This is a genomic window from Labrys sp. KB_33_2, from assembly GCF_052114505.1.
GTDB lineage: Bacteria > Pseudomonadota > Alphaproteobacteria > Rhizobiales > Labraceae > Labrys.
Map to the genome: position 1 here is coordinate 341,409 of NZ_JBFREW010000003.1, position 56,792 is coordinate 398,200.

The following is a 56,792-nucleotide window of genomic DNA, read 5'->3' on the forward strand; positions in this document are numbered from 1 at the left end:
ACGCGCGAGGCCCTGTTCTCGGCGCCGCAGCACCCCTACACGAGAGCACTGATGTCGGCGACGCCGCAGGCCGATCCCGACCGCAAGCGCGAGCGCATCGTCTTGCAGGGCGAACTGCCATCGCCCTTCTCTCCGCCGGCTGGCTGCGCCTTCAATCCGCGCTGCCCGATCGTCAAGCCCCATTGCCGGGACGAGCGCCCGCTCCTCGAACTGAAGCACGAGCGCATGGTCGCCTGTTTCGAGGTTTGAGGGGTGACACGCCTCGCCCCCTACTTGCCTTGATTGAAGAAGAAATCCTCGCCCGGCAGCGAGCCGTAGGTGAAGGGCTCCTGCTGGCGATCCGTTGCTTTCATCACGTCGTCGCGCACCAGGCGGAAAAGCTTGCCGATCTCGACATTGGGCTTGCGCAGATTGGTGTCGAGCGCGGTGACGAAGGGTGAGTTGCCGCTATCGCCGTCCAGTGCCACCTGGCCGGCCTTGGCGGCGTAGACCACCAGGGACGCCCCATCTGGCTCGACCCGGCTGAGGCCGCGCGTGACCGAGCGGGTCGCGGTCTTCTTGGTCATGGCGCCCTCGAAGGGATTGTTGCGGCAGGCATCGAGAATGACCAGTCGCAACGACTTGGCCCCTTCGCCGGCCGCCATCACCCGATCGAGCGGAACGGCCTCGAACAGAATGTCGCGATCGCTCTTCAGCTTGGCATCGACTGGAATGAGGTAGTTGACGTTGTCGACCTCCATGCCGTGGCCGGCATAGTAGACCACCGCCCAATCGGCCTGCGACGCCTTGTCCGAAAATTCCTGCAGGGCTCGGTTGAAGCCCTGATTGTCGAGGTCCTCCAATAGCGTCACATCGGTGAAGCCTATGCTGCGGAAGGTCTCCGCCAACCTGGCCGCATCACGCTTGGGATTGGGCAGGGGGCTGGTGCCGGTATAGGCGCCATTGCCGATGATGAGGGCGATGCGCTTGCCCATCGCCGCGGGGGCTTGCGCGAGCTTCTGCGTGCTGGGTGTGCCTTGCCCCGAAGCATTTGGGTCCGAAGCAGGCGGATTGTTCGTTCCGAATTTCTGGATCACCGCCTGCTTGGCTTTTTCGAGACCGGAGGCGGCCAGCGGATTGGTCGGAAACTGGTGCAGCATCGCCAGATAGTCGGTGGCGGCCAGATCGGGCTGGCCGGAGGCGAGATAGGCATCGCCGCGCTGGCGCAGGATGAAGCTCTTGCGTCCCAGATCGATGGCCTTGGTATAGTCCGCGATGGCCGCGTCGTAATTCTGCTTGACCGCATTGGCGAGCCCGCGGGCGTGGAAGGCCTCGGGGGATTGCGGTGTGCTCGACAGAAAGCGCGTCGCGTCGGCAATGGCGCCATCCGGGTCGTTGCCATAGGCCTTGGCCATGGCGCGATACATCAGGCTATAGGCGTTCTTGGCTGGATCGGCCGCCAAATCATTGCTCGCCAGATCGATGGCTCGGCTCAGGTCCGCCGTGGCCTCGTCCTTGCGGCCGAGTTCGAGCAGGGCGACGCCACGATTGAGGTAATCGGGGGTGACGGCTTTGCCGCCGGCAACCACAGAGGTGATGTTGTCGACGCTTTCTTGCAGGCGGCCGAGCTTGAGGGCGGCGGAAGCGCGATAGCTCAGGAGTTCGGTCCGGGCGGGCTTCAGGCGCAAGGCCTGGTCGAAATCGGCGATGGCCTGGGCATTGTCGCCCTTGGCGAAACGGGCATAGCCGCGTCCGGAGAAGGGAAGGTCGTCGTCCTGGCGCAGCGCGATGGCTTCGTTGTAGTCGGCGATGGCCTTGTCGTAGTCGCCCTTGAGGTAGAAGCCCCAGCCCCGGTTCGAACGAGTTTCGGCGAGCGTTTGGGGCAGTAGCAGGTCACCCACCACCAGCACGTCGCTGCAGGCCTTGACGATGTCGTCGGCAGCCTTGGCCTGTCCACAGAGCTGGCGATTGGCCCTGAGGTCGGCGGCTTCGGAGAGCGGCGCCTCGGCTGCCGAGCCACTGTCGTCGTCATCCAGTCTCAAGGAACCGAGCATGACCCCGAAAGCGTCATAAGCCTCGAACATCTCCACCATCTGCGTGGTGTCCTTGCCGGTATCGGCGTTCCAGCGGATGATCATGCCCCGTGTCGAGCCGTCGGCACCCTTGATGAAGCGGGCATAGAAACCCAGGCTGTCCTTGGTGCCGAACAGCACGAAATAGGTCGGGTTACGCCCGGCCCGCGCCTTGAACAGCTTGGCCTGGACGATTCGGGTCATCTCCGGTGTGGCCTTCAAAGCCTCGAAGCGCGCCTCGAACGGCATGTCCCCTGCCGAAAAAGCCTGCAGTTCCACGCTCATGTCCCAGCGCGGCGCGTGCAGGCGCAGGCCCGTCGGGGTGTCCTCGCGGTCCGGCAGCAGCGAGGCGGGGTAGTCGATGGTCATGCCCTGGGCGCTGGCGGTCCTGAAGTCGAGCAGGGCTTTCTGCTTGGCCGCCTTGGTGCGGGCGAGCTTGATCAATTCGGGCGAGGGAATGCTGTTTTCCTCGAACGACTTGACGTTCAGGCTTCTCAGATTGTGCGACTGGAAGTTCCGGATCGCGACGAAGGTCGCCTCGTCGAAACTGCCCCAGAGGGGGAAATTGGTGAGGCTGTTATAGCCGGTGTTCCACGACAGGTCGGATTGCAACTGGCGCAGTTGCGTGCCGCTCAATTGATCGCCGATCCGCTTGGCTTTCTCGAAGCGGGAATAGTCGATGATCTGCGCCGCGGCCGGGGTGGTGATGGCCAGCGTCAGCCCGATCAGGGCGGCAATCGTCTTCAAGCGCAACATTGGGGAACCCCGGATCGATATTTTTGGCCAGAACTTCGGCCGGCCAAGTCGCGGCCGGCAAGTCGAAGGACCTGAGTTTGGGCGTATTCCTGCACCATGGAGCTTCTCGCCACAACCGCAAGATGCCGCAGTTCCCTGGAGAACACGGATGATTCACGGCCCGTCCCTCAGCCTGGATTGAAGATGAAGTCCTCGCCGGGCAGGGAGCCATAGGTGAAGGGCTCCTGCTTGCGGTCGGTCGCCTTCATCACGTCGTCGCGCACCAGGCGAAACAGCTTGCCGATCTCCAGGCCCGGCTTCTGCAGGTTGCTGGTCAGGGCGGTGACGAAGGGCGAGTTGCCGCCACTGCCGTCGAGGGCGACCTCGCCGGCCTTGGCAGCGTAGACGACGAGGGTGCCACCATCCGGCTCGACCCGGCTGAGGCCGCGCGAGACGGCACGCGTTGCCGTCTTGCGTGTCATGTTGGCGAGGAAGGGGTTGTTGCGGCAGGCATCGAGAATGACCAGGCGCATGCCCTTGGCGCCCTCGCTGGCGGCCATCACCCGGTCGAGCGGCACGGCTTCGAAGGTGACGTCGCGGTCCGAGGCGAGCTTGGCATCCACGGGCACCAGATAATTGGTGTTGGCGATCTCGATGCCATGACCGGCATAGTAGATCACCGCCCAATCGGCCCCGTCGGCCTGGCTGGCGAAATCCTGCAAGGCGCGGTTGAGGCTGCGGAAATCGGTGTCTTCGGCCAGCGTCACCTCGGCAAAGCCGATCTTGCGCAGGGTGTCGGCGACCTTGGCCGCGTCGTTCCTGGGATTGGGCAGGGCGGCGACATTGGCATAGTTGGAATTGCCGATCACCAGAGCGACCCGGCGGCCGAGCGCGACCTTGGCCTGGGGCGGCAGGGCGGCCAGCGTGGCGGCCTGCGGCGAACCGGCGGCGGCTGGGGAGCCATTGCCTTGCGGCGCGCCGGCAGTCGCCAAAAGCTTGGCCGCCATCGCCTGCTTGGCCTTTTCAAGGCCCACCATCGCCAGGGCGTTACCAGGCGTGAGGTTGAGCTGGGCCTGGTAATCGGCGATCGCCTGTTCGGGCTGGCCGGTCGCCAGATAGACATCGCCGCGCTGGCGCAGGATGAACAACCGCTTGCGCCCCATGCTGATGGCCTGGGAGAAATCGGCGAGCGCTTTGGCGAAATCCTTCCCGGCGACATCGCCGAGCGCGCGCGCATGGAAGGCTTCGCTGGCCTTGGGATCGATGGACAGATATTTGTCCGCATCGGCAATCGCGCCCTCGGCATTGCCATTGAAGGCCCGGGCGAAGGCGCGATAGACCAAATTATAGCTGTCCGTCTCGATCTTCGCGGTGGCGATGGCCTCGGCCTTGGCGAAGTCCGGCCTGCCTTCATCCGCGCGGCCGAGTTCGGCCAGCGCTTCGCCGCGATTCTTGTAGTCGCCGGCGCCGACCTTGTCTCCGCCCCGCTCGATGGTGAAGTTCAGATCGGCCATGGCGTCCGCCGGCCTGCTCAGCCTCAGCAGGGCCGAACCGCGAAAGGCGCGGGTGTCGATGTCATCGGGATTGAGGCGCAGCGATGCATCGTAATCTGCGACAGCCTTCTGGTAGTCTTCCAGGCCGAAATAGCTGTTGCCGCGATTGGTGTAGTCGGCGGCCGTCGGCGTTTTCTTGGCGATGGCCTGGCTGTAATCCGCCACTGCCGCATCATATTTCGACTGGCCGTAGCGCACATGTCCACGCTGTGTGTAATAGCTTGCCTGATTGGGATCGATGGCGATGGCCTGGTCGAGATCGGCAAGGGCCAGATCGGCCTTGTTCTGTCTGTTGTAACCGACGGCGCGATTGAACAGGAGGGTCGGCCGGTTTTTCGCCAGCAGGGTGTCGGCCGACAACGCCGCCGTGCAGGCGGTGACGATCTCGGCGGCATCCTTTGCCTTGGCGCAGATGTCGAGCTGCCGGTTCAGTTCGGCCGTCGACATCTTGGTGGTGCCTTGCGCGTTCTGTCCAGCCGCTGCTGCGGCATAGGGATTGGCAATGGTTTTCGGCCGGATCGAAAGGGCCATGACGATGGCGGCATTCGTGAAACTGGGCCTTTTCTTGCGATCCCAGCTGGCGATGAAGCCGACGATTGCATCGTCCTTCTGCGCGATGCTCGTATAGAGGCCTTGTTTGGCATCACCGCCGACGATCACGAAACGGGTGGGCTGTGCCTCACCCTGATCATCGAGCATGATGGCGTATTTTACCTTGCCGGCCGCCTTCTTCATGTCGGCGAACATTCGATCGAGCCGCTCGCGCGATCCCGCCATGTTGACCAGTTGGACGATCGCGTCGCCCGATGGCGTCGTATAGCGTGTATCACCCTTGACTGCCTGCTGTTTGGTCAGCACGCCGGCAGGGTAGCTGATCTTCAGGACGCTGTTTTCCAGGGTCTTGAGATTGGCCGTGCGCCGGATCGAGGCGACGCGGCCGTCCAATTCACTGACCAGGGCCGCACTGGGCGCACCCGTTTCAGGCAGATTGTTGCTGCGTTGATATTGGCGGATGGCCTGGTAGGTAGCGTTGTAGAAAATTCCCGAAACAGGGGGAGAACCCCCTTCCGAAAACATGCCGGCCCAGGCCAGGTCTTCCTGTAGATTGGCGATTTGCTGGGCGCTCAACTGGTTGGCCGCCGCCTGGGCCGAGGCGAAGGTGCCCTCCTGGCTTAGCGCAACATGGGGCGCGGCCACAGCAAGGGCCATGAACAGGCAGAGCTTCCCGCTGAGGGAAGCGGCGATCGCCTTCAGTCGAAACATCTCAAGTCTTACCTCGGCCCGTACAGCGAGCCGGCAACCCGCTTGAGATCCGTGCCCGCCGGGATCCTCGTCGGCAGGCTTGGAGACGGGGCCGAACTCTGGACCATTTGTTACAATGGATTGGCGTTTGGCAATAATGAAAAGTGCAGACGACGATGCACCGGGACCTATCGTAGCGAAGCACCGTTCTCCGCGAAGAAGGATAGTGGTCTTTTCTTACCGCTGCGCTGCGGGTGGGGCGATAAGGAAGTAATGCGCCGGTTGGTGGACGCGGCCTTTGCTCTATGATTTGGGCGTGCAGCTCAGTGTGACGGTGGCTTTGCTCGGGTCACCGCCGCGTTCCGGAGGGGTGACGCCACTGGCGCGCAGGAAAGCGGTGACGAACAGTCCCTTCAAGGCCGTCGCTTCGCCGTTGGCGGCGGCGAGGCCTGCCAGGGCCCCGTCCTTATCGATCAGGGCGCCAGGTGCGCCTGAGCCCAGCGAGATGCGGCGACTGTCGTCGTTGCCGCCGATCAGCGCCGTGACGGTGGTCGCTGTCGGCGTGGGGCCGGACAGCAGAGCGACGGCCTCGCCTTGTGTCAGGGGCGGCTGCCGCCAGGCGAGAGGCGCCGGGCCGGGGGGCGGGGTTGCTCGGACCAGCGCGACGTCGTTGCCGAGGTCGCCGCCGATCACCTTGGCCGTGGCACCGCCCTGGAGCGTCACTGTCTCGCACCCGGCCACCAGGCCGGCATAGGTCAAAATATCGCCGTTCGATGACACCAGGGTGCCCAAGCCAGTCTTGGCCGCCGTCGAGGCGCCCGACGGTAATGGCACGGGCGGTCCTGCCGGTTTCGACGGCTCGGGGGCCTGAGCCGGCTTGTCGGCGGGCTTGGCAATCGGAGGAGCCTCGGTGGCGGCTGGCTTACCGTCATCGGCCAATTTCATCGATGAGGCCATTGCGATGGAAACGCGGTCGAAGCCGGGGGAAAGCGCCGGGTCCCAGCCGAGCGCGAAGCCGCGTGAATCGGTGTCGGTCTTGACGAAGCGCAGATAGAAGCTCTTGCCGTCATTGCTGCCGGCGACCACCAGGAAATCCGGGCGCAGCAGTGAATAGGTTACCTTGCGACCGGGGCGCTCGGTCTTGAGGCGTGCGAACAAGGCCTCGAAACTCTCCTTCTCGGCGGGGATGGCGAGAATGTCGAGGGTGACGTCGTTCTTGGGCGTAGCGAAATGGGGACCGTTCTTGCCTTCCATGCGCGCGGTGGTGAGCTTGGCCGGATAGCCCAGCGTGATGCCGTGCTCGGTGATGGTCGTAAAGCCGTAACGGGCCGTGAACTTGGCGGCGTGCTGGGCAAGAGTGATGCGCTGAGGCGGCGTGAATATGCCGGTTTCCTTGGCCTTGATCCGCTTCTGGAAGGCGCGGATGGCCTCATAGCTGCGCTTGCCCATCTCGCCTGAAGGCAGGGAGTTGAGATCGCCGGTCCAGATCAGGTCCTGCTGGATGGAGGCAAAATCCTCCGCCCCCATCGCCGAGGCGGCTGCCTTGGCCGCTTCGAAGACGGCATCGACGGGAGCGGCCGGTGCCGGCGTGGTGGGCGCAGGCTTCGTCTGGGCGAAGGCATGGCCGGCCCAGACGGCCGAAATCGCCAGCAAGCAAGCGCCAATCGTCCGTATCCGCCGCATTCCTGCTGTCCCCCTTCGCCCAACTGTCTTTGTATAGCGCTGCGCCACGACGGCAAGCGTTCTTCAGGAAACATTCGGCGTCGGCGCAGCCAGTTTCTCCCGCAGCCGGGTCCAGCGTCGGCGCCCCATGGCATTTTCCGCCGCCAGTCGCAAAGCGCGCTTCTCGGCGACGACCACAACCAGGCGCTTGCCGCGGGTAATGGCCGTGTAGAGCAGGTTGCGGGCCAGCATCGGATAGTGCGCGTTGGAGATCACCACCACCACCGCCGGATATTCCGAACCCTGGGCCTTGTGGATGGTGGTGGCGTAGGCCGGCACCAAGCTGTCGAGCTGCGCGGTGGTGTAGTGGACGTCGCGTCCGTCGAAGGTGACGGTGAGCTGCCCCACCTTCACATCGGTGCGTGTGATGAAGCCGATATCGCCGTTGAAGATTTCGCGGTCGTAGTCATTGTCGATCTGCATGACCTTGTCATGCGGAGCGAAGGTGCCGAATTCGCGCACGATCGCGCCCTCGCGGGTCGGATTGAGGACTTCTCGCAGGGCCTGCGTCAGCGTCTGCGAACCGAGCGGCCCCTTGTTCATGGGGGTCAGCACATGAATGTCCCTGACGGGATCGAGGCCGAAACGGCGCGGCAGGCGATTGGTGACGATGTCGACGACCTTGTTGGCGCCATCCTCGGCCGACGCCATGTCGACGACGAAGAAATCACCCTCATCCGGGCTCTTGGCCCCCTCCGGGACCTCGCCGTGATTGACGGCATGCGCGGCGGCGATGATGCGGCTGGTCTCGGCCTGGCGGAACACTTCGGTGAGCCTGACCACCGGGATGACCTCGGATGCGATGATATCGGCCAGCACCTGACCGGCGCCGACGGAAGGAAGCTGGTCGGCATCGCCCACCAGGACGAGGGCAGCGCGCGGCGAAAGGGCATCGAGCAGAGCGCGCATCAGCTCGATGTCGATCATGCTGGCCTCGTCGGCGATGACGAGGTCGGCATCGAGCGGATAGGCTCGCTGCCGGCGGAAAGTGCCGGAAATCGGATCGATTTCCAGCAGTCGATGGATAGTCTTGGCCTCCTGGCCGGTGCTTTCGGCCATGCGTTTGGCGGCACGACCCGTCGGCGCGCACAGCGCGATCGTCACGTCCTTGCGTTCGAGCGCCTTGATGATGGTATCGATGATGGTGGTCTTGCCGACGCCGGGGCCGCCGGTAATGACCAGCAGCTTGGAGGCGAGGGCGGTTTCCACCGCCAGGGCCTGGGCGGGAGCGAGACGCTTGGCTGTGCGCGCTTCCGTGTCCAGCACCGCCTGGTGCAGGCCCTCCTGGCGCCAGGGTGGGTTGCCACCGGCCATTTGCTTCAGCCGCGTGGCGACGGCCTCCTCGGCGTTCCACAACGCCGGCAGGAAGTAGGACGGCGCCCCTTCGATGGTGTCGCCGATGATCGAGCGAGTCTGCAGCAGGCGAGTGGCCGCATCGTTGAAGAGATAGTCGTCGACCTCCAGCACCCGCCCGGCCCGTTCGAACAAGGCTTCGCGCGGCACACCGCAATGGCCGTTGGTGGCACCCTCGCCCAGCGCCCAGAGCAGGCCGGCGGTGAGGCGCGAAGGATCCTCGCGCTCACGCCCGAGACTGAGGGCGAACTGGTCGGCGGTGCGGAAGTCGAACCCTTTGATCTCGCGTGACAGGCGATAGGGGTCGGCCTTGATCAGCTCGACGGCATTGGTGCCCAGCGCCTTCTGCACGCTGGCGGCGCGCGTCGCGCCGAGTCCATGCTCGGTGAGGAACACCAGGACGTCGCGAAATTCCTGCTGGGCGCTCCAGCCTTCCCGGATCAACCGGATGCGCTGGGGCGACAGGCCCGCCACCTCACTCAGCCGGTCTGGTTCGCTGTCGAGCACCTTGAGGGTGTCCTTGCCGAAGGCCGCGACCAGCTTCTTGGCGGTCTCCTGGCCGATGCCGCGCACTAGGCCGGAAGCGAGGTAGCGTTCAATGCCCGAGGCGGAGCCCGGCGGGGTGGTCCGGATGACATCGGCGCGAAACTGTAGGCCACGCTCGGGGTCGACGCTCCAGCGCCCCTCGGCTTCGAGCTTCTCGCCGGGCGCGATCGCGGCGGTGCGGCCGAGCACGGTGGCAAGATCCTTGCGGCCCTTGATCTTTACGCGCAGTACCGCAAAGCCGTTTTCGGCATTGTGATAGGTCACTCGGTCGATAACGCCGGAGATCGTCAGGTCTCCAGGTACCTCGTCGGGAGGGGCCGGCTTCGAATCGCGTTTGAAGGATGGCGTGCGCATATCGGCACCATGGGCAGGCCGACGCGACTTGTCGAGGCATGTCGTGTAAGGGCGGATGAGCGGGTAGTGAATGAGGGCCAGGCCGGCCGAACTCAGGCGCTCCTGCTGGGGAAACGGTCGGCATCGCGCAATGGCTTGAACAGGCGCGACCAGGCAAGAGCGACGAGGATCGTGCCTAGGCCGCCCAGCACCACGGCCTCAACCGGGCCGAACAGTGCGGCAGTAAGGCCCGATTCGAACTCTCCCAATTGGTTCGAAGTGCCGACAAACATCGAGTTGACGGCGCTGACGCGCCCACGCATCGCATCGGGCGTGCCGAGTTGGACCAGGGTTGAACGCACCACCACGCTCACGACATCGGCGGCCCCCATGACCACCAGCGCCGGCAGCGAGAGCGCAAACCAGGACGACAGGCCGAAGACGATGGTGGCCAGGCCGAACACTGCGACAGCCGCGAACATCTTCAGGCCAACCCGCCGCTCCAGCGGCCAACGCGCCAGAATCAGGGACATGGACAGGGCGCCGAGGGCCGGGGATGCCCGGAGCACGCCGAGGCCGAAGGCATTCGTGTGGAGAATGTCGCGGGCATAGATCGGCAGCAATGCCGTAGCGCCGCCGAGCAGCACCGCGACCATGTCGAGCGAGATCGCTCCGAGTATGATCGGCCGGCTCCTGATGAAGGAGAAGCCCGAGAACACCGATCTGAGAGTTGCCGGCTCGCGCGCAGTTGATGGCGTGAGGATCCGCAGGCGTGAAACCAGGATCGAGGCCAGGCCGTAGAACAAAGCCACGAAAAGATAGGCTGAGCCGGGGCCGATGATATAGAGCAGGCCACCCAAGGCGGGACCGATGATGGTGGCGGTCTGGATGGCGGAGGCCGACAACGCAAGGGCTCGCGGCAATTGGAGGGGGCTGACGATCATCGGCAGCAGAGCGGCTGTCGTCGGCATCTCGAAAGTGCGACAAGCGCCGATCACGACGGCGGCGGCGAAAATGATCGTCGGGCTGATCATGCCCTGCCACGAGGCAAAAGCCAGCGCGGCCCCCGTCAGTCCCGCCACCATCTGGCAGCAACGCACGACCGTACGCCGGTCGAAGCGATCCGCAATGTGGCCCGCCGGAATGGTCAGCACCAGCATCGGCAGGAATTGGCACAGGCCGACGAGGCCGAGATGAAGGGCGGAACGGGTAAGATCATAGATCTGCCAGCCGATCACCACGGAGATGATCTGGAAACAGCCGGTGGAAAGCACGCGGGCTGTCCAGAACAGTCCGAAACCGCTATGGCGGAAAAGGGAGGGCGTGTCCTGGGCGGACATGAGAGGCTTTCGATATGATTTGATGAGACGAAGAAAATAATGACTGCAGGACCATGCATCGAAGCAAGGCCATCGCAGGAGATGTTTTTACCAATATTCGCGCCAGCCGCACCCAGACATGTGGCGATATTCGATTCATGGTCAGAAAAAGAAAAGGCCCGGCTTTCGCCGGGCTTTTCCTGCACATTGATCCAGATACGCGGATCAGAACTTGTAGCTCACGCCGAGAGTGAGGTCGGTGGAGTCGAACTTGACCTTGCGGCGATCACCCGCGATGGTGACGTTCTTGTCGCCGAGGTCGACGTAACGGGCTTCGCCGCGAACGATCCAGTTCGGGTCGATGGCGTATTCGACGCCAAGGCCAGCTGTCCAACCCACGCGGGTCTCGCTCTTGGAGCCGAGGGTTTCAAGCGAGCTCTTCACACCACCATAGGCGACACCGCCGGTGATGTAGGGCAGAATGTTATCGAAGGCATAGCCGACGCGAGCGCGGGTCGATCCCTGCCACTGGTTCTGAAGCTTGTCGCGATAGCTGGTGCCACCTTCCACGACGGTCTTCTTCTTGCTGAAGCTCGAATACATCATGTCGGTTTCGAGGCCGACAACGATGTTGCCATCGAACTGGGCATTGTAGCCAAGGTGGCCACCAGCCAGGAAGCCGGCGCCGTTGAACTTGTTCGGTCCGACCTTGCTCTGGACGATGTCGGCGCCCAGATCGACACCTGCGTAGAAGCCGGTCCAATTGTAGACGGGAGCGACGACCGGAGCGGCCGGCTCGACAGCCTGGGGAGCCAGATCGGCAGCGAAAGCCGAGGTCGAGGTCAACAGGAGAGCCGCGAGGGCCAAACGCATTTTCATTACTAGGACTCCAAGGCCGGAAATTCAGTGTGGGAGCACATAAACAGAAACCATCCTGGGAGTCTGTAGCATTCCGGTCACAGTGCTAGACAAACGAACGAAACCGGAGTCGTGCTTGTTTCGAAAACTCTAAAATGCATCCATTCAGATAAGGTTAAAATTTTATTATATTTAAGGGCGTAATAATTGAATTCGAAGAAATTTTGAATCCATTTCAAATATGTGACCGCGTTGCAGCAAGTGCAGGTCGGATCTAGGCAGTTATGCCATCTTCAATACAAGTATAGTGTCGAGTTGTGCTTCTCAGCAGCCGTTGCGCGGCAGAGGCGGTCTTGCCAAAGGTCCGTTCGGTACCAGGACACCCTGGCGCAGGGGCTCGAGGGAACTGGAACGTCCTACAGTCGTAACGAATCGCCAGGAATCGCAAAATGTTCTGGTTACCGGCGAGCTCGGCCGCAGGAATGGGCTCAGTCAGAACGCATTTTGTTCCGGGACTCGCTTGGAGCCGCTATAGAGGCTGCCTGTGGCGTGCGGCACCGAGCCATGACGGTAGTTGGCGCTTCGGTGTAGCCATTTTGCACCCCGATACCGGCAAAGAAAAAGCCCGGCTTTCGCCGGGCTCTTCCTTACGCAATGATCCAGATACGCGGATCAGAACTTGTAGCTCACGCCGAGGGTGGCGTTGACCGCGTCAAACTTCACCTTGTGGCGGACGCCGCCGAAGGTGACATTCTTGTCGCCGAGGTCGACGTAGCGAGCTTCGCCGCGAACGATCCAGTTCTGGTCGATGGCATACTCGACGCCGGCGCCAGCGGTCCAGCCAACGCGGGTATCGCTCTTGGACCCCAGGCCGGCAATGCTGCTCTTGACGTTGCCGTAAGCGACACCACCCGTCACGTAGGGCAGGATGTTGTCGAAGGCATAGCCGAAGCGAGCGCGCGTCGAACCCTGCCAATCATTCTTGAGGGTGCCGCGCAGACCAGCAGCATCCGTCTTCGACTTCTTGAAGCTCGAATAGTCGATGTCGGTCTCAAGGCCAACGACGAAGCCTCCGTCGAACTGGGCATTGTAGCCGGCATGCACGCCGCCGAGGAAGCCAGCGCCATCGTGCTTGACCTGATCAAGTTTGCCCTGGACGATGGTAGCGCCAGCGTGGACACCAGCGTAGAAGCCGGTCCAATTGTAGACGGGGGCAACGATCGGGGCCACCGGCTCGACAGCCTGGGGAGCCAGGTCGGCAGCGAAGGCCGAGGTCGAGGTCAACAGAAGAGCCGCGAGGGCCAAACGCATTTTCATAGTTCGATACTCCAAAAAACCGGAAATCACAGTGGCTGGATATAAGCAGAAAGCGTTGACGGAGTCTGTAGCGTTTTCGCCACACCAGCTTTCGAACTGGTGACAAGGCCGCGCAGATTTCAAGGCAAAAATAAGACGGACTTGATGGCTGCCGATAGTTAAAATGCAATTAAATAACTTGAAAGAACATAAAATTTTTCCCAATAGAATTTAAATTTTGCGATAATTCATGAAATGATGAGATCTATACGTGTTGTTTGAATCGAACATCGATGAATTAGCCGCTGGGTATCGTGGGAATCGGAGGCAAACAGGGGCGATCTATGCTTGTGGGACGCTTCATGCTGCTCTGCAGCACATTCGCAGCCAAGTCGATCCCATCGGCAGTTGTGCAAAGAACCTGCCCCATTTGCGCCACATTATGGGGCGGAATGTGGCATGGGATTGCTTTGCTGCAATGAAGGGGCTGCTCTGCATCTTTCGCATGGCTGCCCGATTTTCTCTCAGAAAGGCACGGCAGGACCGCTGCCCCGCCCGATCTGAAGCCCGATTCCAGCTTTGAGGCGACCTGCCAGCCATTGCTTGGCGTGGTGAACCGCCTCGGCAAGCGTACAGCCGCCTGCGAGATTGGCGGCGATGGCCGACGAGAGGGCACAGCCCGTCCCGTGCAGGTTCGGGCTCCTGACCCAGGCGCCGGCAAAGCGCCGGGTGCCGTCGCGGGTGGCGAGAATATCGACCGCCTCGCCGAGATGGCCATGCCCGCCCTTCAGCAGTACCGCCTGCGGGCCGAGGCCGAGGAGTGCCTGGGCTTGCTCGACCATCTCTGCTTCACCCTCCGCTGGCGCGCCGTTCAGCAGAGCCGCCGCTTCCGGCAGATTCGGCGTGAGACAGGTGGCCAGCGGCAGGAGACGGGATTTGAGGGCCTCGAATGTGCCCCTCTCGCCCAGCAGCCGACCTGTGGTGGCTGACATCACGGGATCGAGCACGATCGGTAGCCGCCGGTCTGCCAGCAGTTCGGCGATGATTCGTGCGTGTTCGGCTGTCGGCACCATGCCGATCTTGATGGCGGCGACGTCGAAATCGTCGAGCACGGCCTCGATCTGCACGGCGAGCACCGGCGGCGGCACCGCGTGGATGGCGCGGATGCCACGGGTGTTCTGCGCCGTAACTGCGGTGATTGCCGTGGTGCCGAACACGCCGAAGGCGCGAAAGGCGGCAAGATCGGCCTGGATGCCGGCGCCGCCGCCCGAATCGGAACCGGCAATGCTGAGCGCGATCGCCGTCATGCCATGACCGAAGCTGGACGGGTTGCCGCCAGCCATGCCTGGATCCGTGCATCCGGGTCGGGATGACGGGTAACGTCGCTGACCATGGCTGTTACGTCGGCCCCTGCGGCGAGACAACCCGCCGCCCGTTCGAGGGTGATGCCGCCGATGGCGACCAGCGGTAGCTTGCCGATCAGCTTCTTCCATTCGCCGATGCGCTCGAGCCCCTGCGGCGCGAAAGGCATCACCTTGAGCGTGGTGGGATAGATAGGTCCCAGCGCCACATAATCAGGCCCGCATGCGAGCGCGCGCGCAAGTTCGGCATGATCATGCGTCGAGATGCCAAGCTTCAGGCCCGCGCTGCGTATGGCCGCGAGGTCGGCGGTGTCGAGGTCGCCCTGGCCGAGATGGAGAAAATCGGCGCCGGCCGCGATGGCCGCCTGCCAATAGTCGTTCACCACCAGATCGGCGCCATGGGCGCGGCAGACTGCCAAGGCGGCGCGGATCTCGGGCATAACAGTCTCGTCGTCGCGTTCCTTGATGCGCAACTGCACCAGTTTCGTGCCCTGCTTCACCAGGCGCTCCACCCAGTCGACGCTCTCGACCACGGGATAGAAGGGATCGAGACGCCAGATAGTGTCGATGATGCTCATGCCAGCACCGCCTTGCCGAAGACCGGCGTCGAGGGAGCCGCCATGTCACGCGGCACCATGGGGTCGGCGAGGAAGGCGAGCCGCCCGGCCTCGATACCCAGCGCAAAGGCCCGCGCCATGCCGGCGGGATCGCCCGCCTTGGCGACGGCGGTGTTGAGCAGCACCGCGTCATAGCCGAGTTCCATGGCGTGCGCTGCATGTGAAGGCGTGCCGATGCCGGCATCAACAACCAGCGGAATGTCGGGGAAGTGCGCGCGCATGCTGCGCAAGCCATAGACATTGTTGAGGCCGCGCGCCGAGCCGATCGGCGCGCCCCAGGGCATCAGGACCCGGCAGCCGGCATTGACCAGGCGTTCGGCGACCACCAGGTCTTCGGTGGTGTAGGGAAAGACCTCGAAGCCTTCGGAAATGAGGATGCGGGCCGCTTCCACCAGACCGAAGACATCGGGCTGCAAGGTATCGGCCTCGCCGATCACCTCCAGCTTGATCCAGGTCGTGCCGAAGACTTCGCGCGCCATCTGCGCCGTCGTCACCGCTTCCTTCACGCTGTGGCAGCCAGCAGTGTTGGGCAGCACCTTGACGTCGAGTTCTCGGATCAGGCTCCAGAAACTCTGGCCGCTGCGCTCCCCACCGGATTCCCGGCGCAGCGAGACGGTGACGATACCGGCACCGGACGCGCGCACGGCCTGCGCCAGGATGGCGGGCGAGGGATATTGCGCCGTGCCGAGCAACAGGCGGGAGGTGAAGGGTGTGTCGTAGAAAATGAGGGTGTCGGCCATGGTCATCCTCCTTGCCGGGGGGCAAGGATCTCGACGGCATCGCCGTCCTTGAGGGCGGTTCGGTCGCGATCAACGGCTCGCACGAAGCGACCGTTGAGGGCGGTGGCCACCACGCTGTCGCCGAGTTCGAGCGCTTCGAGCAGGCGGGCGAGGGTGGCGGCATCGGTTTCCTGACGTTCACCGTTGACGGTCAAGGTCATGCGAAAACTCCTTGATGGGCTGTCCGCACGGGCAGGATCCGGTCGGCGGCTTCCTGAGCCAGGGCCGGCGAGAGCAGGAAGCCGTGGCGGAACAGGCCGTTGAGCGAGATGACGCGCCCGACCACGGTGAGGCGCGGCAGATTGTCGGGAAAAGCAGGACGCAGCCCGGCCTCGAGCTCGAGGATTTCGGCCTCCCCGAAGGCCGGATGCAGGCTGAAGGCCGCAGCGATCAGCTCCATGGTCGAGCGCAGAGTGGGCGGCCCATCATGCTCGCTCTCGATCATGGTGGCGCCGATCATGAAGCGATGGTCGGCGCGCGGCACGATATAGAGCGGAAAGCGCGGATGCAGGAAACGCACGGGCCGGGACAGGCTGACGCCGGGCGCGTGGACGACGATGGCCTCGCCCCGGACACCGCGTAGATCGGGCAGCTCTGCACGTGCGGCAAAGCCCCGGCAGTCGATCACGGCGTCCGCATCGAGGGCATGCGGCCTGGCCTCGACCCCGAAGCGGATGGCGACGCCGAGGTCGGCGAGGCGCCCTGCCAGCACCTGCAGCGCCCGTCTCGGGTCGAGATGGGCTTCGCGCGGAAAGAACAGGCCTTGGTGGAAGCGGCCCGCAAGATCGGGCTCGAGCGTGGCAATGCCGGGCTCATCCACCGGGAGATGGGCTTGGGTGCGGCGGGCGAAACGGGCGATCTCGCTGCCGTCGCGGGCGGGAGCGACCACCAGCGTGCCGCGCTGAACGGTTTCCCGCACATGGTGCGGCCACCAGGCGAGAGCGAGTTCGCCGCGCCGCTCGACCTCGACCTCGGCACTTTCCCGCTCGCACCAGGGCGCCAGCATGCCGCCGGCCAGCCAGGAACAGGCCTGGGCACCCAGGACCTCGCTGCGCTCCAGGATCTCGACCTTGGCACCTCGCGCCGCGCATTCCATTGCCGTAACGAGGCCGGCAACGCCGGCCCCGACAATGGTGATGCGCCGTCGTCCGTCACTCGGCCGGGACATAGAGGGCCCCGCCCTGTTCGAGGAATTCGCGCGATTTTTCCGCCATGCCCTGCCGTGCGGCTTCTTCCATCGCCCGGACTTCTTCTCGCAGATCCTGCGTGATCTTCATCGAGCAGAATTTCGGCCCGCACATCGAGCAGAAATGGGCGACCTTGTGCACGTCCTTGGGCAAGGTCTCGTCGTGATAGGCGCGCGCGGTATCCGGATCGAGGGAGAGGTTGAACTGGTCCTCCCAGCGGAAGTCGAAGCGCGCCTGCGACAGGGCATCGTCGCGGACCTTGGCCGCCGGATGGCCCTTGGCGAGGTCGGCGGCATGGGCGGCGATGCGATAGGTGATCACGCCGGTCTTGACGTCGTCGCGGTTGGGCAGGCCGAGATGCTCCTTGGGCGTGACGTAGCAGAGCATCGCGGTGCCGAACCAGCCGATCATCGCCGCACCGATGCCGGAGGTGATGTGGTCATAGCCCGGCGCGATGTCGGTGGTCAGCGGCCCGAGGGTGTAGAAGGGAGCCTCGCCGCAGGCGGCGAGCTGCTTGTCCATGTTCTGCTTGATCTTGTGCATCGGCACATGGCCCGGCCCCTCGATCATCACCTGGCAGCCCCTGTCCCAGGCGATCTTGGTCAATTCGCCCAGCGTCTCCAGTTCGGCGAACTGGGCGGCGTCGTTGGCATCGGCAATCGAGCCCGGACGCAAGCCGTCGCCGAGCGAGAAGGAGACGTCATAGCGGCGCATGATGTCGCAGATGTCGCCGAAATGCTCGTAGAGGAAGCTTTCGCGATGACCGGCCAGGCACCAGCGCGCCATGATCGAGCCGCCGCGCGAGACGATACCGGTGACGCGGCTGGCGGTGAGCGGCACATGGGCGAGGCGAACGCCGGCATGGATGGTGAAATAGTCGACGCCCTGCTCGGCCTGCTCGATCAGCGTGTCCTTGAACACCTCCCAATCGAGCTTCAAGGGATCGCCGTCGACCTTCTCCAGCGCCTGGTAGATCGGCACCGTGCCGATCGGCACCGGCGAGTTGCGCAGGATCCAGGAGCGGATGTTGTGGATGTTGCGCCCGGTGGAGAGGTCCATAACGGTGTCGGCGCCCCAGCGCGTGGCCCAGACCAGCTTCTCCACCTCCTCGGCAGCACCCGAGGTGACGGCTGAGTTGCCGATATTGGCGTTGACCTTCACCAGGAAGTTGCGGCCGATCACCATCGGCTCGAGTTCGAGATGGTTGATGTTGGCGGGCAGGATCGCCCGGCCCAGGGCGATCTCGTCGCGCACGAATTCGGGCGTGACGAATTTAGGGATGGCGGCGCCGAAATCCTCGCCGTCGGCGCGGCGCTCGGCCGCTCCCTCCAGCGCCTTCTCGCGGGCGAGATTCTCGCGGAAGGCGGCATAGACCATCTCTTCGGTGACGATGCCGGCCTTGGCAAACTCGTACTGAGTGACGCGCTGGCCGTCCGCTCCGCGGCGCAGCAGGCGCTGGGCCGGGCAGGGCTCCACCAGCCTGTCGGCCGAGACGTTGCCGTTGTCCTCGGGCTTGACGGTCCGGCCCTCGATCGCGCCGAAGCCGCGGCCGGCGATCCAGCTTTCGCGCAGGGTTGGCAGGCCCTGCTTCAGGTCGATGCTAGCGCTGTCCTCGGTATAGGGGCCGGAGGGATCATAGACGCGGATCGGGGCGAGCGAAGCATCGCTCAGCGCGATCTCACGAAAGGGCACCTGCATCTGGGGATGCGAAGCGGGGGCCGCATAGACCTTGCGGGAGCCGGCGATGGGCCCCGTGGTCACGCTTTGCGGCGCGGCAATCTTGGTCTTGGGATTTTGGATGTTCATGGATCTCCTCCTCGTTGCGAGTCATGGAGATCCGGGGCGACGATTGTCTGGGCAGAACCGGCATCCCAGCCGATTCCGGGACCTGGAGCCAATTCCTAGCGCCAAAGCCCTGTTCCCGTCCCTTCGCCGGCATGACCCGGATCAGGTTCGAAGGGTTCGGCTCTAGGCCATCTCAGCCCCGCTTGCGCAGGACACCCCTCGGAACGATTCCAAGGTTAGACCCGGAATCGCCGGGCGTCCAGAGGGAAGGATTGTCGCATTATTTTGGAAGAAGGAGCGTTGCCATCCCTCATCCGCCTGCCGGCCCCTTCTCCCGCAAGGGGAGAAGGGGGGATCCTGGAAAGCGCAGCGTTGGCCGATCGCCTTCTCCCCTTGCGGGTATCGTCCACTCCACTTGGAGTGGACTGGGTGCCCCGAAGGGGCGGATGAGGGGTCGCTCTGCCCTGTTTGGACTTCGGACCTCAACACCTTGAAAGAGCCGGGTCCGAAGACCCGCCTCTCCAAAGGACGACCTCACCCCCGCCAGGCAGCGGCGATCATGTCCGAGGCCTTCTCGGCGATCATCACCACGGGCGCATGGGTATTGCCGGAGACGATTGTCGGCATGATCGAGGCATCGGCGATGCGCAGGCCGGACATGCCGCGCAGGCGCAGCTCGGGGTCGACCACGGCCGCCGCGTCGGTGCCCATCCGCGCCGTTCCGACCGGGTGGAAGATGGTGGTGGCGATGTCGCCGGCGGCCTTGGCGAGATCGTCGGCCGACTGGATCGCCGGCCCCGGCTTCAGCTCCTCCGGCCGGAAGGCCTGCATGCGCCGGGTCGCCATCAGGCGGCGGGCCGCGCGGATCGAATCGGCCGCGACCGCACGGTCGCCTTCCGTGGAAAGGTAGTTCGGCGCGATTTCCGGATGGGTCTGGGCATCCGGCGAGACGATGCGGACATGGCCGCGTGCCTCCGGCCTGAGATTGCAGACCGAGACGGTTATGGCCGGAAAGGGATGGAGCGGAGACCCGAAGGCGTCGAGCGACAGAGGCTGGACATGGAACTCGATATTGGCGCTGCCAAAACGCGCATCCGACTTCATGAAGATGCCGAGTTGGCTCGGTGCCATCGCCATCGGCCCGGAGCGCTTGAGGACATAGGTGAGGGCGATCTCAGCCTTGCCCAGCAGCGAGGCCTGCCATTCGTTCAGGGTACGTGCGCCGCTGATCCTGAACACGGTGCGGATCTGCAGATGGTCCTGCAGGTTCTCGCCGACGCCGGGCGCATCCAGCACGAGGGGGATGCCGTGCCTGGCCAGCAGCCCCGCCGGACCAACGCCAGAAAGCTGCAGGAGCTGCGGCGTGCCGATGGCGCCGGCGGCCAGCACCAGCTCGCGCTTGACGCGGACGCAGGCGGGCTTGCCATCCAGCCTCAGTTCGAGGCCATCGGCGCGTCCGTCGACGAAACGGATGCGCTCGGCCATCGCCCCGGTGAGAATGGTGAGGTTCTTGCGGTGCCTGACGGGATTGATGAAGGCCCGCACGGCATTGAAGCGAAAGCCGGCCTTCTGGTTGACCTCGAAATAGGCCGAGCCGGTGTTGTCGCCGGCATTGAAGTCGTCGATCTGGGGCACGCCGAGTTCCTCGGCCGCCTCGCGCACCGAGTCCAGGATCGGCCAGGACAGGCGCTGGCGCTCGACGCGCAGCTCGCCCTCCGAACCATGAAAGGGCGCGCTTCCGGCATGGTGGTTCTCCGAGCGTCGGAACAGCGGCAGTACGTCGTCCCAGCCCCAGCCGGCATTGCCGAGCTGCTGCCAATGGTCATAGTCGGCGGCCTGGCCGCGCATATAGATCATGCCGTTGATGGAGGAGCAGCCCCCCATCACCCGGCCGCGCGGATAAGCGAGCGAGCGCCCGTTCAGGCCTGGCTCGTCCACGGTCCTGTAGCCCCAGTCGGTGCGGGGATTGCCCATGCAATAGAGATAGCCGACCGGGATGTGGATCCAGTGATAGCGATCCGAGCCGCCGGCTTCGAGCAGCAACACCCTGGTCTTGGGATCGGCGCTGAGCCGGTTGGCCAGCACGCAGCCGCCGGAGCCGGCACCGACGACGACATAGTCGTAGGCGCCAAGATCTGTGCATTCGCGCTCGATGCGTTCGCTCATGCGCCCTCGCGATAGCGTTTCCAGTGTTCGGGCATGGTCTCGGCGAGGCTGCAATAGAGGCGGTAGCGTGCCTCCACGAGCGCCCGGTCCGAGATGCGGGGCTGGTACTGCGCGGCCTGGCGCACCATGGCGGCGATGCCGTCGTCGAGCGTCGGGAAGGCCGTGGCTGCGACGCCCGCCGCGATGGCCGCGCCAAGCGCACCGGTTTCCTGGCATTCGGCTACCGTGACCGGCAGGTCGAGAATATCAGCGAACATCTGGCACCAGACCGGGCTGCGCGAGCCCCCGCCGGACAGCGAGGCACGGGTGATCTCGGCGCCGGCGCTGCGCAGGCGCTCGATATGGCGGCGATGTTCGAACACCACGCCCTCATAGAGCGCGTGGAGCATTTCCGCTTTGCCGTGCCAGCCGGCGAGGCCGATGAAGGCGCCGCGTGCGTCGGGATGCGTGGAAGCGCCGAACAGGAAGGGCAGGAACAGCGGCAGTTCCGCATGGGGCGTGACCGAGGCAACCAGCGCGTTGCAGGCTTCGAACTCGGTGGGACCATGTCCGCCGCCGAACTCGCGCACGAACCATTCGAGATTGACGGCCGAGGTAGCGCTGGATTCGACGGCGACATAGCGGTTGGGGCGCCAGGTCGAGGCGTGGAACACCCGCTGGTCGATTAGCGGCGTCTCGCGTACCACCTGGTTGATGCCCCAGGTGCCGGCCACGATCGCCGCCTCGCCGGGCGTGTTGATGCCGGCGCCGATCATCGAGGCGATGATGTCGAAGAAGCCGGCGGCAACCGGCGTACCCTCGGCGAGCCCGGTGGTGGCGGCGGCGCCGGCGGTCACGCCGCCTGCCGAAGCTTCGGACTCGACGAGATCGGGCAGCAGTCCTGCTGCATCGCCGAGGCCGTAGGCCGCCAGCAAGGCGTCGTCATAGCGCCGCTCGGGGAGGCGCAGCAGGCCGGCGCCGCTCATGTCCGAAAAATCGGAGACGCGCCTGCCGGTAAGCATCAGCGTCATCGCGTCCTTGCACAGGAAGGCGGTACCGGCCCTGGTGTAGAGATCGGGCCGGTTTTGCTTCAGCCAGATCAGGAGCGTCGCCGTCTGGGCCGGCCATGGCCGCTGCAGGCAGAGCGGATAGAGGGCGTCGGCAGCCGGCGAAGCGCGCAGTTCGGCGGCGAGGTCGGCGGCCCGGTTGTCGATCGACTGGATGCCGATAAGAGGCTGGTCGTTCTGGTCGATGAGATAGAGGCCGTTGCCGTGACCGGCGGTGCCGATGCCGATGACGTCCTTGCCCTCGACGCCGGCCTGCTCGAGGCAGCGCCGGATCACCGTGGCGGCATTGGCCCAGAGTTCGGCGATGTCGCGCTCGACATGGCCGGGATGGGGCTGTCGCGATTGGCCGTCGAGCGCTGCCCGCGCCAAGACCCGTCCTTCGAGGTCGAACAGGGCGGCCTTGACCACGGTGTTGCCGGCATCGATGCCGAGGAGATGGCGCGTCACGCTGCGGCCTCGTAGATGGCCCAGGCCTGCGTATCGTCGGCGCCCTGATGGATCATCGCCATCAGGGCCTTGACCACGCGGGCGGGGTTGTCGTGCTGGTAGATGTTGCGGCCATAGACCATGCCATGCGCGCCCTGGCGCATCAAAGCGTGGGAGTTGGCGAAGACCTGGCGCAGATCCGCCTTGCCGCCGCCGCGCACCAGCACGGGGCAGCGGGCGGCCTCGACTACGCGATGGAAATCGCCGGAATCGCTGGTGGGATCGGCCTTGACGATGTCGGCGCCGAGCTCGCGGGCGAGGCGCACCAGCGTCACGATCTTTTCGGCGTCACCGTCGACGAGATAGCCGCCGCGCTCGCTGGCCGGCTGCATGACCAGAGGCTCGATCATCAGCGGCATGCCGTATTTCTCGCAATCCTGGGCGACGCGCGAAATATTCTCGATGCATTGGCGGAACAGGTCGGGTTCGTCCGGCAGCATGAAGAGATTGACCACCACACAGGCCGCATCCATGCGGAGCGCCGGGGCAATCGGATCCTGCGCGTTCTGCAGCAGAGCCCACATCTCGCGATGACGCTGGCGGTTGTAGGGATTGCCCATGTCGATGCGCATCACCAGGGCAGGCTTGTGCTTGCCCGGGATCTCCTGCAGCAGGTCGGCCTGGCCGTAATTCATCTGGATGGCATCGGGGCCGGCATCGGCCAGCATGCGCACGACCTTGCCCATATCCTCCAGCCCGTCGAGGAAGGAGGGCTCGTTGCAGACGCCATGGTCGATGGCGACGTCAAGACATTTGCCGGCGCCGAACAGGCGGTTCATCCGGACTTTCTTGGTGAGGTACATGGGTCTTCCCTGTGGCTTTTCTTACCCTCCCCTGGAGGGGGAGGGTCGGCCCATAGGGCGGGGGTGGGGTGGGGTGGGAATAGGCAGGGGTTTGGCGTGGAGAACGGAACTTCCTCGTCAAGAAATCACCCCACCCCGACGCTTCGCGTCGACCCTCCCCCTCCAGGGGAGGGTAAAAAAGGGGCCGAAAGTGAAGAATTGCGGGCCGCGAGCGTCGCTGCCGCGAGGCCGTGAAAGTGATCGAGATGGGTGAGCAGCCGGTCGATCTCGACTTGGGTATGCGCCTGGCTCCAGCCCAGAGAGGAAGCCGCCAGCGCGGCGAGTTCGTGGATCGCATCGAGCGACAGCTCGCCGCTGAAGGCGATGGTCATGCGCCGGAGAACAAGGTCGGCCAGAGTGGCGACCTGGCCGGTGGCGAGGATCCAGCGGATCTCGTCACGGCTGTAGCTCGGTAGACCGGCGAGGGGAGCATCGTCGGCGCCGGGCGTGAAATCGAGCATGCGCGTGCCGTAGCGTTCGAACAAGGCGGCGCAGCGCGCCTGCGAAGCTCCCGTCGAGATGGCCGCCTGGTGCAGCCAGTCCCGGCGTCCGGCTTCGCCTTGCGGAAAGCCCTTGCCGCCGCCGATCGCCATGGCCTCGCTCGACAGCATACGGGTCGCCTCGAGGCGGGCCAGCACCGTGTCCGCGGCCTGGGCACCGAAAGCGCGGAAGGTCGTCCATTTGCCGCCGACGAGGTTGAGGATGGGAACCGGCCCCGGAGGCGTCGACCATTCACAGCTGTGGTCACGCGAGATCTCGGCGTTCACATTTGCATCGGCGCGCGGCAGGGGGCGAACCCCGGCGAAGCGGAACAGGATATCGGCTTCCGACAGGGGGATGGCCGGAAAGACCTCGCGGATCGACTCCAGGATATAGGCGGTTTCACCAGCCTCGCAGCGCACGCCGTCGGGCGTGTCGACGCGAATGTCGGTCGATCCGGCGAGGATATGGCCGAAATGGGCGAACAGGATGCACACGCGCCCTTCGCGATTGGCGAAATAGACCATGCGCTCGCCGATGGCGTTCAACAGGGCTGGGCTGTCGAGGACGAGATGGGAGCCCTTGGTGCCGCCGATCAGTGTGCTCTGCCGGCCCGAGAGCAGGGTGTTGGTCTGGTCGATCCAGGCTCCGCTGGCATTGACGATCACCGCGGCGGCAAGGGTGATGCGCTCGCCGGTCAGGCTGTCGGTGAGTTCAGCGACAGTGCCATCCAGGCTGGAGAGACCGAGATGGTTGAGCGCGAGCGCTTGGGGCGAGGCCGCCTCCGCATCGGCGATCAGTTCGAGGCCGAGCTGCTCCGGCCGGCTGATCTTGGCGTCATGATAAAGGGCGGCATAGCTGATGTCGGGATGGAAGGCGGGCCAGTTCAGGCGGGTGGCGCGGCGGCCGAAGAAGCGGCTCTTCGGCAATTGGCGCTCGCGGCTGGCATAGAAATCGTAGAGGGCGAGCCCCAGCCGCACGATCAGGGCACCGCGTGGCCCCGGCTTCGGCCGCCCGCCAAAAAAGCGGCGGATCGCCGAGGCGGTGCCGGAAAAGCGGTTGGCCAGCGGGACCAGGGTCGGCAGGGCGCTGACGTAATGGGGCGCGTTGCGCAGGAGGCGGTTGCGCTCCAGCAGGGACTCCTTCACCAGGCCGAACTCGCCATTCTCCAGATAGCGCAGTCCGCCATGGATCATGCGGGAGGGCGCCGCGCTGGCCCCGCTCATGAAGTCGCCGCGCTCGACGAGCACGACATCGATCCCCTGCAGAGCAAGCTCGCGAAAGGTGCTGATGCCGTTGATGCCGCCGCCGACGACAAGGACCGCCGTGTGGCCCTTTGCGCGCAGCCTGTCGAGCCGTTCCGCCCGGGTGAGCGTCATGCCACCAACTCCACCCTGTCAGGCCGTGACGGCGGCAAGATGCGCCGCGATGGCGCGATCGATGGCGGCAAGGTCATCCGCCGACAGAACGAGGCGTCCGGCGGCGGCATTCTCGCTGGCTTGCTGCTCGTCGCGCGCCCCGCACAGGGCATAGGTGATGCCCGGCTGGGCGATGGTCCAGGCGATCACGAGCTGGGCGATCGTCGCGCCATGGGCCGAGGCGATCGGGGCCACCTCTGTGGCGAAATCGGCGACGCGGGCCCGGTTGTCGCGCGAGAAACGCGGATTGTCCTTGCGCAGGTCGTCGCCGTTGAAATCGCGCTCCGGCCCGATCTTGCCGGTAAGCAGCCCCAGCGCCAGCGAGGAATAGCTGAGCGTGGAGACGCCGTTGGCCGCGGTAACCGGCAGGAGGCTGGTCTCGATCTCGCGGTCGAGCATGGAGTAGCGTTCCTGAATGGCGTCGACGGGGCCTGCGGCGAGATAGGCCTTCAGGTCGTCGGCGGTGACATTGCTGACGCCGATGGCCCGGACCTTGCCGGCCCGCTTCAGTTCGAGCAGCGTGTCCATGGTCTCGGCCACCGGGATGGTCGGGTCCTGCCAGTGGGTGATGTAGAGGTCGATATAGTCGGTCTGCAGGCGCGCCAGGCTCTGCTCGATCTCGTGCAGGATGCCGTCGCGGCCGAGATAGCGATGCACCTTGTGGCCCATCTCGTCGAAGAAGTGATTGCCCTTGCCGTGATGCCAGTTGAGCCCGCATTTGGTGGCGATCACGACCTCGTGGCGGCGGCCCTTGACGGCCTGCCCCACCAGCGCCTCGGCGCGGCCGAGGCCATAGGCCGGGGCGGTGTCGATCAGCGTAACGCCCTTGTCGATGGAGGCGCGGATCGCGGCGATCGAGGCCTCGTCATCATGGCCGCCCCACATCCAGCCGCCCATGGCCCAGGTGCCGAGCGCGATGGCGCTGGCTGCGATGTCGGAGTGGCCCAGTTTGCGCAAGGGAAACGGAGGGGTCATGTCGGCCTCTTGAGAATGTCGAGAACGTGGGTGCCGGTCGCCTCGTCGGTGGCGAGGATGTCGAGATAGCCGCCGCGCAGGATACCGGCGATCGGCTCGGCCTTGTGCGCGCCGGTGGCGATGCCGATGGTCATCGGGATGGCCCTGAGTTCCTCGGGGCTGAGCGCGACGACGCGTTCGTTGAGGGGGTAGTCGCAGGGGCGGCCGTCGGCATCGATGAGATGGGCGATCAGCTCCCCGGCCGCCCGGCTTTGCCTGAGGCCGTCGAGCCCACCGGCGTCCGGGGCGTGGAGGCTGAAATAGGTCGAACTTTCCGACAGCACCGAGCCGATGCCGACCAGGGCGATGCGGGCGCCGCGCGCCCGGTCCAGCACTTCGCCGACCGATTGCAGCGACATCAGCACGTCCCGCTCGGCGCGCGAGGCCGCGAAGATCGGCGCATGGATCTGGAAGGCGCGTCCCTGCAGCTTGGAGGCGAGTTGGGCGGCGAGGTGGTTGACGTCGACGAAATGCTTGCCCTGCACGCCGCCGGTCGCCGGCACCACGGTGACGTCATAGGCACGGGTGGGCGCCAGGGCCTGGATGACGGCACTGACGCCGACGCCGCCGGAGACGCAGATGGTGTCGCCGTCCCGGAGCACGGTGAGGATATGGTCGGCGACCGAACGCCCGGCAGCCTGGAGGTTGACGCCCTCCTGGTCGGAGGCGGAGGGCACCACGATCGCTTCGGTGAGGCCGCTCGCCTCAGCCAGGGCCTGTTCGAGCTCGAACAAGTCCTGGCGCGGCGACTTCACCTCGATCCGGACATAGCCGCGCTCGTGCCCTTCCTTGACGAGGCGATTGACCATCGGATGGGACAGGCCGGTGCGCTTGGCGATCTCCGCCTGCGAAAGGCCCTCGATGTAATGCATGACCAATACCCGATGGATGCGGCGGAGCCGCTGGTCGCCTTCGTTCTCTTTTGCCACGATGCTTGTCCTATGCCTTACGAGTCAGGGCCTGCTTGCGCTTATGTAGCAGGTGATCGAAGGCGACGGCGGCAAACAGGATCAGGCCACGGATGGTGTCCTGCCAGTAGGGCGAGACGTCGAGCAGGATCAGCGAGCTCGACACCACCGATAGAAGGGCCATGCCAAGGATGGCGCCGAGGATGGTGCCCGAGCCCCCATTAAGGCTGGCCCCGCCGATCACGGCGGCGGCGATGATGTTGAGCTCCATGCCGACGCCGAATGTCGGCGTCGCCGCCCCGAAGCGGGCCATGTAGATGACGCCGGCCACTCCCGCGAGCGTCGAGCACAGCACGATGCAGAAGAACTTCACCCGGGCCGTGCGGATGCCCGAATAGGCGGCGGCCCGTTCGTTGGAGCCGGTGTAGAACACGCGGCGGAACAGGGTGGCCTTGCGCAGGAGGAGGTCGAAGGTGACGACCACGGCCAGGAAGATCAGGATCACCACCGGCACGCCGTAGACCGAGCCTTGCCCGATGAATTTGAAGCTCGGCGGCAGGGAGAACAGCGACAGCGGCGTGCCGCCGGTGATCGCCAGGCACAGGCCTCGGATGATGACCATGAAAGCGAGCGAGACGATGAAGGAATGCAGGCCGATGCGCGTGACCGCCAGCGCCATGGCGGCGCCGATGGCGGAGCAGGCAAGGATCGCCATGGCGCTGGCGAGCCAGGGATCGACGCCCGCCAGGAAGAGCCAGCCGCCGATGACCATGGCGATGCAGACGACAGAGCCGACCGACAGGTCGATGGCGCCGACAATCAGGAGCACGGTCATGCCAACCACCACGATGCCCTCGACGGCGAATGACATCGTCATGGCGCGCAGATTGGTCCAGGTCAGGAAATAGGGCGAGGCGAAGGACATCACCACGCACAGAGCCAGGATGATCAGCAGGAGGCCGAGTTCGCGCATGTTGCCGAGACCGCGCAGCCAGCCGAGACGGGCGCGCGACGGCGCTTCGGGGTGTTTTTGATTCACTGAGGTTTCACCCATGACAGTCATGCCGCCCTCCCGGCGTCTTTGCCCAATCCGGATGCGAGGCGGATCAGCTTGTCTTCAGTCATTTCCGTTTCCGTGACCTCGCCGACGATTTCGCCCTCGTGGATGACGAGGATGCGATCGGCGAGGCCAATCAGTTCGGGCAGTTCGGAAGAGATCACCAGGATGCCGGTGCCCTGGTCGGCGAGTTCGCGCAGGATGCGATGGATCTCCGCCTTGGCGCCGACATCGACGCCGCGGGTCGGCTCGTCGAGCAGGATGACCTTGGGGGACACCGACAGCATCTTGGCGATGGCGACCTTCTGCTGGTTGCCGCCCGACAGCGTGGCGACCGCATCGTTCAGCGAGCCGCGGCGGAGGCGCAGGAGATCGCCGAGGCGGCGCGCCTGCTCCAGTTCGGCCGCACGATCGACGAAGCCGATGCGGGTGGAGACACGGCCGAGGTCGAGTGCCGAGACATTCGCCGCGATCGGCAGATCGAGGAAGATGCCCGACCCCTTGCGGTCCTCCGAGAGATAGACGATGCCGCTGGCGATACTGTCGGCATAGGTCGAGGGCGTGACATCGCGTCCGTCGAGCACGATCCTGCCGGTGCTGCGACGCATCAGCCCGCAAATGCCGAGCGCCATTTCGGTACGGCCGGCGCCGATCAGCCCGGCGACACCCAAGACCTCGCCGCGCCGGAGCTCGAAGGAGATGTCCTTGAAATGCACACCGTCGGAGAGGCCGTCCACACTCATCAAGGCGGACGCTTCGGCGCTGCCTGGGTTCTTCGGCGGATAGAGCGTGCCCAGGGTCCGCCCGACCATCTTGCCGACCACGCTTTCGGGCGTCATGTCGGCGATATCGTCGGTCGAGACGTGCTGGCCGTCGCGCAGCACGGTGATGCGGTCGCAATGGGCGAAGATCTCCGCCATGCGGTGGCTGATATAGATGATGGAAATGCCGCGCGCCTTGAGGCCGGCCATGATGGCGAAGAGCTTGCCGGCTTCGCGCTCGGTCAGAGCGGCGGTCGGCTCGTCGAGAATGAGGATCGAGCAGTCGAGGGTCAGCGCCTTGGCGATCTCGACGATCTGCTGCTCGGAGATGGTGAGATCACCGACCAGGCTGTCGGGGTCGATACGGCCGAGATCGGCCAGGAGGGCGCGCGCCTTTTCGCGGAGCTCGCCATAATTCATGAAAAAGCCGCGGCGGGCGTTGGTGGCGGCCATGAAGATGTTCTCGGCCACCGAAATGCCGCCGCACAGGGCGATCTCCTGATGCACCAGGCCGATGCCGAGGGCCTGTGCCCGAGCCGGCGAACCGATCTCGACCTTTTCGCCGCGGATGCGGATCTCGCCGGTATCGGGCCTGACGATGCCGTCGATGATGTTCATCAGGGTGGATTTGCCCGCGCCGTTCTCCCCGGCGAGGGCATGGATCTCGCCCTTGCGGACGCTGAGGCTGACATTGCGCAGGGCCTGGATCGCTCCATAGGCTTTGCTGATGCCAGTCACTTCAAGGGCGAGATCTTGGGTCATGACCGGTCTTCGTCCTGGATAATGGCAAGGAAACTGGCGGGACGTAGGAGATGGAATGGGATCCAGAGGTCAGTCAGCACATCGACCTCTGGATCCCTCTCACAAGCAAAGCTTGCGAGGATGCCAGGTAGGGAGCCGCATCGGGGCGACACCGAGGCTATTCTTGAACGAGCCTCGAATAGCGGAGCTGCTGGAAGAGGCAGGCGGGCTGCCTCACTCCTCGATGCCCTTGGTGCCGCGGCGCTTGAGATAGGCGTCCCAATAGAAGTCGTCGGCATTGTCCTTGGAGACGACGGCAAAGCCATTGTCGACGAAGGGGACACCCATCGGGTTATAGCCGGCGCGCTTCCAATCGTTCATGGGGTCGATCAGATCGGGGTGCTGGGCCATGAACAGGAGCATGAAGCCCATATAGCCCTGGATGCCCTGATTGGGATTGACAGAGCCGAAGACTTGTCCGGCCTTGATCATGTCGAGGATCTTGCCGTTCACGTCGGCGGTCATCACCTTGATCTTGCCGCCGAGCTCCTGGGAGGCCTGGGCTGCCCCGAGGGCCGAATTGGCCTCGGGCATGAACAAAGCGGCGAGATTGGGATTGGCCTGGGCGAGGGACTGCACCGCCTGATAGGCCTTGTTCGGATCCTGGTTGGTGGCGGTCCGGCCGACCAGCTTCATGCCGGGATATTTCTCGCCCATGCGGGCGATGAAGGCGGCGACACGCTTGTCGTGATTGTCCTGTCCGGGGTTTTCCAAGACGGCATAGTCGCCCTTGCCGTCGAGCGCCTTGGCGACCATGTCGGCGGCGGCGCTGCCTTCCCGGTTATTGTCGGAGGTGACATAGGAAGCGCGCTTGGAATTGGGCGAGTCGGCCGCAAAGGTCACCACCGAAACGCCGGAGTCGACGGCGCGATTGATCGGCTCGATGAAGGGATCCGAATTCATCGGGTGGACGAGGATGCCCGCCGGTTTCTTGGCCAGGGCCTGGTCGAAGCTCGCGATCTGCTTGGTGACGTCATATTCCGGCGTGCCGGTATAGGCCGTCTTGCAACCCATCGACTGGGCGGCCTGCTTGAAGGCCTCATAGACCGGGAACCAATATTCCACACCCGAGACCATGACGTTCATCACATAGGTCTCGCCTTCCTTGCAGCGGAACTTGCTGTCTGCCTGCGCGCTCGCGCCGGAGACAAAGGCCGCGCTCGCAGCCAGTCCGATGAGCCATTTCCTGATGGGCATCCTCACCTCCCGATGGTGTTTGCCGGGCTTGTTTCCCGGTGCTTTCGATTAATGTTGAAATAAATTTCACTACATGATATTCATTTCAATAGGGATATAGATGAGATTGCTGACGGACGCAATGGCCTTTCGTCGGCGGCGTGTGTCCGGTGTGTCGACCTCCAGATCGGCATCTTTGGAAACACCGCATTTTGCTCGAGGAAGACGCCGATCCCGCTCCATCACCTGATGGCGCTAAGGAGATCGGCGCACCGCGTCAGCGGACGGGATGCTCGGGCTTCCGGAAAGCCGTGTCCGTCCCTCCCCTTTGGTTGACAGCGCTGTGGTCGTCAGGGAAGCTGCCGCAAAGGGCGCAAAGCGCCGTCACGATTGGGAGGAAGCGCCATGACCATTGGCCTTCGGGGCAAGCAGGCGACCAAGATCACGGCGGCCGAGGCGGCGGCGCGGGTCAAGCCGGGCATGTGGCTCGACTATGGATTCGGGCTGACCCAGCCAGATGCCTTCGAGGTGGCCCTCGCTGCCCGGCGCGACGAACTCCATGACGTCAAGATCCGCCACTGCCTCACCATGCGGGCGCGCGCCACCCAGGAATGCGATCCCAATGGCGAGCATTTCGGCTGGTTCAACTGGCACTTCTCCGGCTATGACCGCAAGCAGCACGATGCCGGACGCTGCAACTACATTCCGATGAATTTCGGCGAGGCGCCGGACTTCTATCGCCGCTTCATCGATCCCGTGGACATTGTCGTGATCAAGACGGCACCGATGGATGCGGAGGGCTATTTCAACTTCGGCGGCGGCGCTACCTATGTCGAGGCCATCCTCGAACGGGCCCGTACCGTTGTCGTCGAGGTCAACGAGGATACGCCCTATGTCTTTGGCGAGGGCAACCGCATCCATGTCAGCGCAGTCGACCACATCATCGAGGGTGACGGCCAGAAGGCACCGGAGATCGGTAATCCCGAGCCGAGCGAGATCGACCGGGCAGTCGCAGCCCGCATCGTCGCGGAGATCGACGACGGCGCCTGCCTGCAGATCGGCATCGGCGGCATGCCCAACGCCGTCTGCACCATCCTCAAGGACAGCGGCATCCATGATCTCGGCATCCATACCGAGATGATGACTGACGGCATCGTCTCGCTCTATGACGCCGGCCTGGTGACCGGTGCGCGCAAGAATATCGACCGGGGCTGCTCGGCCTTCACCTTCGCGGCTGGTTCGCGCCGCCAATATGAAGCGATCGACCGCAACCCCGATTTCAAATCCTACCCGGTCGACTACACCAATTTGCCGCACAATATCGCGCAGAACGACCATGTGGTGTCGATCAACAATACCACGCAGATGGACCTGCAGGGCCAGGCTGCCTCCGAGAGCGATGGCCATCGCCATATCTCGGGCACCGGCGGCCAGCTCCAATTCGTGCGCGGTGCCTATGCCTCCAAGGGCGGCAAGTCGTTCCTGTGCATGTCCTCGACCTTCGACAAGCGTGGCGATCGCCGCAGCCGCATCGTGCTCAATCTGACGCCGGGTAATGTGGTCACCACGCCGCGGACGGACGTGATGTATGTCGTCACCGAATATGGCATGGTCAATCTGAAGGGGCGTTCGGTGGCCGAGCGGGCCAAGGCCCTGATCGGCCTCGCCCATCCCGATTTTCGCGAGGGGCTGGAACGCGAGGCCCGCGAGAACGGCCTGATTCCGCGCTTCTGCTACGCGCTGTCCTGATTGGTATCCCTGGGATCGCAGGCGTCTCGCCTGCCTCTGTCTTTCCTAAGCGCGGCGCTTCCAAAAGCAGGCGAGACGCCTGCGATCCCAGGACAACCATGCTTCGCTTGGCACCCTCGCCGGCCTGCCCTAACCTTCCCGGCTTTCGGATGAGGACGATTTCATGACGCAAGCCATTGACCGGGTCCGCCAGGCCCTGCTGCAGGCCGGGCATCCCGACACTATCGCGATGTTCGCCGAGGGCACCCATACCGCGGCCGAGGCTGCCGCTTCCGTGGGCTGCAGTGTGGCGCAGATTGCCAAGTCGATCATCTTCCGCTCGGGCGAGATGCCGATCCTGGTGGTCGCGTCAGGCATCAACCGCATCGACCGCGCCAAGGTCGGCGCCGCCCTCGGCCGCAAGGTCGAGCGGGCCGATCCGGCCTGGGTCGAAGCCACCACCGGCTTTGCGGTGGGCGGCGTGGCGCCGGTAGGGCATCTCGCGCCGGCCCTCATTTTGATCGACGAGGACCTGCTTGCCCTCGATCCTGTCTGGGCAGCGGCGGGGTCGCCGACCCATGCCTTCCGCACCACGCCGGCCGAACTCGTGCGGGTGACCGGCGGTTCGGTGGCGAATGTGAAGGCTTGAGGCGATGACCGATCCTGCCGGGCCTTTCAGCCCCGATGTCGAGATCCGCACGCGTGATTATCGCATCGGCTGCATCGGCGCCGGCATGATCATGGCCGACGTGCAGCTCGCCGCCTATCGCGAGGCCGGCTTTCCCGTGGTCGCCATCGCCTCGCGCACCCGGGAGAAGGCGGCGGCCGTCGCTGGGCGCTACGCCATCCCAACCGTGCACGACACGCCCGAGACGCTGATCGCGGACGAAAGAGTTGAGATTCTCGACATCGCCTTTCCGCCGGACCAGCAGCCAGCCCTGATCCGGCGGGCGCTGGCCGCGCCCCATATTCGCGGTATCCTTGCCCAGAAACCCTTCGCGCTGACTCTTGAGGAGGCTCGCCGCCTGCGCGACGAGGCCGATGCCGCCGGCAAGATCCTGTCGGTCAACCAGAACATGCGCTTCGACCAGGCGATGCGGGTGCTGCGGCAGATTCTCGATCGCGGCGAGCTGGGAAGTCCGGTCTTCGCCACCATCGAGATGCGCGCCATCCCGCATTGGCAGGGTTTCCTGGCGGATTACGACCGGCTGACCCTCGCCAATATGAGCGTGCATCACCTCGACGTGCTGCGCTTCCTGTTCGGCGAGCCTAGCGAAATCTATACCGCCGCCCGCCCCGATCCGCGCACCCGTTTCGAGCACACCGACGGCATCACGGTTTCCACGCTGAAATTCCCGTCCGGCCTGCTAGCAGTCTCCATGGAGGACGTCTGGTCGGGGCCGCGGCAGGAGGGCTTCGATTCCGACGTCTACATCAAGTGGCGGGTCGAGGGCACCGACGGCGTGGCGCAGGGCACCATCGGCTGGCCGGATGGTACGCCCTCCACCCTGCGTTATGCCTCGATGACGGCGACCGGCGGGCGCTGGGTCAGCCCGAGCTGGACGAGCAAATGGTTTCCGCAGGCCTTCATCGGCGTGATGGAGCAATTGCAATATGCGGTGAAGACGGCGACCACCCCCCAGCTCTCGGCCGGCGACAATGTCCGCACCATGGCGCTGGTGGAGGCCGGATACCGCTCGCTCGCCGAAAACCGTCCGGTCAGGCTGGACGAGTTCGAGGTTTGAGCATTCGAATCACCCTGCCCTAGGGGTGCATTTTCGCGCCCTTGACGATCTTGTCGACGACCTTCTTGTCGGCCCGGAGCGCGATACCGACCACCTTGGCATCGTCGACGGCGTAATCGGCGAAGACGGCGCGATTGGCGGCATCGTGACCGGTCTTGAACATCTCCTCGATATAGAGCGAGGTCCTGATGCCCCGGTCGAGCGAGCGGCGGTGGATCGCGCTCATCGTTTCCGCGTCGGCCGCCAGCACGATCGCCGGCTGCACCGACAGGGCATTGTAGAAGCGCCCGGCGCGATCACGATAGGCCTCGCCGATCATGTCGGGTGTCTGGGCGATGATGCCGCTGGTGAGGAAGGCGGTGACGTTGAGTGCCTGCCAGGAGGCAAGATCGTCTCGCAACACGATGGCAAACTTGGTATCGAACATGAATGACGACTTTCGAGTCAGAATCTCCGGAGGCCGAGCCCCTAGCCGGAACCACGCCGTCAGCCCTAGGGCAGCAGGCCTTCCAGGGTCTTGAACGTTCGTGCGGCGACAGCGTCCGCACCGCGCCGCCGCTGCCCGGTATCGAGCGCATGGAAGCCTGGTTCCACGGCAATGCCTTCGAACTCCACCGCCACGATACCTATGCCGTCGGCGTCACCCTCGACGGTATCCAGAGCTTCCGTTACCGCGGCGTATCGCGCGCCAGCCTGCCAGGGCAGGTGCTAGTGCTGCATCCCGATGAGCTGCATGATGGCGGCGCCGGCACCGAAGAGGGATTGCACTACCGCATCCTTTATCTGGAACCCTCGCTCCTGATGCGGGGGCTCGGCGACGGCGCGGTGTCGCTGCCTTTCCTGCGCCAGCCGGTTTTCAGCGATCCGGCGCTACGCGAGGATATTCTCGGCTTGCTCGGCCCGCTCGACCGCGGGCTGGAACAGCTTGCCGCTGACGATCTCATTGCCCGCCTGGCACAGGGGCTCGCTCGCCACGCCGGCCAACCGCTCAAGCCTCTCGGCAGCCTGGCCTGGCGGCAGGTCGACCGGGTGCGCGACTATCTCGAGGCCCATGCTCTCGAGGCGGTACGTTCGGAGGAACTGGAGGAGATCGCGGGGCTCGATCGCTACGCCCTGTCACGGCATTTCCGGGCGGCTTTCGCCACCAGTCCGCACCGCTTCCTGCTGATGCGGCGCCTGGGCCAGGCCCGCGCCCTGATTGCGTCAGGCGAATCGCTCGCCGAGGTCGCCGCCGCCACCGGCTTTGCCGATCAGAGCCACCTCACACGCCATTTCAAGAAGGCCTATGGGGTGACCCCGGGGCGTTGGGCCGGCCTGGTCGAGACGGGGCGGCGGTCAGGCCCAGTGGCCGCTTGACCAGACGGCTTCCGGCTATCGATGTATCACGCCGCTCGCAGCGGGCTTTGGCGGACCTGGAGAGGTGAGTCCGTCATCCCCGGCCGAGCCGCTCGCGAGCAAAGCGAGAGAGGGCGAGGGGAAGGGGATCCAGGGCTGGAGGGCTCAACTTATGGCCCCTGGATCCCCTTCCCTCGGCCTATGGCCTCGCCGGGAATGACGGTCAGGCTTCAATGGAAGTGGTATCGCTCACCCCCGCGTTCCGGCATATCTGTCCATGCCGACATCCAGGGCCGTGGCGCGCTGATGCATCTGCTCGAAATAGGGATGGAAGATGGCGTTGCGGGCTTCGATCTCGGCATGACCAGCCAGGAAAGCCGGCATGGCCTCGCGGATCTCGGCCAGGACGGCTTCCTCGTCGATACGGGTCAACAGGCCCTGTTCCACCACGATCTCACCCTCGACCATCACGCGTTCGATCGAAGCGCCGTTCTCGGCATAGACCAACTGCCTGACGATGTCGTTGAGCGGCGTGAAGGCGAGGCTGTCGAGCCGAAGCATGATCAGGTCGGCGCGCTTGCCGACTTCGAGGGAGCCGGTGAGCTCTCCCAGAAGGGCCGTACGCGCGCCGCCCAGCGTGGCGGCGTTGAGGATTTCCCGGGCGGAGACCCAGCGTTCATGATCGGGGCCGGTGGCACTTTGTACCAGGGCCGCCGTACGCATGACGTCGAAGATGCGCGCGCTGTCGTTCGATGAGACGCCGTCCGTGCCAAGGCCGATGGTGACGCCGGCATTGATGAGGCGGCGGAGCGGCGCGATGCCGGCACCGAGCTTCAGATTGGAGACGGCATTGTGAGCCACCGAGCAGCCCGCCGCGCCCATCAGGGCGATATCGTTCTCGTCGACCCAGACCGAATGGGCAATGGTGATGCCGGAATGGAGCAGGCCGAGATCGTGCAGGTAGCGGATCAGGCTCTTGCCATGCAGGAGTTCGCCGGTCACCGCCTGGGTCTTGGTTTCCAGGATGTGGGTATGGAAGGGCACGCGCCATTGCTGGGCCAGCTCGTTACAGGCCAGCATCAGCTCGGGCGTGCAGCGCTGGGGCGCGGAGGGAGCGATCATGAAGCGCAGCCGTCCGGCCCTGTCCTGGAAGGCCGCCAGGGCGGAGCGGCAATAGTCGACATAGGCGGCAGCGGTGATCGGCGGGCCGAAATCGAGTTTCGCCTGCAGGTCTGCCGGCATGATCTGCCGGCCATAGGTAACGGCATCGAGCGGGTGGATATTCATCACCGCGCTGGAGACATTGGCGCGGATGCCGGCATCCTCATAGGCACGGAACACGGTGCCGAGCCGGTCGAGATCGTGACGGGGCGGGTCGAAGAAATCGTCGCACAGCAGGGTGACGCCGCCCTTCAGCGATTCCATCGCGAGCAGCAGCGTGCGCAGATAGAGCAGGCGCGGCGACAGCAGCGGGCCCATCAGCAGCGGATAGGCATAGAGCAGCCATAATTCCAGCGGCAGGCGTTCATAACGCCCCCGGAAGAAGGTTTCGCCGGAATGGGTGTGGGCGTTGACGAGGCCCGGCATCACCAGCCGGCCGCGCCCGTCGATCAGCCTCGCGCCGGGGTGGTCGCCGAGATCAGGGCCGATGGCGGCGATGCAGTTGCCCTCGACCAGGATATCGCCCGCGAAGGGCGTGCTGCCATGCTCGCCGCCCATGGCAAGGATGGTGGCGTTGCGGATCAGGACCCTGCTCATGCCAGTTTCCCCGGCGCACCGCCGTCGAGCCAGGCATAGAGCTCCCAGACCTCTCCATCCGGGCCGGCGAAATAGCAGCAGCGCGCATTCCAGGCATAATCGGCTGGGGGTCTTTCGAAGGCCACGCCCTTGGCGGCGAGCTCGGCGTGGCAGGCATCCAGTTCGGCCGGCGAGGACATCAGCACGGCGATCAGCACATTGTGATGGCCCGAACCGCGCTCGGCCGACAGGCCGGCATGATGGCTGATATGGCCGATGTCCCATAGGGCCAGTGTGAGCCCGGCGCCGTTGAAATCGGCGAAACCAGGAGCGCGGTGCTTCAGGGTGAAGCCGAGCCTGTCGGTGTAGAAGGCGATCGAGCGTTCGATGTCCGCGGTGAGGATGCAGATATCGCTGATCGCGTGGCGTTGGGCAAAGGCCGTCATTGTCAGTAATCCCGTAATTCGCCGCCGGTCGCGGCTGCCTTGACGCCGCCGCGCAGCTGCCCGCTGATCCACACGCCCAGCACGGTGGCCAGATAGGGCAGTGCGAGCAGGAGATCGCGCGGCACCTTGTCGCCGAAGACGAGCTGGGCCCGGATGCCGAGGGCATCGACGACGGAAAAGAACAGCGCGGCCAGGGCCGAGCCGATGGGATGTCCGCCGCCGAAGATCACCGAGGCAAAGCCCATGAAGCCGCGGCCGGCCGTCATGTTGATGCTGAAGAGCTGGAGCGTGCCGAGCGCCAGTTCGGCACCACCGAGGGCGCAGAGCACGCCGCCGCCCATCAGGGCGATCAGGCGCATGCGGGCCGGCGCCACGCCCACGCTGCGGGCGGCGAAGGGATGTTCGCCGCAGGCCGTCAATTGCAGGCCGAAGCGGGTGCGCCGCACGATGACCCAGAGCGCCAGCACCACGAAGGGCATGGCGATCACCAGCACGGAGAGCACCCCGAAGGGGCCGAAGGCCTCGCCGAGCCGGGGCAGTCCCCGGCCGGCCATCACCGAGGCCTGGCTGCCATAAATGGCCTGGACGGCGAGATCCGTGCCGCCGAGCCCGAGGCCGGTGAGGCCGAGGCCGGCGATGATGGGATGGGCGCGCAGCTTCTCGACCACGAACCACAGCAGCATCGAGCCGAGCACGCAGACCACGATGGCAAGGCCGAGGCCGAAGGCGACCGAGCCGGATTTGGCGGTACCGACGGCAGCGGCGCAGGCGCCCGCGATCATCAGCCCTTCCAGGCCGAGATTCCAGATGCCGGCCCGCTGGGCCAGCATGCCGGCCATGGCCACATAGATCAGCGGCGTGCCCGAGCGCAGGATGGCAATGAGGATGTCGCTCATGGCTGGGTCCTCCGCGCCGGCAGGCGCCGCTTGATGAAGCCGGGCAGCAGCCAGGTGCGCGCCGTGATGAACAGGGCGATGGCGGCGTTGATCACGTCGATGGCGGCGGCCGGCAGGCCGGCGATCACCGGCAGATAGAGGCTGGCGGCGGCAAGGCCGCCGAAGAACAGCGAGACGATGGCCGCGCCGGCCACGGAGAGCCCCGCGACCAGGGCGATCAGGATCGCGGTGAAGCCATGGCCGGGCAGGAAGCCGCTGACCAGGCGGCCATTGGGACCGAGCAGCTCGATCGAGCCGGCGAGGCCCGCCAGCGCGCCGCTGATCAGGAAGGCCGACAGCCCAAGGCGGGAGAGCCGGGCGCCCTGCCACGCGATCATCACCGCATTGCGGCCGGCGAGGCTGGAGAGCACGCCATAAGCGGTGCGGTTCACCAGGAGCCAGACCAGCACCAGAACCAGCACGGACAGCGCGATCATGGTGGGCGAGACGCCGGCCGAGGTGGCGATGCGGTAGGCTGAGGCGACGGGCCGGCTTGCCGTGACCTGTCCGGTGCCGGAGGGATCCTTCAGCGGGCCGGAGGTGACATAGACCAGGAGCAGGCCGGCCATGAAATTGCCCATCAGCGTGGTGATCACCTCATCGGTGCCGTAGCGCAGCCTGAGGAAGCCGGGCCAGGCCGCCCACAGGGCGCCCGCCAGCATGCCGGCCAGCATGGCCGATGGCACCACCAACAATGCGGGTGCCCCGTTGAGCAATTCGACGGCGGTCGCAGCTCCGATGGCGCCGAGGTAGAACTGGCCCTGCGCGCCGACGTTGAAATAGCCGCAGCGAAAGCAGACCAGCACGCCGGCGGCGGTGATCACCAGCGGCAGGGCCCAGCGCAGACTCTTCATCAGCGCATTGGGTGAGGTGAAGGCGCCGTCGGCGATGCTGCGGAACATCTCCGGAGCCGAGTAGCCGGCAAATTCGAACACGATGCCGCACAAGCCCAGTGCCAGGGCTACGAAACTGACGGCGCGCAGGATGGAAAGGAGGCGGGCGGTCATGCGGCTTCCTCCAGGGCGACGTCGCCGACCATGGCCTGTCCCACGGCCGCTATCTCGAAGGGGGCGGTGAACTCGGCGACGATGCGGCCGGAGAACATCACGACCACCCGGTCGGCGATGTCGAAGAGCTCGTCGAGATCCGAAGAGATCAGCAGCACGCCGCAGCCCTGGTCGCGGCAGGCTCTCAGAGCGCGCCAGACGAAGGCGGTAGCGCCGATGTCGAGGCCACGGGTGGGCTGGGCCGCGATTACCAGCCGCGCCGTCTCGTCGATCTCGCGGGCGAGGATGACCTTCTGGGCATTGCCTCCCGAGAGCGAGCCGGCCGGTTGGGTCGTGGTGGAGAAACGGACGTCCCACCCGTGCAGGCTGGCCTGGCAGGCCTTCCTCAGCCGCGCGGGAGCAATGAAGGAAAGGATGCGTCCCAGCAGCAGGTTGCGGGCGGCCCAGTTCTCCCAGAGCGAGCTGGTCAGGCTCAGCCCCTCGCTGTTGCGGTCGAAGGGAATGATGCGCAGGCCGGCGGCGCGGCGCTCGAGCACGGGGCGCCTGGTGACATCCAGCCCATCGAGCGCAATGGTGCCACGCTCCAGGCCGACAAGCCCGGCGAGGGCACGGACCAGAGTTTGCTGGCCGTTGCCCTCGACACCGGCAATGCCGACGATCTCGCCGGCGCGGATGGCGAGATCGGCCCGCTCGAGCGGACGCCCTTCACCGTCGGGACGGGTGGTGACGGCCTTCATCTCAAGGATGGGGGCGCCGGTGGATGGCTTCATGTCGTGGGCGGGAGGTGCGTTGGCGCCCTCGCCGACGAGAGCGGCCTTGTCCGCCTTGTCGAGGCCGGCGGCGGTACCGATGATCGAGTTGGCGAGGCGGGTGGCATCGATCTCGCTCACGGGCACGCAGGCCTCGATCAGGCGCCCGCCGCGCAGGACGCTGACCGTCTCGGCGATACCGAGCACCTCGCGGATCTTGTGCAGGATGAGGATGATGGTGACGCCGCGCTCGCGCAGGCCACGCAGCCGTTCGAACAGGGTCTCGATACCCGAGGGCGAGAGCACGGCGGTCGGCTCGTCCAGGATGAGGATACGGGCATCAGTCACCAAAGCGCGGGCGATCTCGACCGCCTGGCGGGTCTCCACCGGCAGGTCGCGGATGCGGGCGCGTGGATCGACCTTCACACCGAGGCCTTCGAGATGGGCGGCCCAGCGGGCGCGCAGAGCCTTGGCGGAGAACAACGCCCCCCGCCCTTGCGCGCCGAATTCCATGGCCTCGGCGACGGTGAAGGAGGGCGGCAGGGCGAAGCTTTGGTGCACGAGCTCGACCCCGGCGGCACGGGCGGCATTGACCTTGCCGAGCGGTACGGGTTGTCCCCCGATCAGCAATTGCCCGGAGGAAGGCCTGACGATGCCGGCGCAGACCCGGGCAAAGGTCGTCTTGCCGGCGCCGTTCTGCCCGACGACGGCATGGATGCGGCCGGCCTCGAAGCCCAGGCTCACCTGCCTGAGCGCCGCAACCTCGCCGAAGAGGACACTGACATCGCCGCATTCGAGGGCGTGCTGGGGCATGGTGGTCTTCCCGGATGCGCGGGCCATCGGGCCGCAACCTGTCGGATGGAGCACTGCGCCTCGTCACCGCCAGAGGCAAGCCGGCGCGCGACGAGGAGGAGAAGGCAGGGGGCTCTAGAGCGCGGTGTTGAGCGGCACCTTGAGCGTTCCGGCGATGATCTCCTTCTTTGCCTTCTCGATGTCGGGCCAGATCTCCTTGGCCTTGGCAACGAGATCGGCCGGGCCTTCCTTGAGGAAGGTGTCGGAGAGCTCAAAGTCGATCACGCCGGTATCGATGCCGGTGGCGACGTGATGTCCCTTCCAGCCCTCGATCAGCGCCTTGCTGACTTCCTGATAGAGCGACAGGCCGAAATCGAGCTTGACGATGGCGGCCACCGCCTTGGGGCCGAGCTTGTACTGCTCTCTGGAGATGGCGCTGACCAGGCGGCCGGGCGCTTCGGTGGCGGCCTGGATGATGCCGGTATCCGTGGCGGCTGAGTCGGTCTGGATATAGTCGACGCCGGACTGGAACAACTGATTGGCGATCTCATGACCCTTGGCGGGATCCTGGAACGAGCCGGCGAAGGCCCCGGTGAACTTGATGTTGGGGCCGATCACAGCGGCCGCGGCCTTGAGGGCGTTGAGATCGGCGATCTGGCCGGGAATGCTGGCGCCGCCGATATAGCCGATCGCGCCGGTCTTGGAGATGCGGCTGCCGAACAGGCCCGAGAGATAGCAGCCCAGATAATAGTCATAGGCCACCGTCACCACATTCGGGATCGCAGGCTCGAATGGGTCGGCGTAGAGCTGCACGAATTTGGTGTTGGGATATTCGGGCGCCACGGCCTTGAAGGGCTCGGCGACCTCGTTGAAGGTCGAGACGACCACGCTGGCGCCGGCATCGCCGAGGCTGCGGAAGATCGATTCATAGGTCGCGGCGTCCTGCGCATAGATGATGCGGGTGGCAAAGCCCTTTTCGCCGGCCAGTTTCTTCAGCGACGCGATCATGCCGTCGACCGGGCCGTTGTCGCCCGCCGCCTGGGTATGGACCAGTGCCACCAGGCCTTCGGCGGCCCGGGCCTGGCTCGACAGCAGGCCGAAGGCCGCCACGCCTGCGGTGCCGATGAGGAATTGGCGGCGTGATGCCGAATACCGGAACAGGCCTGAAACGGAGGGAGTCTTCGTCATCTGTCAGTTCCCTTTTTTGGTTTGGATGGTGTTGATTTTTGTTGTTCTCCGGGGAGCTTCAGCGCCCCGGGCCGTCAGGCCGCCGGCAAGGGCGGGCAGATCGAGGTCGGCTTGAGCATCTTGACCTCCTGCGAGATCATGGCGTCCAGGCCCCAGACCTCGCCGATGAACTTTGTCCAGGCCGGATCCGCGGCCATGGCGGCGCGCCGTGTCTCGCGATCGCCCAGGCCCTGATAGGCCCACATCATCACGATCTGGTGCAGCGGGCCGATCTCGCTGACCCATAGGCCCATGAAGGTGCCCAGATGCTTCTTCTGGATCGGCAGGCCTTCGGTCTCGTATTTCTTCAGCCAGCGGTCGAGCTGGCCCGGCTTGAAGCTGTAGGTGCGCTGTTCGATGATCATGGCCGCCGTGCCTCCGTCATGGTTTGGCGTCGAGGATGAAATCGGCAGCCCGTTCGCCGATCATGATGGTCGGCGCGTTGGTGTTGCCGCTGGAAATGATCGGCATGATCGAGGCGTCCGCGACCCTCAGGCCCTCGACGCCATGGACCCTGAGCTCGGCATCGACGACGGCGTCGGCATCATTGCCCATCTTGCAGGTGCCGACCGGATGGAGGGTGGTCAGGGCCGAAGCCCGCAGCCATTCCAGCAACGCGTCGTCGCTGAGCGCGCCGGGCCCGGGCGCCAGTTCCTTGCCGCGATAGGGATCGAAGGCCGGTTGGGCGATGACCTCACGCATCATGCGGATGGCGGTGATCATGGTCTTGCGGTCGAATTCGGTGGCGAGGTAATTGGCTCGGATGCGGGGCGGCGCCGCCGGATCGGCGGAGCGCAGCGTGATGGTGCCCCGGCTCTCCGGATTGACCGGGCCGACGCGGATTGTGAAGCCGTGATTGGCCTCCACTGCCTGCTTGCGGAAGGGATTGGGCCAATGGAGATTGGCGGTCTTCTCCAGCGCCGGCATGAAATGGGCCTGGATGTCGGGCGCCACCAGGTCGGGCCGCGACTTCATGAAGGCGCCGGCCTCATAGGGAAAGGTGGTGGTGATGCCGGTGCCCAGCACCATGCCCTGTGCGACCGAGGCGATCAGCTTGTCGGCGCGCAAATCGCCATAGAGCGTCACCGGCTGCTTGCATTCATAGCTCAGGCAGCAATCGACATGGTCCTGCAAGTTTCGCCCCACGCCCGGCAGATCATTAAGTACGGCGATGCCATGCTTAGCCAGCTCATCAGCCGGGCCGATGCCGGAAAGCATCAGCAATTGCGGTGAGTTGACTGCTCCGCCGCACAAAATCACTTCCCGTCTGGCCCGCACGGTGCACGGCCGCCCACCCTGCGTGAACAGGACGCCGTTAGCGCGCCCGTTCTCCACGAGGATGCGCTGGCTGAGCGCGTTCACCTCTACCGTGAGATTGGGCCGGTCGAGCACCGGTCGCAGGAAGGCATGGGAAGTCGACCAGCGCTTGCCTTTGCGGATGGTGAAATCGTAGCGCCCGAAGCCTTCCTGTTCGGCCCCGTTGAAATCATCATTGCGGGGATAGCCCGCCTGCACGCCGGCCTCGATGAAGACATCGAACAACCCGTTGCGGCCGCGGGCACGGCAGACGGTGAGGGCGCCCTCGGTACCATGGAAGCTGCCATTGCGTTCGACATGGGTTTCGGAGCGACGAAAAGCGGGAAGAACCTCGTCATAAGACCAGCCCGGCAGGCCCATCTGCGCCCAGCGGTCATAGTCATGGGCGTTGCCGCGCACATAGATCATGCCGTTGATGGTGGAGGTGCCGCCAAGCGCCTTGCCGCGCGGCCAATAGAGCGTGCGGTTGTTGAGATGGGGCTCGGGCTCGGTGCGGTAATTCCAGTTGTAGAGGCCGGAATTGAAGAGCTTGCCCATCAGCATGGGTAGGCGGAACAGGGGATTGCGGTCGCGTCCGCCCGCTTCGAGCAGCAGCACGCGGTTGCCGGGATCCGCGGACAGGCGATTGGCGACGACGCAGCCTGCCGAACCGGCGCCGATGATCACATAGTCGTATTCGGCATCGTTACGCATGGCCTTACCAGTCGATCGGGGCAGCGCCGAGCGCCTTGAGACGCTCATTGCCGAGAATGAAGGGATTGGGCAGGCCGAGCACCGCGTCGCCCCGGGCCGGATGCTCGCGCAGGATGCAGTCGTCGCCCTCCATGATGCCGGCCGCCCGGAGGGTCTGCGCCGCCGCCTCGCCAAAGCCGAGGAAGATCACTTTCTGTCCGGAACCGGCGAGATGGCGCAACACCGCCAGCATCAGCGGCCGCCACAGCGGTAGGTGGCCCCGGCTCTGATGCGGATCGATGGAGACCTGGAAGCGGCTGAGGGTTAGCGAGGCGTTGAGCAGCAGGGCACCGCTGGCAACCCAGCGATCGGCGACGGCATTGGCCGGCTCGAGTGCGACGGCGCCGGCCTCGATGGCGGAGCGCAGGCGCGGCCAATCGGCGATGCTGCCAGTCCAGCTGCCCTCACCGGTGCGGGCGGCGACGATCATCTGCATCACCGTGCGGATGGAGACCGAGAACATCTTCTCCAGCTCGCGCCATTCGGCGACATTGCCGGCCTCGAAGGCGCGGCCGGTCGAAAAGTCGGGGCTCGGATACGGATCCTGGCCGAGCACCACGCAGTGCACCTGGTGGGGGTCGAGACCGTCGAAGGCGCGCAGCATATGCGCGCCCTTGGGTTGCCCGGGAAAGAGGCGCCCCTTGCGTACGGGGAAGACCGGTTCCCACGGCTCCAGCGTCAGGCCGGCATCCATGTCGGCGAAGCCCAGTTCGACCGGGCCGAGGATGTCGCGCCAGGCGGGCGGCAGATCGGCCTGCCAGCCATCCAGCACGTCCCGCATGACTTCGCGCAATGATGTCGACATCGCCGCTGCATCCCCCTCGTTGCATGAAGGATAGTCAAAACCTGACCAAAACGTCAAGTTATGAGTTGAAAAAATCTGACGTTTCGGTCAGGTTTTGACATTGGGTTCCGATACCGGCATTTCCGGAGCACGGACGCATCTCGAGAGTGCGGGAGGACAAGGTGGCGACGACCAGCGCAAAGAAGGCGCGCAAGGATGGCTCGGACAACGAGGAACGCATCCGGGCCCGCAACGAGGCGGCGATCCTGGCCGCTGCTATCGACCTGTTCGCCCGCAAGGGTTTCGACGGGACGCGGATCGCCGAGGTCGCCGAACATTCAGGATTGCCCAAGGCGAACGTCTATTACTACTTCCCGGCCAAGGAGGATATTTACCGTGCCTTGATCGGCCGGCTGATCGCCAGCTGGGATACGGCGCTTGAGGAACTGCAGCCCGGGCGCGATCCGGCCGAAGCCATCATGGCCTATATCCGGGCCAAGCTCGATTATTCACGCCGCTTCGCCGCCCAGTCCAAGCTGTTCGCCAACGAGATTCTCAGCGGTGCGAAATTTCTCGACAAGGCGGCCCGCAGCCACGTGCAGCAGGCGACCCGCGCCAAGGCGGCCGTGGTCGAAGGCTGGGTCGCTGCCGGCAGGATGGCGCCGATCGCCATTCCGCATTTCTTCATCATGCTGTGGAGCACGACACAATTCTACGCCGATTTCGAGGTGCTGGCCTGCGATGCCATGGAAGTCAGCCGGCTGACCAAGAAGGATTTCGAGGCGGCCGCGCTCGCCATCGGCGATATCGTTCTGCGCGGCTGCGGCCTTGCAATGCCACCTGCCTGAGATCGAAATAGTATGCGCAAAATAAAACGGGACGGTGTCTAGCTGACACCGTCCCGTGTTTGAAACGGGGCTTGCGGCCCGCGAAATCAGCCGTTCACGGCATCCTTGAGCGCCTTGGCAGGCTGGAAGACCACCTTCTTGGAAGCGGCGATCTTGATCGTGGCGCCGGTGGAAGGGTTGCGGCCTTCGCGTGCGGGCTTGGCCTGCACCTTGAACTTACCGAAGCCGTTCAGGGAGACTTCCTCACCCTTGACAGCCGCCTCGGTGATCCCTTTCAGAACGTCCTCGACAGCTGCCTTAGCGGCAGTCTTAGTCAGGCCATGAGCGGCGGCAATACGGTCGGCAAGATCGCTGGTGCTGACGGGCATGATGTTATCCTTTCGATGATTCGTCCGATGGCGTTATCGCATGACCGGTTCGATATCGCCATCGCATGTACACCGGAAACGCACGGAAATCCTGCTTTTTCAACGGATATGAACGGATTTTCTCGCGCCCAGCTCTTGTTTGGAGCGGTTTGAGTTTGCAAACGCCTGTTTGGCGATGCCGTTTGGTAAAGTAAGCACCCGGCCGGCGATGCGATGAAAATGCCTTGCGCTTTGACGGACCCCGCCAGGGATTGCAAAGATGCCTTGGAGATCAGTGGGTTAGAATAAGGAAGCATTTTTGCCGGCCTACGCTTTGCTCCAGGGGACAGCACCGGACTGGCGGACTATACTTGCCGACCATAGATATCGGGTGGAAGCGCGGGACTTTTTGCGGTGATATCGCGGCAAGTTCAATCACAGGGAGACGAAGCGATGACTTCCCCCCATTTTGCCTTGTTCGACACCGAAATCGGCACTTGCGCCCTCGCTTGGGGCGATAAGGGCCTGGTCAGTGTGCAACTGCCATCCCACAGTCCGACGGGCCTGCGGGCGCGCATGCTGCGCTCCCTGCCGGGTGCGATCGAGGCCGAACCGCCGGCGCTGGTTCGCCAGGCCATCGCGGCCATCCAAGCCCTGCTGGCGGGAGAGACAGCCGATCTCGGCTTCATCGAGCTCGACATGACGGCAGTGCCGGAATTCAATCGCCGGGTCTATGCCGTGGCGCGGGGCATCCCTCCCGGCTCCACCATGACCTATGGCGAGATCGCCAAGCAATTGGGCGATCCCCTGTTGGCGCGCGACGTCGGCCAGGCCATGGGGCAGAACCCCTTCACCATCGTGATGCCCTGTCACCGGGTGATGGCGGCCGGTGGCAAGTTCGGCGGCTTTTCGGCCTATGGCGGCGTGGAGACCAAGCGCCGGCTGCTCGAGATCGAGGGCGCCCTGCCAAAGCCGGAACCCACCTTGTTCGGCTGGGCCTGAGCCAGGAGGGATCGGGCCGCATGGACGAGCGCCGGCGGCTTGGTGAGGGAAAGCCAGGCGTCGTTACGAACCGGCTACCTGCCGAAGCGTCGCCTTCAGGATCTCGTCGGAAAGGGCGGGATCGTCGGCGATGCGGGCCAGAACCACGGCGCCGACCATGGCGGCCCACCCGGCGATCGCCGCGCTACGCCGTTCTTGCGGCGTTTCGCCCGGGGCGGTCGCGCTGAAATCCTCGATCTGCTCACGCAAGGAACGGGTCAGCACGGCACGGATATCCTGCGATCCACGCACAGCTTCTGTGCCGAGCGCGGCAAAGGGGCAGCCCTCGGCACGCGCATCGCGATGCGTCCGGCTGAGATAGGTCGTAGCATAGTCGGCCATCGTCCGGCCCGGAGGCTTGGCCGCCTCCGGCTGAAACAGCACATGAGCGAGCGCCTGGGCGATCAGATCCTCCTTCGACTTGAAGTGACCATAAAAGCCGCCATGCGTCAGACCTGCGGCCGCCATGATTTGCGCAACGCTCACGCCGTCCAACCCCTTCTCCCGATAGAGGCGCGCAGCCGCATCCAGGATGCGGTGGCGATGCTCAGCGACCTGTTCGCGGCTGACTTTCATGACGGGCTCTCCTGTCTCGCTTGACTTTATACATGATGTCTATCATGAATGCACTATATATGATGATCATCATGAATAGGAACGGAGAGATGTCATGACCCAAACACGACCCACGGTTCTCATCACCGGTGCCTCCACCGGCATCGGCGCAACCTATGCCGAACGCTTCGCCCGGCGCGGCCACGACCTTGTGCTGGTGGCGCGGGACGAGGCGCGATTGAACGCGCTTGCCGACCGCCTTCGCCAGGAGAACGGCGTGGCCGTCGACATCCTCAGGGCGGATCTGACGGCCGCCGAGGATCTGGCGCGCGTCGAGGCGCGGCTGCGCGAGGACGCCAAGATCGGCATCCTGATCAACAACGCCGGCGCGGCCGCCCATGGCGGGTTTGCCGACCAGGATCCGGATGCGCTGGAGAGGCTCATCCGTCTCAACGTGACGGCACTGACGCGGCTGGCCGGTGCGGTGACGCCCCGGTTCCTGGCGGCGGGAACGGGTGCCATCGTCAACATCGCCTCGGTGGTGGCGCTGGCGCCGGAATTCGGCCTGGGTGTCTACGCAGCGACCAAGGCTTTCGTGCTGACCTTGTCGCAGAGCCTGCAGGTGGAGCTCGGCCCGCGCGGCCTCTATGTCCAGGCCGTGCTGCCGGCTGCGACCCGCACCGAAATCTGGGAGCGCTCCGGCCGCGATGTGAACACGCTGGAAGGCGTGATGGACGTCGGCGAACTGGTCGACGCCGCGTTGGTCGGCTTCGACAGGCGGGAAAGCGTCACCATTCCGCCCTTGCCGGATGCGGGGCAGTGGGAGGCCTTCGATGCCGCCCGCCGCGCCATGCTGCCGAACTTCCGGCAGGAGCACGCAGCCGAGCGCTATCGGTCGGCCTGACCGGATTCCCTTTATTTTTGGGGAGTGGCGAAGCGCTGCTCGGGCAGGATCGAATACCAGCCCGGGCGGCCGGGGTCGCGGTCATAGGTATAGCCGCCGACCTCACGGTAGTACTCGGCATAGTGGGCGAGCTTGTCGCGATCGAGCTCGACGCCGAGGCCCGGTCCCTGCGGCAGGGCGATGGCCCCATCGACATAGCGCAGCGGCCCGCCGACGATGATGTCGTCGGTGAGATGATGGTAATGCGCATCGGCGGCGAAGGAGAGGTTCGGTAGCGCCGCGCCCAGATGCAGCATCGAGGCAAGCTGGATGCCGAGTTCGCCCGAGGAATGCACGGCGGCGCCGTACTGGAAGGTCTCCAGCACCGTGCCGGCCTTGTGCGCCTGGCGCAGGCCGCCCCAGAAGGTGGTGTCGAGCAGCACGACATCCACCGCTTCCAGGCGCAGATTGGCGGCGAGCTGCTCGAAATTCACCACCACCGTGTTGGTGGCGGTGGGGATGCGGACGAGGCCTCGCAACCGGCGCATGCCTTCGAGGCCCCAGGTCGGATCCTCGAAATAGTCGTTGTTGAGATGCTCGATCGCTCGCCCGACCCGGACCGCTTCCTCCACCGACCAGGCAGCATTGGGATCGAGGCGCAGCCGATCGTTCGGGAAGGCAGCGCCTAGGGCGCGGAAGGTTTCGATGTCGTGCTCCGGCGGGAAGAGACCGCCCTTCAACTTGTGGCTGGTGAAGCCATGCCGGGCCTTGAGTTCGCGGGCATGGGCGACGATCTCGTCCGGGCTGGTCTCGCCGCCTTGGCCGGTTTCTTCATGCGGATAGCGATAGAAAAGATAGCTGGCAAAAGGAATCGTCTCGCGTATGGCGCCGCCTATGAGGTCGCAGGCCCGGATGCCGAGTTTCTTGCCGGCGGCATCCATGCAGGCCATTTCGATGGCGGCGTGGAGTTGCATGCGGTTGTTGTAGAGCGAGGCGGTGGGATTCATGATCTTCCAGCGCAGCTGCTCGAGCTGCAGCGGATCATGGCCCTCGAGATAGGGTAGGAGGGCGCGCACCGCTGCCTCGGCCGACTCGCCGCCGCCGCCCATCTCGCCGAGCCCGATAATGCCTTCGTCGGTGATCACTTCCACGATGGTGCGGATGAAGCGCCCCCAATGCGCGCCCGCGGCATGGCGCAGCGGCGCTTCGAGCGGCACGGCGACGGTGGTGGCCTTAAGGTCGACGATCTTCATCGCACTATCCGGTTGCAGGAAGAGAAAAGGGAGAAATGACGCATCAGCTCGCGGTTCCCAGAAGCAAAGCGCGTTTTAGCGAAAACGCACTTTTGCTCTGGCTCTTTGTTCGAACGCGTCTTTGCGATTCTTGGTGATTCGGTCAGCATCGCAAAACGCTATAGAGCGAGGCCGCGCACGAAGTGCTTCTGCAGTATGAGGAACAAGAGGAAGGTCGGCAGCGAGACGATCAGGGTGGCGGTGATGATGGTGGGTGCGTCGGCCTGGCCGTAGAGGCTCTGCATGCCGAGCAGGGCGACCTGAACGGGGCGGGCATCGGGTGAACGCACCAGGATCATGCCGAAGAGCAGGTCGTTCCACACCCAGGTGAACTGCACCAGCGTCAGCATCAGGAAGGGCGCCTTGGCGAGCGGCATCATGATTTTCCAGAACACCTTCCAGCTCGAGGCACCGTCCATTTCGGCCGCTTCCTGGATGTCCCAGGGCACGGTGAGGAAGAAGCCACGCATTACGAAGGTGGCGAAGGGGATGCAGATCGCGGTGTAGAAGGCGAACAGCCCGATCTTGGTGTCGTAGATGCCGAGGGCGATATAGCTCTTGAACAGCGGGATCAGATACATCTGCAGCGGGAAGATCGTGCCCGAATAGATGAACAGGAACCAGCCCAGGCCCCGCGGCAGCTTCAGCCTGACGATGCCATAGGCGGCGAGGGCGGCGAGCAGCACGGCCGTGAGGGAACTCGCCGCGCCATAGAGCAGCGAGTTGATAAAGCCGCTCTGGATACCCTGTGCCCAGGCATTGGCGATGTTGTTGAGGAGGTTGAAGCTGGTCGGCAGCTTCAGTGGGCCACGGGTGTAATCGGTGGCCGTCTTGAGCGTGTTCATCAAGAGGAAGGCCATTGGCGAGAGCCAGACCAGCGTCGCCGCCAGCATGGCGCCCGAAAGGATGGTTTTCCTGCGATCGCCGGATTGCGCCACGCTTGCACGTTCCATGGCTATACGCTCCATGACTAAACCTGGCTTTCGCGCGCGAGCATGTTGCGCAGATAGAGATAGGAGAACACCAGCGAGAGGGCGGAGATCACCACGGCGACGGCCGAGGCGTAGCCCATCTTGAAGTTGGCGAAACCCTCCTTGTACATGGTCACCGCCAGGGTTTCGGACATGCGGGCCGGGCCGCCGCCGGTCATCACCCAGATGGTGTCGAACACCTTGAACGAGTTGATCACCGCCAGGAGGGAGGCGATCACCACGTAGGGCATCAGCATGGGGATGATGATCTTGGTGGCGAGCACGAAGCCGGCGGCACCGTCGAGGGTGGCTGCTTCCACCGGTTCCTTGGGCAACCCCTGCAGGCCGACCAGGAAGATCATCACGTTCAGCCCGGTCGCCTGCCAGGTATAGGCACCGATCATCGCATAGGTGTTGTAAGGCTGGACATAAAGCCAGTTCACCTTGAGTGCCCCCAGGCCGATGGTGTCCAGGAGGATGTTGAGGGCGCCCTGGTCGCGCAGCACGAAGCCGAAGACGATGCCGGCAGCGGAGGCCGAGATGGTGGCGGGAATGTAGATGCAGATCTGCATCAGCTTCGCCCCCTTCAGCCCTGAAATGGCATAGGCGAAGAAGAAGCCGAGCCCGACCGGCAAAACCACGCCCAGCACCATCCATTTCAGCGTGTTGACGAAGGGGCGGGTGAAATTGGCATCCGTCACCAGCTTGAAGAAGTTCTGCAGGCCGATGAAACGCGGCGCGGTCATGCCGTTCCAGTCGGTGAAGGCGAGCAGGGTGGTGTAGAGCATCGGCAGGATCAGGAAGACGCCCACCATCAGCGCCGCCGGGGCGACATAGAGATAGGCTTCGCGCTGCTTGTGGTCGGACAGGGGGGGCATGGGAGAGCCGAGTGCTGGGGTTCAGGATAAGGCGCCATTCTCCTTCCCCACGAAGCTGGGGAAGGTGTCGTTGCAAAACAACGACGGAAGGGGTGTGGCGGGCAGCGCGTGGAACATGCCGAGCTGACACGACGGTCGAGCAGGCATGCCAAGGCCCACCGCGCCCGCCGCCCCCCTCCGACCCGACTTCGTCGGACCACCTCCCCCAGCTTCGTGGGGGAGGCGAACTGAGCCTCATTCTGCGAGCGTCGTGGAGAAGTGCCGTCTCTCACGGCTTGGGATGCGCCGCCCAGTAATCGTCGGCGATCTTCTGCAGGTTCTGCATCACCTCCGGCGCGGAATTCGGGTCGAGCACGAATTTGGAGATCTCGTCGACGGCCGCTTCGGCGATCGGCGAGGGCGTGGTTTCCCAATAGCGGCCGAGCAGCTTGTAGTTGCCCTTGACGACCGCATCGTTCAGCTTCGCCACCTCCTTGTCATCCGGCAGCTTGGCATCGCTATTGGCGACGAGGAAACCGGTGAGGTCGGCCCAGCGCTGCTCGCCTTCCTTGCTCATCCAATGGGCGGCGGCCTTCACGGCGGTCTCATGCGTGTCGGAATTCTTCGACACCAGCAGCGGCCCCGCCTCGAAGATCACGCTGGGCGGCAGGCTGGCATTTCTGTTGGGCAGCACGAACAGGCCCCAATCGCGTCCCTCGATCGTGCCAGCCTTGGTGACGGTGTCGGCAAACCAGGTGCCGACCAGCATGTGAACGACTTTTCCCTGGGCGAAGGAATTGTTCATGCTGTCGCCGGTGGTGAAGCCGAAGGGCGAGGTGCCGTCATCCATCCAGCCCTTGGCCATCCAGTCCTTCCAGGTGGCGAAGGCGGCGGCGACCTGCGGCTCGGTATATTTGGCCTTGCCGGCCATCAGCTTCACATAGAAATCCGGATCGGATCGCACCAGGAACTCGGAAAACCAGATGAAGGCCGGCCAGCGTCCCTCGATGGTCTGGCCGATCGGGATCTTGTTGGCAGCCTTGATCTTGGCGAGGTTGCCCTCCAGTTCTTCCCAGGTCTTGGGAACCTCGAGGCCGAGTTCCTTGTAGACGTTCTTGTTATAGAACATCGCCCAATAGGCGACATTGTTGGGCACGGCATAGATCTTGCCATCGAAGCTGAAGGCATCGGCCACTTCCTGCTTGACCTTGCCTTCGGCCAGCAGAGGCTTCCAGATCGCCGTCAGGTCCTCCAGCAGGCCTGCTTCCACCAGGTCCTTCATGCGGTAGCCGGACCACCAGGTGAACATGCCCGGCGCCGAGGTGGTCGGCAGGGCGGCTCGGACGGCGGCCTGGTAATTGGTGGTGTCGCCGAAAGGCGTGACCTGCCAGCTCGCAGTAGGGTCGTCCTTGCCATAGGCCTCGAAATTGGCCTGCCAGCCAGCCTTGTCATGCGAGACCGTCAGCTGCGGCTTGTCGGCGGCGTGGGTCGCCGAGGCCAACAATCCCGCGGCGAGCAGGCCGGCGACGGCCGCCAGGCAGATTCCCCCTGATCGAGCCCTGGGCCCGCTCAAGGGGAATCTGCAAGATGCCAGAAATTGGCGGAGCTTCGTGACGATCATGGGTTCCCTCCTGCTTGCGGTCGTTGCCGAAGCTTTGGTTTTGTCGTTAGGGCGGCCGCCTTTCCGGCGGCTCTGGTTCAAGGCGTGCGCGCGACGAAACTGTCGAGCGCCTGCAGGATCGTGCGCAGATGGTTGCGCATCGCGATGGCTGCGGCGTCCTGGTCGCCGGCGGCGAGGCCGGCAAGGATGTCGCGATGTTCTGCGATGATGGCGTCCGACCGGTTCGGCCAGTTCACGGTGACGAAGCGCAGGCGGTTGAGATGGGCCTTCATGTCCTCCAGCTCGTCAGCGGCGGCGAGGCAATCGACCGTTGCGAAGATGCGGCGATGGAAGGCTTCATCCAATTCGTAGAAACGGCGCAAATCCTTGCGGCCGGCGGCGAATTCCTGCTCGTCCACGATGCCGGCCAGAGCGTCGAGGTCGGCCTGATTCGCCGCCTGGCAGGCCCTGCGGCTGACTTCCACCTCGACGACCTCGCGAATGAGCTGGGCAGCCTTGACCTTTTCCACCCGGATCGGCGCAACGACCGTACCGCTCTGCGGAAAGATCTCGACCAGGCCGAGATTGGCAAGACGCAGCAGGGCTTCGCGCACCGGCGTGCGGGACACGGAAAGGCTGGCGGCGATCTCCGCCTCGCGGATCGGCTGCTGGGGCCTGAGCACGCCAAGCACGATGTCGCTGCGCAACATCTCATAGACATTGGTAGCGGTGGAGCGCGGCCTCACATTCGCATGTCGCAGCGTGTCCAGCATGGCGGATAGCTCCGATGATCGGTTCCTGCGTGACGTCGATTAATATATTAGTGCATTTATATTGTTGCAAGCGCCTTCTTCGCCGGGGTTCGAAATCCTCCGGCGGGACAGAAGACAAGCGGCGAGGAGCGGCACTTTGCGGCAGCTTGCCGCCTGTTGCGTCTGGCCGCTTTTGGATCATACTGGCGGCAAGGGAAGTCTATCTTGTTGTTTTGACACGAATAAAAACAGCCGATTCAGGGGAGATGCAGTTCATGGCCGCCGATGAGGAGTTTGTCACGGTCGAGGCGCGCGGCATCCGCGTGACTCTGGATCTTGCGGTCGGGCATATCCGGGAACTCATGGTGGAACGGGACGGCCGTCAGGTCGCGCCCCTGCATCGTGCGCCCTGGTTGGAGGAGGCGCATGCCGCCGATACGCCGGCCCATCTCCGGCGCCTGTCGGGCGACTTTCTCTGCGCCCCGTTCGGCCTCAGCGATGTCGATGGTTCGCCGGCCCATGGCTGGCCGGCCAATTCGGCCTGGAAACCTGTCGAAATCCGCGCGATCGATGGTGGGCGCCAGGCTCGTTTCGAGCTGGAAAAACGGGTGATGGGCGCACGCGTCGTCAAGGAACTCACTGTTCGCGACGGCCATCCCTTCCTCTACCAGCGCCATCTGTTCCAGGGCGGGGATGGTGCCGTCTCGGTCGGCCTGCACATGATGGTGTCGCTGCCGCAGGGCGGACATCTGAGCTTTTCGCCCAAGCGGTTCGTCGAGACGCCAGCCGATCCGCAAGAGGCCGATCCGCTCAAGGGGCGCTCGGCGCTGGCTTATCCCGCGCGCTTCAGCGATCTCAAGAAGGCGCCGCTTGCCGATGGCGGCACGGCCAACCTCAGCTGCTACCCCTTCGATCGCAATCACGAGGATTGCGTGATGATGCCCGAGGCGCCTGGCCGGGAGCTCGCCTGGGGCGCCGCACTGCGGCACCACGAGGCGGATCTGGTACTGAGCCTAAAGCGGCCGGAAGATTTTCCCTCCACCCTTTTGTGGATGAGCAATGGGGGGCGCTATTACAGCCCCTGGAACAGCCGCCATCGCGGCGTGCTCGGCCTGGAGGAAGTGCGGACCTATCTGCTGGCGGGCCACAGGGCGTCGGTCGAACCGAATGACTATAGCGAGCAGGGCATCCCGACCTCGATCAGCCTGACGCCGTCGGGAGAGGTCGATCTGCGGCAGGCGATCGGCATCATGCCGGTGCCGCCGGGCTGGGACCGGGTGACGGAGGTGGAGGCGCGCGCAGACCGGCTGGCCGTGCTGTCCGACGTCGGCGAATTCAGCGTGCCCTACGATCCCGCCTTCGTGCTGCATCGCCAAGGCGTTTAGCGATTTGCCGGCATCGGCGAAAATTGCAAAGACGCATCGAAACAAGGAGCTAGGGGCCGACAAGAAAAAGGCCGGTCATGCGACCGGCCTTTCAGCACGATTTGATCTCGGCAGGGTCAGCGCCGGGCCAGGGCGTTGTAACCCACCAGCACGATGATCGCGCCGGCAATGGCAATGAGAATACTGCCGATGTTGATGCCATCGACGGTGCCGATACCCATGGCCTTGGCAATGAAGCCGCCGACGAGGGCGCCGATGATGCCGATCACGATATCCATCAGCAAACCGGAACCCGATTTGTTGACGACTTTGCTGCCGACAAAGCCCGCAATCAGGCCCAGAATAATCCAAGACAAGATACCCATGGAGTCGCCTTTCCCTCGTGGCGGATGACAGATCCGAATCTTACCATTAAATGATCGTAGGGGCGCAAATTCTTTTGGCAAGAGGCAACCTGCCGTAAGGCAAAGTCAATCTCGGAAAAATTTTTGCCGCATTCACTGTTGTAAAATGCTTGTCGTTGGAGACAGGATACACAACATTGGAGGAGACCGCGGTTATCGCGGGACCCCATTCTTTCACGAGGAGACGCAGACATGGGCTTTTTCGACACCGCCGTGAACGATGCCGTGCCACAGAACAGTCTCACCAAGCCGCTGATCATCGCGGCCGGTGCGCTCCTGCTCGCGAAATGGCTGAAGGGGGGCAGCGAGGATGCCCAGCCCGATACGCAAGCTTCCACTCCCGTGCCGGCGCCGGCTCCCGAGCCGTCTGCACAGCAGGCGGATACCTCCGGCGATGGCGGGTTGCTTGGTGGCCTCGGTGGTCTCCTGGA

General features: G+C 64.7%; 50 protein-coding genes and 1 riboswitch (2 of these 51 cut by a window edge). Of the genes, 10 read left to right on the forward strand and 40 right to left on the reverse strand.

What is annotated here, in order from left to right:
- Window positions 1-249: the 3' portion of a dipeptide ABC transporter ATP-binding protein gene (locus AB4037_RS07135; RefSeq protein ID WP_441771022.1), read on the forward strand. The gene continues 708 nt to the left of window position 1, outside the view; only the last 249 of its 957 coding nucleotides appear in the window; its start codon lies off the left edge, out of view; its stop codon occupies window positions 247-249.
- Between the two features lie 20 nt (window positions 250-269).
- Here AB4037_RS07135 and AB4037_RS07140 read toward each other — a convergent pair whose 3' ends face one another.
- The 22 genes from AB4037_RS07140 to AB4037_RS07245 form a co-directional block, all read right to left on the reverse strand.
- Window positions 270-2,807, reverse strand: coding sequence for a caspase family protein (locus AB4037_RS07140; RefSeq protein ID WP_441771023.1), 2,538 nt, complete (start codon window positions 2,805-2,807; stop codon window positions 270-272).
- 167 nt (window positions 2,808-2,974) lie between these two features.
- Complete coding sequence (locus AB4037_RS07145) at window positions 2,975-5,602, reverse strand: caspase family protein (protein ID WP_441771024.1); 2,628 nt, start codon at window positions 5,600-5,602, stop codon at window positions 2,975-2,977.
- Between the two features lie 282 nt (window positions 5,603-5,884).
- Window positions 5,885-7,234, reverse strand: coding sequence for a hypothetical protein (locus tag AB4037_RS07150; RefSeq protein WP_434958519.1), 1,350 nt, complete (start codon window positions 7,232-7,234; stop codon window positions 5,885-5,887).
- Between the two features lie 93 nt (window positions 7,235-7,327).
- Complete coding sequence (gene recD2, locus AB4037_RS07155; RefSeq protein ID WP_434958518.1) at window positions 7,328-9,556, reverse strand: SF1B family DNA helicase RecD2; 2,229 nt, start codon at window positions 9,554-9,556, stop codon at window positions 7,328-7,330.
- A 92-nt stretch (window positions 9,557-9,648) separates the two neighbouring features.
- Window positions 9,649-10,875 carry an MFS transporter gene (locus AB4037_RS07160; RefSeq protein WP_441771025.1) on the reverse strand — a complete coding sequence of 409 codons (1,227 nt, stop codon included), beginning with the start codon at window positions 10,873-10,875 and terminating at the stop codon, window positions 9,649-9,651.
- A 204-nt stretch (window positions 10,876-11,079) separates the two neighbouring features.
- On the reverse strand, window positions 11,080-11,733 hold the full coding sequence (locus tag AB4037_RS07165; protein WP_441771026.1) for an outer membrane protein: 654 nt from the start codon (window positions 11,731-11,733) through the stop codon (window positions 11,080-11,082).
- A 651-nt stretch (window positions 11,734-12,384) separates the two neighbouring features.
- Complete coding sequence (locus AB4037_RS07170; protein ID WP_441771027.1) at window positions 12,385-13,029, reverse strand: outer membrane protein; 645 nt, start codon at window positions 13,027-13,029, stop codon at window positions 12,385-12,387.
- Between the two features lie 503 nt (window positions 13,030-13,532).
- Entirely contained in the window at window positions 13,533-14,315 is a 783-nt protein-coding gene (thiD, locus tag AB4037_RS07175; protein WP_441771191.1) for a bifunctional hydroxymethylpyrimidine kinase/phosphomethylpyrimidine kinase, read from the reverse strand.
- The gene (locus AB4037_RS07180; RefSeq protein ID WP_441771028.1) at window positions 14,312-14,947 is read right to left on the reverse strand and encodes a thiamine phosphate synthase; all 636 of its coding nucleotides are present in this window, start codon (window positions 14,945-14,947) and stop codon (window positions 14,312-14,314) included. The genes thiD and AB4037_RS07180 overlap by 4 nt, the downstream gene beginning before the upstream one ends.
- The gene (locus AB4037_RS07185) at window positions 14,944-15,726 is read right to left on the reverse strand and encodes a thiazole synthase (RefSeq protein WP_441771029.1); all 783 of its coding nucleotides are present in this window, start codon (window positions 15,724-15,726) and stop codon (window positions 14,944-14,946) included. Before AB4037_RS07185 ends, AB4037_RS07180 begins: the two co-directional genes overlap by 4 nt.
- Before the next feature lie 2 nt (window positions 15,727-15,728).
- Window positions 15,729-15,926: a sulfur carrier protein ThiS gene (thiS, locus tag AB4037_RS07190; protein ID WP_441771030.1), complete on the reverse strand. Its 198-nt coding sequence runs from the start codon at window positions 15,924-15,926 to the stop codon at window positions 15,729-15,731.
- Window positions 15,923-16,933 carry a glycine oxidase ThiO gene (gene thiO, locus AB4037_RS07195; RefSeq protein ID WP_441771031.1) on the reverse strand — a complete coding sequence of 337 codons (1,011 nt, stop codon included), beginning with the start codon at window positions 16,931-16,933 and terminating at the stop codon, window positions 15,923-15,925. The genes thiS and thiO overlap by 4 nt, the downstream gene beginning before the upstream one ends.
- Window positions 16,917-18,758, reverse strand: a complete 1,842-nt coding sequence (gene thiC / locus AB4037_RS07200; RefSeq protein ID WP_441771032.1) for a phosphomethylpyrimidine synthase ThiC — start codon at window positions 18,756-18,758, stop codon at window positions 16,917-16,919. The genes thiO and thiC overlap by 17 nt, the downstream gene beginning before the upstream one ends.
- 101 nt (window positions 18,759-18,859) lie before the next feature.
- Window positions 18,860-18,967: riboswitch (TPP riboswitch) on the reverse strand.
- A 304-nt stretch (window positions 18,968-19,271) separates the two neighbouring features.
- Window positions 19,272-20,903, reverse strand: a complete 1,632-nt coding sequence (locus AB4037_RS07205) for a GMC family oxidoreductase (protein WP_441771033.1) — start codon at window positions 20,901-20,903, stop codon at window positions 19,272-19,274.
- Window positions 20,900-22,396, reverse strand: coding sequence for an FGGY-family carbohydrate kinase (locus AB4037_RS07210; protein WP_441771034.1), 1,497 nt, complete (start codon window positions 22,394-22,396; stop codon window positions 20,900-20,902). Before AB4037_RS07210 ends, AB4037_RS07205 begins: the two co-directional genes overlap by 4 nt.
- Window positions 22,393-23,238 carry a class I fructose-bisphosphate aldolase gene (locus AB4037_RS07215; protein ID WP_434958507.1) on the reverse strand — a complete coding sequence of 282 codons (846 nt, stop codon included), beginning with the start codon at window positions 23,236-23,238 and terminating at the stop codon, window positions 22,393-22,395. The genes AB4037_RS07210 and AB4037_RS07215 overlap by 4 nt, the downstream gene beginning before the upstream one ends.
- Window positions 23,239-23,363: 125 nt before the next feature.
- Window positions 23,364-25,136, reverse strand: coding sequence for an FAD-dependent oxidoreductase (locus AB4037_RS07220; protein ID WP_441771035.1), 1,773 nt, complete (start codon window positions 25,134-25,136; stop codon window positions 23,364-23,366).
- An 18-nt stretch (window positions 25,137-25,154) separates the two neighbouring features.
- Complete coding sequence (locus AB4037_RS07225) at window positions 25,155-26,150, reverse strand: aldo/keto reductase (protein WP_441771036.1); 996 nt, start codon at window positions 26,148-26,150, stop codon at window positions 25,155-25,157.
- Window positions 26,147-27,118 (reverse strand): sugar-binding transcriptional regulator, encoded by a 972-nt coding sequence (locus AB4037_RS07230; protein ID WP_434958504.1) that lies wholly within the window; start codon window positions 27,116-27,118, stop codon window positions 26,147-26,149. The genes AB4037_RS07225 and AB4037_RS07230 overlap by 4 nt, the downstream gene beginning before the upstream one ends.
- A gap of 10 nt (window positions 27,119-27,128) precedes the next feature.
- Complete coding sequence (locus AB4037_RS07235) at window positions 27,129-28,151, reverse strand: ABC transporter permease (RefSeq protein WP_441771192.1); 1,023 nt, start codon at window positions 28,149-28,151, stop codon at window positions 27,129-27,131.
- Window positions 28,152-28,156: 5 nt separating this feature from the next.
- Complete coding sequence (locus tag AB4037_RS07240; RefSeq protein WP_441771037.1) at window positions 28,157-29,677, reverse strand: sugar ABC transporter ATP-binding protein; 1,521 nt, start codon at window positions 29,675-29,677, stop codon at window positions 28,157-28,159.
- A gap of 213 nt (window positions 29,678-29,890) precedes the next feature.
- Entirely contained in the window at window positions 29,891-30,802 is a 912-nt protein-coding gene (locus AB4037_RS07245) for a substrate-binding domain-containing protein (RefSeq protein WP_434959716.1), read from the reverse strand.
- Between the two features lie 495 nt (window positions 30,803-31,297).
- Here AB4037_RS07245 and AB4037_RS07250 point away from each other — a divergent pair, with 495 nt between their 5' ends.
- The 3 genes from AB4037_RS07250 to AB4037_RS07260 all read left to right on the forward strand — a co-directional run bounded on the left by AB4037_RS07250 (window position 31,298) and on the right by AB4037_RS07260 (window position 34,365).
- Entirely contained in the window at window positions 31,298-32,641 is a 1,344-nt protein-coding gene (locus AB4037_RS07250; RefSeq protein ID WP_441771038.1) for an acetyl-CoA hydrolase/transferase family protein, read from the forward strand.
- A 163-nt stretch (window positions 32,642-32,804) separates the two neighbouring features.
- The gene (locus tag AB4037_RS07255) at window positions 32,805-33,269 is read left to right on the forward strand and encodes a YbaK/EbsC family protein (RefSeq protein WP_434958501.1); all 465 of its coding nucleotides are present in this window, start codon (window positions 32,805-32,807) and stop codon (window positions 33,267-33,269) included.
- A 4-nt stretch (window positions 33,270-33,273) separates the two neighbouring features.
- Complete coding sequence (locus AB4037_RS07260) at window positions 33,274-34,365, forward strand: Gfo/Idh/MocA family protein (RefSeq protein WP_441771039.1); 1,092 nt, start codon at window positions 33,274-33,276, stop codon at window positions 34,363-34,365.
- A 19-nt stretch (window positions 34,366-34,384) separates the two neighbouring features.
- On the opposite strand, the gene AB4037_RS07265 is transcribed toward AB4037_RS07260, so the two are convergent.
- On the reverse strand, window positions 34,385-34,792 hold the full coding sequence (locus AB4037_RS07265) for a DUF2000 family protein (protein WP_441771040.1): 408 nt from the start codon (window positions 34,790-34,792) through the stop codon (window positions 34,385-34,387).
- A 2-nt stretch (window positions 34,793-34,794) separates the two neighbouring features.
- On the opposite strand from AB4037_RS07265, the gene AB4037_RS07270 reads away from it, so the two are divergent.
- Complete coding sequence (locus AB4037_RS07270) at window positions 34,795-35,721, forward strand: helix-turn-helix domain-containing protein (protein ID WP_441771041.1); 927 nt, start codon at window positions 34,795-34,797, stop codon at window positions 35,719-35,721.
- A 228-nt stretch (window positions 35,722-35,949) separates the two neighbouring features.
- Here the strand turns inward: AB4037_RS07270 and AB4037_RS07275 are convergent, their stop codons facing one another.
- The 9 genes from AB4037_RS07275 to AB4037_RS07315 form a co-directional block, all read right to left on the reverse strand.
- On the reverse strand, window positions 35,950-37,458 hold the full coding sequence (locus AB4037_RS07275) for an amidohydrolase family protein (RefSeq protein WP_441771042.1): 1,509 nt from the start codon (window positions 37,456-37,458) through the stop codon (window positions 35,950-35,952).
- Window positions 37,455-37,883 carry a VOC family protein gene (locus AB4037_RS07280; protein ID WP_441771043.1) on the reverse strand — a complete coding sequence of 143 codons (429 nt, stop codon included), beginning with the start codon at window positions 37,881-37,883 and terminating at the stop codon, window positions 37,455-37,457. The genes AB4037_RS07275 and AB4037_RS07280 overlap by 4 nt, the downstream gene beginning before the upstream one ends.
- Before the next feature lie 2 nt (window positions 37,884-37,885).
- Window positions 37,886-38,779 carry an ABC transporter permease gene (locus AB4037_RS07285; protein WP_434958495.1) on the reverse strand — a complete coding sequence of 298 codons (894 nt, stop codon included), beginning with the start codon at window positions 38,777-38,779 and terminating at the stop codon, window positions 37,886-37,888.
- Entirely contained in the window at window positions 38,776-39,825 is a 1,050-nt protein-coding gene (locus tag AB4037_RS07290; RefSeq protein ID WP_441771044.1) for an ABC transporter permease, read from the reverse strand. The genes AB4037_RS07285 and AB4037_RS07290 overlap by 4 nt, the downstream gene beginning before the upstream one ends.
- Window positions 39,822-41,387 (reverse strand): ABC transporter ATP-binding protein, encoded by a 1,566-nt coding sequence (locus tag AB4037_RS07295; RefSeq protein WP_441771045.1) that lies wholly within the window; start codon window positions 41,385-41,387, stop codon window positions 39,822-39,824. Before AB4037_RS07295 ends, AB4037_RS07290 begins: the two co-directional genes overlap by 4 nt.
- 114 nt (window positions 41,388-41,501) lie before the next feature.
- Entirely contained in the window at window positions 41,502-42,554 is a 1,053-nt protein-coding gene (locus tag AB4037_RS07300) for a BMP family ABC transporter substrate-binding protein (protein ID WP_441771046.1), read from the reverse strand.
- 74 nt (window positions 42,555-42,628) lie between these two features.
- A complete protein-coding gene (locus tag AB4037_RS07305; protein WP_311937788.1) occupies window positions 42,629-42,958 on the reverse strand; it encodes an NIPSNAP family protein in 330 nt (109 codons plus the stop codon).
- A gap of 16 nt (window positions 42,959-42,974) precedes the next feature.
- Window positions 42,975-44,603: a GMC family oxidoreductase gene (locus AB4037_RS07310; RefSeq protein ID WP_441771047.1), complete on the reverse strand. Its 1,629-nt coding sequence runs from the start codon at window positions 44,601-44,603 to the stop codon at window positions 42,975-42,977.
- 4 nt (window positions 44,604-44,607) lie between these two features.
- Window positions 44,608-45,447 (reverse strand): uracil-DNA glycosylase, encoded by an 840-nt coding sequence (locus tag AB4037_RS07315; protein ID WP_441771048.1) that lies wholly within the window; start codon window positions 45,445-45,447, stop codon window positions 44,608-44,610.
- A gap of 161 nt (window positions 45,448-45,608) precedes the next feature.
- Between AB4037_RS07315 and AB4037_RS07320 the strand changes: the two genes are divergently transcribed.
- Entirely contained in the window at window positions 45,609-46,274 is a 666-nt protein-coding gene (locus AB4037_RS07320) for a TetR family transcriptional regulator C-terminal domain-containing protein (RefSeq protein WP_441771049.1), read from the forward strand.
- Window positions 46,275-46,360: 86 nt separating this feature from the next.
- Here the strand turns inward: AB4037_RS07320 and AB4037_RS07325 are convergent, their stop codons facing one another.
- A complete protein-coding gene (locus AB4037_RS07325) occupies window positions 46,361-46,642 on the reverse strand; it encodes an HU family DNA-binding protein (protein WP_068297566.1) in 282 nt (93 codons plus the stop codon).
- A 432-nt stretch (window positions 46,643-47,074) separates the two neighbouring features.
- On the opposite strand from AB4037_RS07325, the gene AB4037_RS07330 reads away from it, so the two are divergent.
- Window positions 47,075-47,623, forward strand: coding sequence for a methylated-DNA--[protein]-cysteine S-methyltransferase (locus tag AB4037_RS07330; protein ID WP_434958488.1), 549 nt, complete (start codon window positions 47,075-47,077; stop codon window positions 47,621-47,623).
- Window positions 47,624-47,686: 63 nt separating this feature from the next.
- Here AB4037_RS07330 and AB4037_RS07335 read toward each other — a convergent pair whose 3' ends face one another.
- Window positions 47,687-48,238, reverse strand: coding sequence for a TetR/AcrR family transcriptional regulator (locus tag AB4037_RS07335; protein WP_441771050.1), 552 nt, complete (start codon window positions 48,236-48,238; stop codon window positions 47,687-47,689).
- Window positions 48,239-48,332: 94 nt separating this feature from the next.
- On the opposite strand from AB4037_RS07335, the gene AB4037_RS07340 reads away from it, so the two are divergent.
- Entirely contained in the window at window positions 48,333-49,121 is a 789-nt protein-coding gene (locus AB4037_RS07340; RefSeq protein ID WP_441771051.1) for an SDR family NAD(P)-dependent oxidoreductase, read from the forward strand.
- Between the two features lie 11 nt (window positions 49,122-49,132).
- Here the strand turns inward: AB4037_RS07340 and AB4037_RS07345 are convergent, their stop codons facing one another.
- From AB4037_RS07345 to AB4037_RS07365, 5 genes are all read right to left on the reverse strand, one after another.
- Complete coding sequence (locus AB4037_RS07345) at window positions 49,133-50,353, reverse strand: enolase C-terminal domain-like protein (RefSeq protein WP_441771052.1); 1,221 nt, start codon at window positions 50,351-50,353, stop codon at window positions 49,133-49,135.
- A gap of 158 nt (window positions 50,354-50,511) precedes the next feature.
- Window positions 50,512-51,345 (reverse strand): carbohydrate ABC transporter permease, encoded by an 834-nt coding sequence (locus AB4037_RS07350; protein ID WP_441771053.1) that lies wholly within the window; start codon window positions 51,343-51,345, stop codon window positions 50,512-50,514.
- A gap of 17 nt (window positions 51,346-51,362) precedes the next feature.
- Window positions 51,363-52,241 carry a carbohydrate ABC transporter permease gene (locus AB4037_RS07355; protein ID WP_441771054.1) on the reverse strand — a complete coding sequence of 293 codons (879 nt, stop codon included), beginning with the start codon at window positions 52,239-52,241 and terminating at the stop codon, window positions 51,363-51,365.
- Between the two features lie 268 nt (window positions 52,242-52,509).
- On the reverse strand, window positions 52,510-53,793 hold the full coding sequence (locus AB4037_RS07360) for an ABC transporter substrate-binding protein (protein ID WP_441771055.1): 1,284 nt from the start codon (window positions 53,791-53,793) through the stop codon (window positions 52,510-52,512).
- 125 nt (window positions 53,794-53,918) lie between these two features.
- Entirely contained in the window at window positions 53,919-54,593 is a 675-nt protein-coding gene (locus tag AB4037_RS07365) for a GntR family transcriptional regulator (RefSeq protein ID WP_434958481.1), read from the reverse strand.
- Window positions 54,594-54,847: 254 nt separating this feature from the next.
- On the opposite strand from AB4037_RS07365, the gene AB4037_RS07370 reads away from it, so the two are divergent.
- Window positions 54,848-55,957, forward strand: a complete 1,110-nt coding sequence (locus AB4037_RS07370; protein WP_441771056.1) for a hypothetical protein — start codon at window positions 54,848-54,850, stop codon at window positions 55,955-55,957.
- 116 nt (window positions 55,958-56,073) lie between these two features.
- Here the strand turns inward: AB4037_RS07370 and AB4037_RS07375 are convergent, their stop codons facing one another.
- Window positions 56,074-56,322, reverse strand: coding sequence for a GlsB/YeaQ/YmgE family stress response membrane protein (locus tag AB4037_RS07375; RefSeq protein ID WP_434958479.1), 249 nt, complete (start codon window positions 56,320-56,322; stop codon window positions 56,074-56,076).
- 231 nt (window positions 56,323-56,553) lie between these two features.
- Here AB4037_RS07375 and AB4037_RS07380 point away from each other — a divergent pair, with 231 nt between their 5' ends.
- Window positions 56,554-56,792, forward strand: partial view of a YidB family protein gene (locus AB4037_RS07380; protein ID WP_434958478.1) — the start only. 244 nt of this gene lie beyond the right edge of the window; 239 of the gene's 483 nt are visible here — the first part of the coding sequence; it begins with the start codon at window positions 56,554-56,556; its stop codon lies off the right edge, out of view.

Excerpts from the sequence above, each read along its gene's own strand:
- AB4037_RS07140 (WP_441771023.1), bottom strand. The coding sequence starts at position 2,807 with ATGTTGCGCTTGAAGACGATTGCCGCCCTGATCGGGCTGACGCTGGCC.
- AB4037_RS07145 (WP_441771024.1), bottom strand. The coding sequence starts at position 5,602 with ATGTTTCGACTGAAGGCGATCGCCGCTTCCCTCAGCGGGAAGCTCTGC.
- recD2 (WP_434958518.1), bottom strand. The coding sequence starts at position 9,556 with ATGCGCACGCCATCCTTCAAACGCGATTCGAAGCCGGCCCCTCCCGAC.
- AB4037_RS07160 (WP_441771025.1), bottom strand. The coding sequence starts at position 10,875 with ATGTCCGCCCAGGACACGCCCTCCCTTTTCCGCCATAGCGGTTTCGGA.
- AB4037_RS07165 (WP_441771026.1), bottom strand. The coding sequence starts at position 11,733 with ATGAAAATGCGTTTGGCCCTCGCGGCTCTCCTGTTGACCTCGACCTCG.
- AB4037_RS07170 (WP_441771027.1), bottom strand. The coding sequence starts at position 13,029 with ATGAAAATGCGTTTGGCCCTCGCGGCTCTTCTGTTGACCTCGACCTCG.
- thiD (WP_441771191.1), bottom strand. The coding sequence starts at position 14,315 with ATGACGGCGATCGCGCTCAGCATTGCCGGTTCCGATTCGGGCGGCGGC.
- AB4037_RS07180 (WP_441771028.1), bottom strand. The coding sequence starts at position 14,947 with ATGAGCATCATCGACACTATCTGGCGTCTCGATCCCTTCTATCCCGTG.
- AB4037_RS07185 (WP_441771029.1), bottom strand. The coding sequence starts at position 15,726 with ATGGCCGACACCCTCATTTTCTACGACACACCCTTCACCTCCCGCCTG.
- thiS (WP_441771030.1), bottom strand. The coding sequence starts at position 15,926 with ATGACCTTGACCGTCAACGGTGAACGTCAGGAAACCGATGCCGCCACC.
- thiO (WP_441771031.1), bottom strand. The coding sequence starts at position 16,933 with ATGTCCCGGCCGAGTGACGGACGACGGCGCATCACCATTGTCGGGGCC.
- thiC (WP_441771032.1), bottom strand. The coding sequence starts at position 18,758 with ATGAACATCCAAAATCCCAAGACCAAGATTGCCGCGCCGCAAAGCGTG.
- AB4037_RS07205 (WP_441771033.1), bottom strand. The coding sequence starts at position 20,903 with ATGAGCGAACGCATCGAGCGCGAATGCACAGATCTTGGCGCCTACGAC.
- AB4037_RS07215 (WP_434958507.1), bottom strand. The coding sequence starts at position 23,238 with ATGTACCTCACCAAGAAAGTCCGGATGAACCGCCTGTTCGGCGCCGGC.
- AB4037_RS07220 (WP_441771035.1), bottom strand. The coding sequence starts at position 25,136 with ATGACGCTCACCCGGGCGGAACGGCTCGACAGGCTGCGCGCAAAGGGC.
- AB4037_RS07225 (WP_441771036.1), bottom strand. The coding sequence starts at position 26,150 with ATGACCCCTCCGTTTCCCTTGCGCAAACTGGGCCACTCCGACATCGCA.
- AB4037_RS07235 (WP_441771192.1), bottom strand. The coding sequence starts at position 28,151 with ATGGGTGAAACCTCAGTGAATCAAAAACACCCCGAAGCGCCGTCGCGC.
- AB4037_RS07240 (WP_441771037.1), bottom strand. The coding sequence starts at position 29,677 with ATGACCCAAGATCTCGCCCTTGAAGTGACTGGCATCAGCAAAGCCTAT.
- AB4037_RS07245 (WP_434959716.1), bottom strand. The coding sequence starts at position 30,802 with ATGAACGTCATGGTCTCGGGTGTGGAATATTGGTTCCCGGTCTATGAG.
- AB4037_RS07250 (WP_441771038.1), top strand. The coding sequence starts at position 31,298 with ATGACCATTGGCCTTCGGGGCAAGCAGGCGACCAAGATCACGGCGGCC.
- AB4037_RS07255 (WP_434958501.1), top strand. The coding sequence starts at position 32,805 with ATGACGCAAGCCATTGACCGGGTCCGCCAGGCCCTGCTGCAGGCCGGG.
- AB4037_RS07260 (WP_441771039.1), top strand. The coding sequence starts at position 33,274 with ATGACCGATCCTGCCGGGCCTTTCAGCCCCGATGTCGAGATCCGCACG.
- AB4037_RS07265 (WP_441771040.1), bottom strand. The coding sequence starts at position 34,792 with ATGTTCGATACCAAGTTTGCCATCGTGTTGCGAGACGATCTTGCCTCC.
- AB4037_RS07270 (WP_441771041.1), top strand. The coding sequence starts at position 34,795 with ATGACGACTTTCGAGTCAGAATCTCCGGAGGCCGAGCCCCTAGCCGGA.
- AB4037_RS07275 (WP_441771042.1), bottom strand. The coding sequence starts at position 37,458 with ATGAGCAGGGTCCTGATCCGCAACGCCACCATCCTTGCCATGGGCGGC.
- AB4037_RS07280 (WP_441771043.1), bottom strand. The coding sequence starts at position 37,883 with ATGACGGCCTTTGCCCAACGCCACGCGATCAGCGATATCTGCATCCTC.
- AB4037_RS07285 (WP_434958495.1), bottom strand. The coding sequence starts at position 38,779 with ATGAGCGACATCCTCATTGCCATCCTGCGCTCGGGCACGCCGCTGATC.
- AB4037_RS07290 (WP_441771044.1), bottom strand. The coding sequence starts at position 39,825 with ATGACCGCCCGCCTCCTTTCCATCCTGCGCGCCGTCAGTTTCGTAGCC.
- AB4037_RS07295 (WP_441771045.1), bottom strand. The coding sequence starts at position 41,387 with ATGCCCCAGCACGCCCTCGAATGCGGCGATGTCAGTGTCCTCTTCGGC.
- AB4037_RS07300 (WP_441771046.1), bottom strand. The coding sequence starts at position 42,554 with ATGACGAAGACTCCCTCCGTTTCAGGCCTGTTCCGGTATTCGGCATCA.
- AB4037_RS07305 (WP_311937788.1), bottom strand. The coding sequence starts at position 42,958 with ATGATCATCGAACAGCGCACCTACAGCTTCAAGCCGGGCCAGCTCGAC.
- AB4037_RS07310 (WP_441771047.1), bottom strand. The coding sequence starts at position 44,603 with ATGCGTAACGATGCCGAATACGACTATGTGATCATCGGCGCCGGTTCG.
- AB4037_RS07315 (WP_441771048.1), bottom strand. The coding sequence starts at position 45,447 with ATGTCGACATCATTGCGCGAAGTCATGCGGGACGTGCTGGATGGCTGG.
- AB4037_RS07325 (WP_068297566.1), bottom strand. The coding sequence starts at position 46,642 with ATGCCCGTCAGCACCAGCGATCTTGCCGACCGTATTGCCGCCGCTCAT.
- AB4037_RS07330 (WP_434958488.1), top strand. The coding sequence starts at position 47,075 with ATGACTTCCCCCCATTTTGCCTTGTTCGACACCGAAATCGGCACTTGC.
- AB4037_RS07335 (WP_441771050.1), bottom strand. The coding sequence starts at position 48,238 with ATGAAAGTCAGCCGCGAACAGGTCGCTGAGCATCGCCACCGCATCCTG.
- AB4037_RS07340 (WP_441771051.1), top strand. The coding sequence starts at position 48,333 with ATGACCCAAACACGACCCACGGTTCTCATCACCGGTGCCTCCACCGGC.
- AB4037_RS07345 (WP_441771052.1), bottom strand. The coding sequence starts at position 50,353 with ATGAAGATCGTCGACCTTAAGGCCACCACCGTCGCCGTGCCGCTCGAA.
- AB4037_RS07350 (WP_441771053.1), bottom strand. The coding sequence starts at position 51,345 with ATGGAACGTGCAAGCGTGGCGCAATCCGGCGATCGCAGGAAAACCATC.
- AB4037_RS07355 (WP_441771054.1), bottom strand. The coding sequence starts at position 52,241 with ATGCCCCCCCTGTCCGACCACAAGCAGCGCGAAGCCTATCTCTATGTC.
- AB4037_RS07365 (WP_434958481.1), bottom strand. The coding sequence starts at position 54,593 with ATGCTGGACACGCTGCGACATGCGAATGTGAGGCCGCGCTCCACCGCT.
- AB4037_RS07370 (WP_441771056.1), top strand. The coding sequence starts at position 54,848 with ATGGCCGCCGATGAGGAGTTTGTCACGGTCGAGGCGCGCGGCATCCGC.
- AB4037_RS07375 (WP_434958479.1), bottom strand. The coding sequence starts at position 56,322 with ATGGGTATCTTGTCTTGGATTATTCTGGGCCTGATTGCGGGCTTTGTC.